Raw genomic sequence first — 46,047 nt, 5'->3', positions numbered from 1 at the left:
AGCAACGACGGCGACACGGTCGTCGTCGACATGCGCTCGGCCTCCCGCTACGGCCGCTACGACCTCGGCGACAATGCCGCGCGCATCGTCGGGTTCCTCGCCGAACTTGATCAGGAGGTTGCGGGCCAGGTGGGTGCCGCGCCGGCTGAGTGAGAGTTGCGCGCGGGGGATGAACGCTGGCACCATTTGCGCTAGCGTGCGGTCTCGAAGGCCGCTGCTAGCCGCTCTCAGAGAGCCCGAGTCTCGAAAAACTAAAAATGTAAGTGCCCACAGGCGAAATATTTTACCAATACCCGGAATATGACTGCTGCCTTCTGCAATAAAAAATTAATACCATAAATAAATCTGAAGCGCACTATGCGCGACATTATGTAATATAGACTAGGATACTAAGCTTGGAGCTTTCCGAGTCGGTGTCGTTGTGGTTTTACCAGCTATCGGCTTGGGGTGAAATATCCATGAAGAAATCCGCCACTTTGCTGGCGTCTACGCTTGGCTTGGCCGTACTGCTAGGTCTTGGCTATTGGGTGACAGACAGGTTTGCCCGGCTGTCCAGGTCGATCTTGCCCGGGATGCCAACCTCAGCATCCCGAAGTATGGAACCCTATGAATTGGCTTTCAAATTCGATGTATCCGAAGCGCAAGGTGGCAACGCCTCGCTGGTGGAGTGGCACCTCAAGCTGCCAAGGGCTTTTGTCTGGAACGAGCTTGGCGGCAATAGCAGCGTGGGGGGAGGTCCCAATCATCGCTATCACTCCGTTGACATAGCCGCGGTAATGGACCCCAGCAATGGCGATTTCTCGCCTTCTATCTTTTCAAGCACCAAAGACAGTTCTGCCCGTGGCTTCTTCATTTCCTTAAACAATGGACCGGTGCGCAAAAAATGTTCTTCGACGAATCAGTGTTTGCGCAATGATGATGTGGATGCGTTTTTAGGCAGAGAAAAGTCGAGTATCCGTGTATGTAACAAAGATGACAGTGTTGAGAGAAGATGTGACGTATACATGCACTTTGATGGTTGGGGTGTTCAGGTAAAGATGCCTAAGTCAATTTATTTTTCTGATTACCAGAAGGCATGTGACGCGGTCACGACCTTTCTGAAGAAATACACTTCGAGCGTCGACGACGTGCGCGAAGTAGTCGACTGAACTTTTTGGAACAAGCTACGCCACCGGCACAAAGACGCCGTCGATGGCCGGATCACCCTCGGTGGCGACCAGGCCACGCGCCACCAGGTCCTCGAGATGGGCAAGCACCGACAGTCCGGCGGCTCCATGCAGGCGCGGGTCGGTGTCCGGTAGATCGCCTTGCCGTGGCCCGGAGCTTCGTGGTCGGCCTGCCCGCCGACGTCGCAATCCGGGTCAGCAACGACGGCGACACGGTCGTCGTCGACATGCGCTCGGCCTCCCGCTACGGCCGCTACGACCTCGGCGACAACGCCGCTCGTATTGTGGAGTTTCTGGCAGAACTGGATCAGGAAGTCGCCGGCCAGGTGGGGCCGGCTCCGGCCGAGTGATACCCAGAGCATCTTGCAGCCAATCGGAATCAAGGCCGCAAGAATGCGGCTCAAGTCTGCGGACAGACTATTCCCCAGAGTCGAATTTGCCCTTTAACAAGAATGTCTCCACCGGCCCGAGCGGATTGACTATCCTGCGCTCCAGAACTTCGATAAGTTTGCGTCCGACACCGGCCATGTCCACAAAATGAACTTCAATCTTTGCCGGCAGGAAGCGTGCAAGCCGCGTGCTGTCACGCGTGACGATGTGGACGTCACGGCCAGGCTCGAGACCCCGCTTGCCGAGAGCGTGTAACGCTCCCAGAAGGCCCAGTTCGTTGGCGCATGCCAGGCCCGTCGGCGGATCTGACGACGCCAGCAGGCGATCGAACCATGCCGCGCTCGATTCCATGGTAAACATGCCATGACCGATCAGCGATTGGTCGATTGCAATACCGGCCTCGGCCATTGCCCTTCCATATCCGGAAAGACGCATGGCGCTCGCCTGATCCTCCGGAACGAGAAGTTGCAGGGCAATGCGTCGACAGCCCTTGTCCATGAGCCGTCGGGTCGCCTCGTAGGCAATCTGTTCATTGTCGACATCGACATAAGGATACGCGGTATCCAGGTCGGTTCTTCCAAACGCCACGAACGGCATGCGTTCATCCAGCAGCAACTTGACGCGCGGATCACCCGACACCATGCGGGTGATGATCAGTCCGTCTGAGCTGCGCGCCTGAAGCTGCCGCTGCACACTCTCGACGGGATCGTCGTCGGGCGTGGTGGAATAGATGGACAGACTATAACCCGCTTGCCGCGCCGCCAGCGTCATGCCTTCGATCAAGGGAAGCTTCAACAGATCGGACAGGTAGTCGCGTGTCTCCATCGGCAGCACTGCCGTCAGCGTCAGGGTTCGTCCGGTTTTCAGCGCGCGACCATGATGATTGGGAACATAGCCGAGCCGCTTCGCCGCCTCCTTGACCCTGGCTATGGTCGAGGGCAGCACTTCCGGCCCATCCTTCAGAGCGCGGGACACCGTGGTCACCGAAAGGGAAAGTTCCGCCGCGATCTGTTTTAGATTGGCCATATCGCCCGACTTCATTTGCGAAAGCGCCGGCTGATCTTGCTGGGCGTCGCAACGTTACCGGATTCGACCTGAGGGTCAAATTCAGGCTCGGCGAACCTGAGCGGGCCTGCCTGGCACCAGCTTGACTCTGATGTCGTTTTCAGCAATCGTAACGTTACGATTAACAAAAAAGCCGTTCTTATCGGCATTCTATGAATCCGGAGGAGGAGAAACCATGTCCCGTTTACTACGCATTTCCCTGGCAGCGATCGCGGTCTCGGCTGCCTTGCCCGTCTATGCCCAGACAGTCACCATCACCACCGCGGGCGGCGACTATGGCAACGCCATAAAGGAGGCCATGTGGGCCCCTGCTGCAAAAGAGCTCGGCTTTGATGTCCGCGAGGAGACGCAAAGCGACGGCCTGGCCGCGCTGAAGATGCAGGTCACTTCGGGTGCGATCACCACCGACATCGTCCATCTCGGCTCGCCGGAAGGGGCGCAGGCGGCCGCACAGTCGCTGCTGGAGCCGCTCGACTACAAGATCATCGATCCCAACTCCGTGCCCGCCGGCGCAAAGTCCGACTACTGCTATCCGTTCGACTCCTATGGCACCGTCATGTCGTGGAACACCAAGACCTATGGCGAGAATCCGCCGAAGACGTGGGCGGAGTTCTGGGATGTCGCCAAATTTCCGGGCCGTCGCGCGCTGCGCGCCAATGCGCAGGACCTGATCGAGATCGCGCTGCTCTCCGATGGCGTGGCGCCGGCCGACGTCTATCCCGTGCTCAGCACGCCGGAGGGTCTGGAGCGCGCAATCAAGCGGCTTGAAGCGATCAAATCGAATGTCTCGGTCTGGTGGACCTCGGGAGCGCAGTCCGCGCAGTTGCTGAAAGACGGCGAGGCGGATCTGGTCGTTACCTGGAACGGCCGGGCGCAGACCGTGAAAGCCGATGGCGGCACGGTTGACTACACGTTCAAGGGTTCGGTCATCGGCACCGACTGTCTTGCGGTGCCGAAGGGGGCGCCGAACAAGGAAGCAGCCATGAAGCTCATCGCGGCGATGACGCAGCCTGCGCGCGTGGCGAAGCTGACCGACTTCATCGCCTATGGTCCGGTCAATCCTGCCGGCTATGAAGGTGGCCTTATTCCTCAGGATCGTCTGAAGACCCTGGCGACCGCGCCTGAAAATGCCGGCACTTCGGTGTTCTCGAATGCCGACTGGTGGGTCAAGAATGGCGAGGCCGCTCAAAAGGCCTTCGATGAAATGATGAACCGCTGAGTCTCGAATTCATCAGCTCCAAGGCTGCAGCACATGATGAAGTCGCTCCCGATCACCATCGACAGCGTGCGCAAGACCTATGGGTCGTACGTCGCGCTGGACGATGTCTCGCTCGACATTCAGGCTGGCGAATTCCTCACGCTGCTCGGGCCATCCGGATCCGGCAAGACCACGCTGCTCATGGCTCTGGCCGGGTTTGTCCGGCCCGATTCCGGCAGGCTCCTGTTGGACGATCGCGACATTACGCGCCTAGCCCCTAACAAGCGCGACATCGGCATAGTGTTCCAGAACTACGCCTTGTTTCCCCACATGAACGTTCTGGCAAATGTCGAGTATCCGTTGGTGCTGCGCAAGACGCCGAAAGGCGAGGCCCGCCAGCGGGCGCTCGACACCTTGGCCCGCGTGAAGCTCGAAGGTTTGGCGGAGCGCAACATTGCCGCCTTGTCCGGCGGTCAGCGCCAGCGGGTGGCGCTGGCACGCGCAATCGTCTTCGAGCCACGCGTGATGCTGATGGACGAGCCGCTGTCGGCGCTCGACAAGAATCTGCGCGAAACCATGCAGTACGAGATCCGGCGTCTGCACGATGATCTGGGGATCACCACGATCTATGTGACGCATGACCAGCGCGAAGCGCTGATTATGTCAGACCGGGTTGCGGTGATGAATTCCGGCCGCATCCAGCAGATCGATACGCCACAGCAGATTTATGATCGTCCATCGACCCGCTTCGTCGCGGAGTTCATGGGTGAGGCCAATATTGTGGCCCCGGGCGCGGTGCGCAGAATAGACGGCGCCGATGCATCACGCGAAGCTCTGATGATCCGCGCGGAAAGCTTCCATCTTGATGCGAAGCTCGTCGGGCGAGACGGGGTGGCGCTCGAGGGAACGCTGCGCGCCAAGGCGTTTCGCGGCGAGAACTGGCTTTTGACGCTGGTGCTTGATGGCGGGCAAGAGATTCTTGTCTGCATTCCGGCGGCGCTGGCCGGTGGCTGCGCCGAGCTTGCCACCGGTCAGCGGATGACCGCCTATGCACCGGCAGCGAAAGTTCACGCGTTACCGAGGGCGAGAGCGTGACCATCATCGCCGATCCTGCGCTCGCGGCAGACGCTCGACGCGAGCGGCGGTTCTTCCTCTCGCTTTCGCTGCCTGCGCTTTTCATCGTCGGACTGGCGGCGATCCTGCCCATCGTCTGGATTATCCGGCAATCCTTCCTGACCACCGGGGGCGAATACACCGTTGGAAATTACGAGAAGGTGCTGTCGAGCGGACTGACATGGTCGGCGCTCGTCACGACGGTTGAACTGTCCCTGGGCACGTTGGCGATCTGCATTCTTCTCGGCACGCCCCTGGCGCTCGCCCTGGCCAGCGCCAGGCCGAGGGTGGCCAATTTGCTGATGGCCTTCGTCATGCTGCCATTGTGGACCTCCATTCTGGTGCGCACCTATGGCTGGCTCGTGCTCTTGCGGCGCGATGGCCTGATCAACGCGGCTTTGACCGGTTCGGGCCTGACAGCCGAGCCATTGCCGCTGGTCTACAACTTCACTGGAACGCTCATCGGCATGGTTCACTACATGCTGCCGCTCTTCCTGCTGCCTGTTTATGCCGCGATGCGCGATATCGACGCAAACCTCGTCCGCGCGTCGGCGAGCATGGGCGCCACGCTCGGGCAAACGATCCGCACCGTCATTCTGCCGCTTTCGGCCGGCGGCATCTTCTCGGGCTCGATCATCGTCTTCATCTACACGATAGGGTTTTTCATCACGCCGGCGGTGCTTGGCGGCGGCAAGGTAAATCCTCTCTCCATCCGGATCGAGCGCACGCTGTCGACCTTTCAGGATTGGGGATCGGCGAGTGTCCTGGGTATTCTGCTCCTCGTCCTTATGGCGTTGGTGGGTGTGATGTTCCTGGCTGCACGGCGGCTGATTGCCGGGCACAAAGTCGGTACAGCCCATGCTTGAAGCCTATCCAGACAACAGGCTGGCCCGCATCCTCTTGTGGAGCTTTTGCGCGCTCGTAATGGCGTTCCTGATTCTGCCCACGCTCGTCGTCGTCCCACTCTCCTTTTCGTCATCCAATCTTCTCGAATTCCCACCGCGCGCATACTCGTTGCGCTGGTACGAGGCTTTCTTCGGCTCGGCGACATGGATGGCCGCACTCAGGACGAGCCTGATCCTCGGCACATTGACGGCGATGATCGCAGTGCCCCTGGGGCTGCTGGCCTGCATCTCGATGAACAGGCTCGGCGGAAAGGCCGCCGTAGCCATTCAGGGCGTTCTGCTCACCCCGTCCATTGTGCCGGGCATCCTGCTGGCGATCGGCCTGTTCTTTGTTCTAGCGGCGCAACGTCTGGTCGGAACGCTGTTCGGCGTCCTGGTCGGACATGCGGTGCTGGCCATTCCGGTCGCGTGCATTGTGTTGTTGCCCGCACTGGCCCGTTTTGACTGGAACCAGGTTCAGGCGGCGCGCAGCCTCGGCGCAAACTGGGCGAGAGCCATTGGCGGCATAATTGTCCCGCAACTTAAGATCAGCCTGCTGTCGGCCACGCTGATGGCCTTCCTGACGTCGCTCGACGAGTCCGTGATTTCGATCTTCGTCGCCAGCGGGCAAAACAGCACGCTGCCGAAGCTCATGTTCCTGTCGCTGCGCGATCAGATCGATCCGACCATTGCGGCGATCTCGACCTTATGGACCGTCATCGTAGTGGCCGTCGTCCTGATTGTGACCCTTCGCCAAAAATCCTGACCGAGACTGGAAACATGCCCACAAATCATCACGCAGCCGGTGCTCCGGCGGATCAATCATCCGACATTCCTCAGGTCGGGCTGGCGATCATCACCGGCTCGGCAAACTGGGGGCTTGCCTTCCCGGAAGATGTCGAATTCGAGGGCGTGCGCACCTTGCGGCGCGACATCAGTTTTGAAACGCCTTTCGGTCGCTCCGATAACTGGAAGCTGCTTGAGTTCGATGCGTCGATTACCGTCGAAGGCAAACCGAAACGTGCCTTGTGCATGTATTCGCACGGCAATCCCCGCGACCATGTCGACCATTCCTGCCATCGCCGCGCGTTCTGGGTCTTGATGCAGGCGGGTGTAAGGCAAGTCCTGGCCTGCTCCACCATCGGCGCCGTCAACAAGGCGATCCAGCCCGGAGACATGGTGGTGAACGCCGATATCATCGAACTGTCGCAGACCCCGTTTTCACTGCTGCCTGGCCGCCAGAGCTTCGACTGCTCGGGCAAGCAGATCGTATGTCCAAGATGTGCGGCATTGCTGGCCGAGACCGCCCGGCGCCATTGGCCTGCCGAATGCCGGGTCCATGGCATCGAGCAGCAGTTGGTCGCTGCCCACTGCTACGGGCCGCGACTGACAACTCCCGCCGAAGCTCTGGCCTTTCGCAGCATGGGGGCGGATGTGCTCAACCATTCGATCGCCCCGGAGGCGACCTTGTCGCGCGAGATCGGCGCATGCTTCGTGCCCTTGGCGTTCGTCACCGCCGGCTTCAACGACTACATGGACCGCAATCGCCAGAAATTGCTGCAGGAGGACGTGTTGCCGAGCCTCTCCATGACAGCCTCGCGGGTCGCGCTGGAGACCGCGGCACGACTTCCGGTCAATCCGGAATGCTCCTGCCACGGTTTGAAGTCGCCTCAACCGGAAGAACGTTCCAGCCGGTTCTGAGTTTGTCAGCAGTGTCGTGCGAACAGGTGCTGCGGTCTTAACCCACCGGCACAAAAATGCCGTCGATGGCCGGGTCGCCGTCGGTGCTGACCAGGCCGCGCGCCACCAGGTCCTCGAGATGGGCAAGCACCGACAGGCCGGCGGCGCCGTGCAGGCGCGGGTCGGTGTCCCTGTAGATCGCCTTGACCATGTCCGGGATCGTCCGGTCGCCGCCCCGGATCCGCTCCAGGATCGCCCGTTCGCGCATCTTACGGTGGGTCTTCAGCCCGCGCATGAAGCTGCGCGGCGCGCTCACAGGGCCGCCATGGCCGGGCAGCAGCAGGCGGTCGCCCCGCGCGATCAATCTGTCGAGCGAGGCCATGTAGTCGGCCATCGCCCCATCCGGCGGCGCCACGATCGAGGTCGCCCACGCCATCACATGGTCGGCTGGAAACAGGACGCCGGTGCCTTCGAGCGCAAATGCCGCGTGATTGGCGGTGTGGCCCGGCGTCAGCACGGTCCGGATCGCCCAGCCGTCCCCCTCGACCAGCGCATTGTCGGGCAGCGCGATGTCCGGGACGAAGGCCGTGTCGGCGCTGGCGTCGAGCGGATTGATCTCGCCGATCCGCAACGGCCGCGCCGGGCGATGCGGGCCTTCGGCCAGCACGGCGGCACCGGTGTGCGCTTTCAGCCGGGCGGCCAGCGGAGAATGGTCGCGATGCGTGTGGCTGACGAAAATGTGGCTGACCGGCCGGTTTGCGATCACCCTTAGCAATGTCTGGAAATGCGCATCGTCGTCGGGACCAGGGTCGATCACCGCCAGGGTGTCGCGCCCGACAATGTAGCTGTTGGTGCCGTGAAAGGTGAACGGGCTGGCGTTTTTGGCGGTGACGCGCTGCACGTCCGGCGCAACGGTGACGCCCTGGCCATAGGCCGGATCGAAGCTGGTGTCGAATTTGAGCGCCATGGCGTGTCGTTGAGCTCCGGTCGAGGGACGGCAAAAGCGATTGCCGCATAGCACGGAAGCCAATATAGGAAAAAGCGAGGCCGCCATCTGCGGCAATCCGGATTGGGGAAGACCATGGCACTTGCAACGACGATGCGTCCGCTTGTTTCTCTCGCTTTGCCTCAGGAGGGTGCGCTGCGCCTGGCAACCCAGCTTCTGCTGGCGATCGCCGGAACGCTGCTTTTGACCCTGTCGGCCAAGACGAAAGTCGTGCTCGGGCCGGTCGATATCTCGATGCAGACGCTGGCCGTCCTGCTGATCGCCACCGCATTTGGCCTGCGGCTTGGCGTCGCTACCTTGCTTCTCTACATGGCCGAAGGCGCCATGGGCTTCCCGGTCTTCCAGAGCACGCCTGAAAAGGGCATCGGCATCGCCTACATGCTCGGCGGCACCGGTGGGTATCTCGCCGGCTTCGTCGTCATGGCGGCCATTGTCGGCTGGGCCGCCGATCGCGGCTGGGATCGCCACCCGATCAAGCTGTTCAACGCCATGCTGGTCGCCGAAATCGTCATGATGGCCATGGGCTTTGCCTGGCTGGCCACCCTCATCGGTGTGGAAAAGTCGTGGCAGTTCGGCGTCGTGCCGTTCATCGTCGGCGACTTGATCAAGGTGGCGCTCGCCGCCAGCCTGGTGCCGGCGGTCTGGTCGCTGCTGCCCAAGCAACCCTGAAATCGCTTGAACTAAAAAAAGCCGGCGGGTGCGAGCCCGCCGGCTTTTTGTTGTCATGCGTCCACCAGGATGGCGGGAAGCCGGCTTGCCAATTCGCCGTGCCGATTGCATCGCCAGCCTGTGGCCGGTCGGGCAGCAGCTTGTGGCCGGTCCGTCAAAATTGCCGCGAGATGGCAGATGCAGAGCAAATCTGGTGCAGATCCAGCGTCGGGATTGAATTGACAAGACATTGCGCGATACCTAAGCACGAGCAACTTGATTTCAGGGCGGGGGCCTCGGCAATTCAAGGAGAGCTTGTTGAAAGGAATCATCCTTGCAGGAGGCAGCGGGACGCGTCTTTATCCCTTAACATTAGCGATCTCTAAGCAAATTCTGCCGATATACGACAAGCCGATGATTTTTTACCCGCTGAGCGTCTTGATGCTCGCGGGGATCCGAGAGATTCTGATCATTTCGACACCGCGCGACTTGCCGATCTTTCGCGAGTTGCTGGGTGACGGTTCGGAATTCGGGCTCGAATTGTCCTATGCCGAACAGCCGCAGCCCAACGGACTTGCCGAAGCCTTCATCATCGGCCGCGACTTCATCGGCAAGGACAATGTGTCGATGATCCTCGGCGACAACATCTATTTCGGCGAGGGCCTGTCGCAGCTCTGCCGCGCCGCCGCGCAGCGCGAAAGCGGCGCGTCGGTGTTCGCCTACCATGTCGAGGATCCGGAGCGCTATGGCGTGGTGTCGTTCGACAAGCTCAGCGGCACCGCTTTGACGATTGAGGAAAAGCCAGAGAAGCCGAAATCCAACTGGGCGGTTACCGGCCTCTATTTCTACGACAACGAGGTCGTCGACATCGCTTCGACGATCAAGCCCTCGGCGCGCGGCGAGCTCGAGATCACGGCGGTCAACAACGTCTACCTCGAGCGCGGGCAACTGCACGTCCATCAGCTCGGCCGCGGCTATGCCTGGCTCGACACCGGCACGCATGACAGCCTGCATGAAGCCTCGTCCTTCGTGCGCACCATTGAGCACCGCCAGGGTATCAAGGTCGCCTGTCCCGAAGAAATCGCCTTCGAGCAAGGTTGGCTGACCGCCGACAAGGTGCTTGAGCGCGCCACGCGCCTGGGCAAGAACGAATACGCCGCCTATCTGCGCCGGCGTGTCACCGAGCTGACGGAGAATTAGATTGGACGTCAGGCAGCTCGGTCTCGACGGCGTGCTGGAGATCGTGCCGAAGCGGCACGGCGATGCGCGCGGCTATTTCATCGAGACCTGGAATGCCGAGCGCTTTGCCGAGGCCGGCATAGACTTGCGGTTCGTCCAGGACAATCACTCCTATTCGGCGGCTGCGGGTGTCGTGCGGGGGCTTCACTATCAGCTGCCTCCACGCGCGCAGGACAAGTTGCTGCGTGTGATCAGAGGCAAGATCCTCGACGTCGCGGTCGACATTCGCCGCAGCTCGAAAACCTTCGGAAAATGGGTCGCGCTCGAAATATCGGCCGAGAAGGGCAACCAGATCCTGGTGCCGAAGGGTTTCGCGCACGGCTTCGTCACGCTCGTGCCGGACACCGAGGTTCTGTATAAGGTCACCGACACCTATTCGCCGGCGCACGACCGATCGATCCGTTTCGACGATCCTGACATCGGCATCGATTGGCCCTCGCCTGCCGGCGCCCTCGAGCTCTCGGCCAAGGACCTCAAGGCGCCGACGCTTGCCACGGCCGAGGTGTTCGCATGACGCGCGACGATATGAGGAGAGCGCCATGAATTTTCTGGTGACAGGCGGTGCCGGCTTCATTGGCTCGGCGGTGTGCCGGCATTTGTGCGCCAATCCGGCCTACCATGTGACCAATCTCGACAAGCTCACCTATGCCGGCAATCTGGCCTCGCTGCGCACGATTGAGAATGCGCACAACTACAAATTTGCGCAGGCCGACATCTGCGACGAGCGGGCGGTCCTCGACATCCTCCACCGCGACGAGATCGACGTCGTCATGAATCTCGCCGCCGAAAGCCATGTCGACCGCTCGATCGATGGACCCGGCGCTTTCATCGAGACCAACATCGTCGGCACCTACCGGGTGCTGAATTCGGCGCTCGAATATTGGCGCGGCCTTGGCGAGGACGGGAAAGCCCGCTTCCGCTTCCACCATGTCTCGACCGATGAAGTGTTCGGCGATCTGCCCTTCGACGGCGGCATGTTCGTCGAGGAGACGCCTTACGCGCCATCCTCGCCCTATTCCGCCTCGAAGGCGGCGTCCGACCATCTGGTGCGGGCCTGGCACGAGACGTATGGCCTGCCGGTCGTGCTCTCCAACTGCTCGAACAATTACGGACCCTATCACTTTCCCGAAAAGCTGATCCCGCTGGTGATCCTCAACGCGCTCGACGAAAAGCCGCTGCCGGTCTACGGCGCCGGCGCCAATGTGCGCGACTGGCTGTTCGTCGAGGATCATGCACGTGCCTTAGAACTGGTCGCCACCAAGGGGCAGCCGGGCGAGAGCTACAATGTCGGCGGCAATTCCGAACGTACCAACTTGAGCGTCGTCGAGACGATCTGCGACCTTCTCGACGCGAGAAGGCCACGCGCCGGCGGCAAACGCTATCGCGATTTGATCAGCTTCGTCACCGATCGCCCAGGCCATGACCGCCGCTATGCCATCGATGCCTCCAAGATCGGCAGGGATCTTGGCTGGGCGCCGGCTGAGAGTTTCGACAGCGGTCTGGCAAGGACGGTCGACTGGTTCCTCGACAACAAGTGGTGGTGGGGGCCGATCCGCGAGCAGCGCTACGCCGGCGAGCGGCTTGGCCAAGTCCAGTCCCGGGGCCAGGTTGAAGGCAGGAAGGGCGTGGCGTGAGGCTGGTTGTCACCGGACGCGACGGTCAGGTCGCCACCAGCCTGCTGGAGGCCGGGAAGGCGCGCGACGGCATCGAGGTTGTCGCCGTCGGTCGGCCGGCCCTCGACCTCACGCAACCCGACACGGTGTTCGACGCCATCGCAGCAGCGCGGCCGGATGTCGTGGTATCGGCCGCCGCCTACACTGCGGTGGACCAGGCCGAGGATCAGCCCGAACTGGCCTTCGCGATGAACGCCGTTGGGGCCGGCAAGGTCGCCGAGGCAGCGGCTCGGCTCGGCGTCCCCGTCATCCATTTGTCGACCGACTACGTCTTCGACGGTTCGAAGGACGGCGCCTATGTCGAGACCGACACCACCGCGCCGCTCGGCGTCTATGGCGCTTCCAAGCTTGCCGGCGAACAGGCGGTGGCAGCGCTCAATCCGCGCCACCTGATCCTGCGCACGGCCTGGGTCTACAGCCCGTTCGGCAAGAATTTCGTGAAAACCATGCTGCGGCTGGCGCGCGACCGCGACGAGATCGCTGTCGTCGCCGACCAATGGGGAAATCCGACTTCTGCGCTTGATATTGCCGATGCGATCCTGCATGCGGCGGCGATGTTGCGCGACGACGACAGCTTCGACGGCTATGGGATCTACCATCTCGCCGGCACCGGCGAGACCAACTGGAGCGGCTTTGCCCGTCATCTGTTGGAGACGAGCCGGACGCGAGGTGGCGCGTACGCGCGGATACGCGACATCGCGACCAACGACTACCCGACAAAGGCAAAGCGCCCGGCTAATTCGCGGCTGTCGAGCGTGAAATTCGCGGCTGCATTCGGATGGGAGGCGCCGGAGTGGCAAGTTTCCGCCCAGATTGTGATCCTCCGCCTGGTGGAAGGGAATTTGGGACTTCGATTGCGAGATGGCGCCACGGATTTGTGTCCAGAGCCCACCCCGGGTGATTTGACGCCGGTCAAGGACAGTCTGCAACAATGAAAAAGCCAACACGCTCGCCCAAGAGCAGCGGTCCGCAAAAGAATGTCGAATCGACGGATGCCGGTGAACGGTTGCTTCGCCAGCTCTACGGTACCCATGAGGGCAAAGTCTCGGACAAATGGTCGATCTATCTCGACGAGTATGATCGGTTTTTTTCGAGATATCGAAATCAACCGGTCCGGATGCTCGAAATCGGAATCCAGAACGGCGGCTCGCTCGAGATATGGAGCAAATATTTTCCGCATGCCGAGTCCATCATTGGCTGCGATATCAACCCGGCCTGCGGTCTGCTGAATTTCGATGACAAGAGGATCGGTGTCGTCGTCGGTGATGCCAACGCCGATGAAACGCAACGCCATATCCTTGAGAAATCCGAGGCATTCGACATCGTCATCGACGATGGCTCACACAAATCTTCGGATGTCGTGCAAACCTTCTCGCGATATTTCCCTCATCTTGCCGAGGGTGGAGTATTTGTCGTTGAAGATCTGCATACGAGCTACTGGCAAGACTTCGAGGGCGGCCTCTATGATCCGCTTTCCTCGATGTCGTTCTTCAAGCGGCTGCTTGACCTGATTAACCACCAACATTGGGGGCTGGCGCACCGTCGAACCGATGCCCTCGTGGCCTTCGCCAACCGCTACGGCATTGCATTCGATGAGACGTCGCTAACGTCGATCCATTCCATCGAGTTCCTGAACTCGCTCTGTGTCATAACCAAACGACCGGCCCTGGAAAACGTATTGGGGCCCCGGTTTGTGGCCGGTCGGAGCGCTGTCGTTGCGCCAGAGATCATGACCGTGGATGGCGCAGCCGCCATTGTCGCCGACGAGGCCAGAAATCCGTGGTCCCCTCAATCGATGACAATTGAGCAGGAAATTGCGGAAAACCGCAAAGCAACTAGCCGGTATGCGGCACATCTGCGGGCGCTTGCCGACGAGCTCGTCGAAGCCCGAGAAAAGATCAGGAACAGTGAGGCCGAGACGGCCCGCGCACAGGTCGAGGCTGCCGGGATGGCCGAGCAGCTTCAAGTCCTCGCGGGCGAGACAGCCCGTACGAAAGCCGAGGCTGCCAGGATGGCCGAGCAGCTTCAAGTCGTCGCCGGCGAGGCAGCCCGCGCAAAGGCCGAGGCTGTCGGGATCGTCGAGCAGCTTCAGGCCCTCGCGGGCGAGACAGCCCGCGCGAAAGCCGACACCGCCAGCACCGCTGAGGAACTTCAAGCCCTTAAGACGCAACTCTCGGCCGCACACGTGGCTTCCAGCATTTTGCTCTCTGATCGCGATCATGCCCGTTCGGAGGAGAAGCGCCTGCACGATGTGATTGATGCCGTCTACGCCAGCACGTCCTGGCGTGTGACCCGTCTCTTGCGCGGGGTCAGGCGAGGTGTCGCTTCAATTGGTGACACGCCGGGAAGGGTTCGCAGGACGGTCACGCGCGGAGCTCACAAAGGCTGGCACTGGCTTCCGCTCCCGACAGGGGTCAAGCAGAGAGTGAAGAGCGCCGTCTTTTCAACGTTCCCGTCGTTGTTCCAGGCGACAAATGCCTACCGCGCCTGGAGGACTCTCCAGGCGCCCGGCGACCTGGGCATCGGTCCTCCATCGTGGCAGCCGCCTGTGTCCGGCGTAGACTATCAGGTGGCGCCGCCGGCAACCTATGTTCCGCGTCTCGAGGCTTCGCCGCTGCTACGAAAACCCGTTCGGATTGTCGCTTTCTACCTGCCGCAATTTCATCCAATCCCGGAGAATGATCAATGGTGGGGAGAGGGGTTTACGGAGTGGACAAATGTCGGCCCAGCTCAGCCGCAATTCGTGGGTCATCACCAGCCGCATGTGCCCGATGAGCTGGGCTACTACGATTTGCGCGACGTGGCCGTGCAGCGCCGACAGATTGAACTCGCCAAGCTCTATGGCATCGAAGGCTTTTGCTTCTACTTCTACTGGTTCGGAGGCAAGAGGCTGCTCGAAAAGCCGCTTGAGAACTGGCTGGCCGACCGGAGTCTGGACCTGCCGTTCTGCCTGTGCTGGGCAAACGAGAACTGGTCGCGCCGATGGGATGGGTTGGATCAGGAAATCCTCATCGCGCAGAACCATTCCGCGGAAGACGACCTCGCTTTCATTGCCGAAGTCGCCCCCTATCTTCGTGATCCGCGTTACATTCGTATCGATGGCAAGCCATTGCTGCTTGTCTATCGACCGAGCTTGCTCCCGGCGTCGGATCAAACAGCGCGGCGGTGGCGGACTTGGTGCCGTGAAAACGGCATAGGCGAGATATTTCTCGCCTACACCCAATCGTTTGAAGCTGGAGACCCTAGTCAGTACGGGTTCGATGCAGCTGTTGAGTTTCCGCCCAACAGATCATCACCGCCGAACGTCACGCATGCTGTGGTTCCGTTGCGGAAGGATTTTTCTGCGAACGTTTATGACTGGTCGGTCTTTCCTCAGCGGAGCGAAAACTATCAGCCCCGCCACTACAAGCTCTTTCGCTCGGTCTGCCCCGGCTGGGACAACACGGCCCGCCGCAAGCATGGCGCGGGCGTATTTATCAACAACACCCCGGACCTCTACCGAACGTGGCTGGAAAACGCCATTGAGGATACGCTGAGCCATGTCAGCGCGCCGAGTGAGCAGCTTGTCTTCGTCAATGCATGGAATGAGTGGGCGGAAGGTGCCCATCTGGAGCCGGATGCCGCAACCGGTTTTGCCTATTTGCAGGCGACCCGCGATGCCATGGAGGCTGTGAATAGGAAACGCAAACCTCGGATCGTCGTCGTTTCCCACGACGCCCATCCGCACGGTGCGCAATATCTGGCTTTGGCGATGGTTCGCGAGTTCGTCGCGCTCGGATTCGACGTCGACTTAATCGTCCTGGGCGACGGTCCCATGCTGCCCCGCTTCGCCGAAGTCGCAACCGTTCACCGAATAGCCCTCGACATCGAACCGTCGGACCGGGTGCTTGCCAAACTCCAGGCAATGCGCAGTGCAGGCGCCGAGGTCGCCATCGCAAACACCGCGGTATCTGGTCTCATTGTTCCAATGTTGAAGGAGGCAGGCTTCCGTACGGTGGCGCTGGTCCACGAACTGCCAGGGGTTTTGCAACAGTATCATCTCGAGAAACACGCCGCGGCCATTAACCGGTACGCCGACATCGTGGTCTTTGCGGCTCCGATGGTGCAGTCGGGGTTTGAGCAATTCCTGGGCGAACCACTCAGCAAGGCGGTCATTCGCCCGCAAGGTTTGGTCCGGAAAAATCCGTTCAAGCATCGGGCCGAAGAAGCCCGCCGCTTGGTCTGCAAACAGCACGGGCTCGCTCCAGGCACACGCTATGTTCTCGCTGTAGCCTTTGTTGACCACCGCAAGGGGCCGGACATTTTCATCGACATGGCGCAGGAAGTGCTCCGCACACATCCCGATACGGCCTTCATCTGGGTTGGTCACTTCGATGACGGCATGGAAGAAAAGATTGCGTCCACGCTGGACAAGCGGAAGTTGACGGAGCGGGTGAAGTTCGTCGGTTTCGTCCAGGAGCCGATGGCATATTACGCAGGCGCGTCTGCTTACGCACTGACCTCGCGCGAAGATCCGTTTCCGAACGTCGTTCTGGAATCTGCGGAAGTCGGCGTGCCGGTCGTTGCCTTTCAAGGGGCAACTGGCGCGGCGGATTTCGTACTCGAACATGGCGGGCTGCTTGCAGAGAACCTGAACAGCAAGGATTTTGCGGCGAAGCTGCGAGATGTCCTGAACCGTCCGGTGCAACCGAGCGGCGCTGGCGTAGGATCCATGCGACAATATCTGCTGGATCTACTTCACCATGCGACCGGGCTTCAGCGGGTGTCGGTGGTCGTCCCAAACTACAACTACGCGCATCACCTGATGCAGCGGCTGAACAGCATCTCGGACCAGACCTGGCCAATCTATGAGCTTGTCGTGCTTGACGATGCCTCCACCGACGGAAGCGCCGGCATTGTCGACGCCTTCCTGTCCGAGCGACCCGAACTGGATGGCGAGGTGATCGTCAACGAGCAAAACTCAGGTTCCGTGTTTCGGCAATGGGTAAAGGGGATTGCGCGATGCCGCGGCGATCTTGTCTGGCTTGCTGAGGCTGATGATTTTGCGGCGCCTGATTTTCTGAAGGAACTCGTACCGGCCTTCGCCGATCCTTCCGTTGTGATTGCCTACAGTCAGTCTCGCCAGGTGGACGGCGCGGGATTTACCCTGGCAGAGGACTACACCGCCTACACCGCCGATATTTCGAACAGATGGTCCGCTGATTATGTGCGCAACGGTTCCGACGAAATCAGCGAAGCGATGGCTGTCAAGAACACGATCCCGAATGTCAGCGCCGCCCTCTTTCGCCGCACGGCTCTAAACAGCGTGATCGCCGACCTGGGTGAGGAGTTGTTCAGCTATCGTGTGGCGGGAGACTGGCTCGTTTACCTCAGGGTCCTGTTGCAAGGCAAAATCCGGTTCAGCGCAAAGCGGCTTAATTCTCACCGGCGTCACGCAAGCAGCGTGACGAGGGCAGAAATGGCGCAGAGGCATCTCGACGAGGTGCGGCAGATGCAGGAACTCGCGCGCTCTTTCGTGGGCATCTCTGCCGAAACACGACGTAAGGCCGATGCGTGGCTGGAGCACGTGCGCAGCCATCTCGGCATTCAAGGTGCGGACGCGGCATGACACATGAGCACAAGCCGCAGCTCAATCTGCGGAAAAAAGCAGTTATCCTTGGCGCTTCGGGCTTTATCGGGGTCAATCTCGCACGCAAGCTCGCCGAAGAGGGTTTCGAGCTGACGTGCTTCGCGCACAAGGCGTCCGAGAGCTGGCCGGCTTCGGCACGGGTCATCCTTGGCGATCTTGTTTCTCCACCCGGCCAGCTTCTGGAGGCGATGGAAGGAGCCATTGTCTTTCACCTCGTCAGCTCGACAAGGCCGACAGCAAAAACCGAAATGGCGGTAGCGGAGATCGCTACCAATCTGATGGCGACAGTAGCCTTGCTGGAGACCACGCAAGGTGCAGGCTGCCGATGGGTCTTTTCGTCGTCAGGCGGGACCGTCTACGGCCAGACGGATGCCGCGCTGATTTCCGAGGAACATACTAATCTTCCGATCTCGTCCTACGGAACGGTCAAGCTTGCAATCGAGCGGTACTTCAGTCTCTACCGGACCTTGCACGGCACCGACTTCGTGATAGCGCGGATATCGAATCCGTTTGGCCCCTTCCAATCGGCGGCGAAAGGGCAGGGGCTGATCGCCGCACTGTTCGAGAGAATTGGCAACGGGGCGCCTGTCGAAATCTGGGGCGACGGCAAAAATGTTCGCGACTTCGTTTACATCGACGACGTTACCGACGCGTTGATGTTGCTTGGGGAGCGCGGGAGGCCGGGAGAGGTCTACAATGTCGGCTCGGGCGTTGGAACCAGCGTGATCGAGCTGGCAACCAAGATTTCCGCCATTCTTCGCGTTCCGGCGGAACTTGTCTACGCGCCGGCCCGTGGAGTCGATGTCCGCCGAAACGTTCTCGACATACAGAAGATCGAACGTGAGCTCGGTTGGCGCCCTGTTCATACGCTTGATGAGGGCGTCGCTCTCACGTATCGCTGGCGGCAGAGCCAAAGCCCAATTCCTGGGGAGTTCGCAACAGCGGGCAACGGCTGAGTCGCACACCGCCCGCCCCAAGGGACCGCCTTAAGAAGCCTGTGCCGAGCGCTGGAACACACGGACGGCCATCTTTGCAACCGATTTGACCGCTGCTGATATGCTTGGCTTGATCGGGGGCGATGCGGCGGTGATCTTTGCTCCTTTGGAGTGGAGCGCGTCAGGCTTTCTCAAGATATAGACCTCTGTCATGGGCCCAAGGACGGCAATGCCCTTCGACTGCATTCTCCTGACTTCGACGTCGAAGCCGGTGCGTCTCTGGATCAACAGGGGCAAGTCATAGCCATACCGCCATGTAACCAGCGATCCGGTAGGATCTTGAGGGTTGCCGTGATACTCAGGCTCGCCGACGATCCTGATGCCGTCAGACTCTCGAAAAGCAACCTGTTCCGAAGCCACTCTCTCGGCGTATGTCGGCGCGGTGAAGATGCAAATCCCGCCATGGTCGAGAGTGCGGAATATCTCACTCAATGCCGCGAAGGGGTCGAACAGGTGCTCCATCACATCGAGATGGATAACCAAGTCAAAGCTTCGATCGGGAAATGTCTGGTCTTCTAAGTCTTCATTCCTGATGTGCCCAACCATCGTTCCGAACGACTTGTCCGGATAGTAGCCCGAAAACACCTTTTGCCTGGCGTTGTGCCAAAGCCAGAGCGAAAGCCCCCGGCCGCCTGGCGCCGATTCATGGACGCGGAGCGTTTTAAAGGCTTCTCTTGGGAAGATCGAGAATACGACGTCAGCGGCGGCTCGCTCGCGCGTCACGCAATTGTTCAGCGGACAATCAATGCCCCGCAAGGAATCTCGGCAACTGTTGTAGTCGTCTGGTGCAGTGAACGTCTTGCGCTCGGCGCAAATCGGGCAAACGCCCTGAAATTCGATCAGTGGGGACGGATTTTCCATTGATCCTCTCTGGGTCAATCCTTGACGGTTGGTCAAGGCCAGTGTCTCGATTTTGGCGGTGCTGGCCACGGTTCAAAGAGGAACGTCAATTCAAAGGCGGGCTGAAAATGTTGACGATAGGTGCAACGTGGGGCGCATCTTCTTTACACCTGTGTCCTGCGATTCGCCTCCTCTAGTTTTCGCAGGCTGGAGCGCTCAACCGATGGCTACGGCAGATTCGGTATCGACGGTTGCCATCATCTGCCCAAACGTTGTCGAAAATTCACAAGATCCAACCTGAATTCCTTCGGCAACCGCTTTGAGCGCTTGATGAGGGCGTCCCCTTCAATTATCACTTGCGATAACGCGAAGGTGAACTGGGTGGCTGGCGTACGGCGTTTAGCAGCGAACCTAATCAAAGACTGTACTCGCGCTGCCACTGAGGCTTCTTATGTGGGGTTAAACTGTAGGCGTCGTACTGAACCTGAACCTGTGTTGAAATCAACGGCGATCTGCGCCTCCTCTGATAGACACGTGAACATGAAACTGGTGATCCATGCCGGCTTTGGAAAAACTGGAAGCAGCGCCATTCAAGAGGCGTTGCACGTTTATTCGGCGGAGCTTGAACGGGATGGAATTCGCAAGATTGGCGGTGATCTGACGTTCGATCAGCCTGGGATCCCGCAATGGTTGGTCGAAGAGGCATGCGATAGAGGCGAGGTATTGGCTGAGCGGCTCGATAGGGAAATCAAAAGAGTTGCGCCGCCTGTCACAGTACTTTCTGCAGAAAATCTTGAATCTGCGAATAAGCCGCGACTCTTCTCCGGAATTGATCGCGAGATCGATACGATCGTCGTCCTGTACATGCGCCCGCAATTCCAATGGATACCAAGCGCGTGGAAGCAGTGGTACATGAAAGATGCCACCAGCCTTCGGGCCTTCGTCGAGCGTTGCTTGACAACCGGAATGCCAAATTGTCTGGCATCGCTGAACGCGTGGCGCGCGGCACTGCCACGAGCTCGGGTCATTGTCAGACCGCTTGGACCGACTCTTGTCGGAGGTGGTATCGTTTCGGACTTCTTCGATTTGATTGGGAGCAGCGTCTCCCCACTAGACCTGAGGGCAAACGAGGGGATCGACTATTCTCTCATCCACCTGATGGCCAAAGGCGCGCGGGATCTCTTCTCGGGGTATCACGACGTCGAGCTCGAAACACGGTTGCTGACAGTGCTACCCGACGAGTACAAACGCGCCAACGCTCCCATGCTCGACCCCCTGACGGCCCAAAATATCGCAAAACGTTTCCGGAAAGAGAATTTGCAGATTCTCAACGAATTCTCCGATATCTCGGAGCCGGCGCTATTCTTGGATCGACATTGGCGCCCCGAGGTAAACCAGACGTCATATCTTGAGATGACAGATGCCGAGATGACTTCTCGCGGATTGGCTATCCTTAGGCAGATAGGTCCCAATGGTTTGGAGGGGTTCGCTATTCAGCCCGATGACTGCAATCTGGACGGCGCCCGCGAAACGATGGTGTCCACAAATTCGTGACGCCTGCGATGGCCCTGAAGCGATCTAAGTTTGAGGGCGCCCAGAGCTCATGATCCTCATAGGGAAGCCGGTTGCATCAGCACCGACACTTGGAATGGATCGAGTATCGATCGGTCATATCCCACTATTTTCCAACCGTCCCCGTCCAAAAAGTCTATCTCGCAAGAGATGTCGCCGTATGTTTCGCCTTCGACGCCATCATGAGGAAGATAGGCAAATCCATTATTTTGATGATTCGACTGCATTTTGGGGGCTATGGCAGTCTTTCGAATTCCATCGATGAACGGCCAGAATTCGATAGGCCGAATAGTGGCCACGAACAACCCGCCAGGCTTAATGTATTTTCGAATTGCCATGAGGCAAGCCTTGGCAGTCGAGGGCGCAAGATGCGTGAACACTGAGAAAGCGAAGATCAAATCGAACTTTTGATCGCCGACTGGTAAATCAGAAGGTATTCGCTCAGATTGGGAGAAATTGCCGGCTAGTCTTGTTTCTCGACACAGATTGATAGACTTGTCCCAGGCGTCGACGCCCCATATGCGGGATGGGTCGCTGTAGTAGTACATCATGCGCAGGATGCGGCCGTAACCACACCCGAAGTCGAGGATGTCAGAGCCTGCCAGAGGCTTCTTCGCATATCGAGTGAAGTTATTTTCGAGCTGGCGGGCAAACGAACTTGTTTGTCGATAGAGATCGAGGCCAGATGCTCCGGTCCAGGTCTTCTGCACCTCGTCGTTGGCCATCGCAGGGAGGAGGCGCGATAAGCCAGGATAGTCCTTGTTGTTCGGCAGTGAGATCAAAAAGAGGCCGAAGTCGTCTAGACTCATCAGGCGCAGCAACGCGAGCGCCTCTTCAACGGTGCATCCGCCAATCGCCGCACGTTCCGCGGCTTTGATGTGGGGGACAGCAGTGGAAAACATGCGAATATTCTCGCTCATTCTGGCATTCTCGTGAGGCGCGCGACCATGTAACACGCGCCTAACCCCAGTCAACCAATCAATCGTCAAACGGATCACCTCAAACTACTAGCCAAGCGGATGGTCATTCCGCAGTCTCAGGGCTTGGTCAACATTCTTAATCCGGCGTCCTTGCCAAAGACTTTGCCGCAGCGCTATAGGAGCAGAGTGCTTAGCAGCCTGAACCCGTCACGCTAATCTAAAGCGGCTAATCGGGCCTGACGTTTTGGAACGAATTCCTCAAGGCAGATTAATTGCGGTGCCCTCATCGAGTAGTCACCCTTGCAAGGGCTTGCTGGTTTGGGTAGGTGGGGGCCTCGCCAAGCCTTATCAGCGCAATGTCGTCCTTGATTTCTACACTGCCTGGGGCTGGCCACGCCGGCATCATCGAAAGACGGACAATTGTTTGGTCGACTTGATCCTGGGTCGCACCGTTCAAATTGGAATAACCCAGCAGTTTCATATAGTAAGCAATCCGCCAAGGATTGCCGCCGTCCCACTCGAAGAACGAATATCCCACCGTTGAACCGGGCGTTTTTGGGTATGTGGTCGCAAATGGCTGTGAGCCGAACACACTGATGGCGTAAGTGCGTTTTGCATCAAACCCCGGCGCCGTCGACAATCGGTCATAGAGGGCAGCGGCCAAAAGCGTATCGTGCTTCTCGACCAGATAGCTGGACGCCTGGCGGTAGTTCTGGATGACTTGAATCTGGAAGAGCGCAAGCGCCAGCAATATCGCGGCCGGTATGCATATCCGCGTGTTTGCGTTGGTTACGGCGGCGTAGGCAAAAAGCCATACCGCGAAAGGTGCCCCGACCAAGGACCTGACGGGCATGGTGCCCGCGGCGAGAAAATGGAAAGCGAAGGGAACCACCAAACAAGCCAAGGCCGCTACCGTAGCAAGCAGTTTTGTACGAGGCGCATCCTTGAAAATGGCCCAGATGCCCAGAATGATCAGGAGCGGAATAGCCCACAGCGTGGAGCCATAGGTGCCGTTGTCCAAGCCGTAGGTGTCTCCCACCGCCTTCAGCACACGTCCGATGACCACGCCCGGATGCTGGAAGAGAAATTCCGGTTGAGACAGCGAATCGAAATAAGCATCCCGCCAACTGGCGAAATATCTGAAAACGGCATTGCCGATGGCATAGACAAGCACCGCGCCGATCACCAATGCGGCGACGCGCAACAGATCTTGCAGCAATGATCTGCTGATGCCGGCGCGCGCCCGCAGAACAGAGATGGCAAAGCCCAAGGTCAACAGTGCGGTTGCAAAACTCTGATAGGTCGAGACTGCGAAGCCGCCAGCAACGATCGCGCATAAGAAGCGCAAGCCGATCAGGGGTGTTTCCTTCTTACCGCTCAACCAGAGGGCCGCCGCCGCGGCAAACAGGCCGATCCCGACAGTGGCGATGTTAGAATAGAACTCTACGATGAAGAACCAGGTCGGGAAGCTGCAGAACACCGCAAAGCATGCGTAATCGGCCAGAGAGAACTCATGCTTGTCGAGCAGGTCCATAACAAGCAGATAGGCCGCAACGCAGGCCGCGCCGAATACTGCGGCCGGCAGGAAAGGCATCACGGGGTGTGGGATGAGAAACCGCTCTATGAGATAGGCGCCCCAGCGCCCCTGCACGATCCAGATAGAAGAGTCAGTTCTGAACGCGCTCACCTCTTCGTCGATCGACAGCGGAAAGGAGGCCAGCTCCGAAAAGTACATCATGACGAAGATCGCGAACAGATTGGCGGCCGGTCGGATTGTGATAGGGCGTGTCAGCATGGCCGGCGCAGTATCCATCGGGAAATCAGGAAGTTGATGACGGTCGTTGCAGCCAGCGTGATGAAAAACGAGGCTGCTTTATTTTGTAGGACGCTTTCCAATACGTGGAGGATCGACAACCCGATCAGGAACACAACCGCGATCGAGCCACCGATCGCCAGCCGGTCGGTGAGGCCGGTGCGCCCGCCTGGAAAGACGCGATCAGGATAGAACACCATCACGAACACGAGGCCTATCAGCCAGGCGAAGGTGTAGGCGATAGCCGATGGCAGCACCATGAGGCCAACGAAGTAGGCGAGGCTGGTCAGCGCGGTGTTGAAGCCGCCGGCGACAAGAAAGCGGGCGGCGTCCGAGCCTATGCGGTTAGGGGCCATCCCGTCCGACCGCGGTGAGGAAATCTGAATAGTCCCTGATATAGTCGGCGGCGTCGTACGGATGTGAAGCCAGGACCTGCAGCACCGTGTCTGGCTGGAATTTGTACTGAATGCCCCAGACGCCCGGCGGCAAATAAAGGCCGATCGACGGCTCCGCCAACGACACTTCCTTCCTGTCCCGGCCGTCATCGACCACCACCGACAGCCGGCCGTGGGCGGCGATCAGGAACTGATGGCACAGGCGGTGCGCGTGTTCCCCTCTGACCTTGTCGGAGGGGACTCCATAGACCAGGAACGACCTTAGCGGCTTGAAGGGCAGGTTCTGTCCGAATTCGAGCGGAGCGAGTTCGCCGCGCAGGTCGCTGAAGTGCGGCAGGCGCCAGAGCTCGCATCCGCCGACGCCGAGTTGCATTCTCTCGCCGGCAGCGCTGGGAATAGCCTGTGTCAGCACCGGTTCGACCTGCGGCCCGGTCTGGTAGCCGATGATGATGGCGGGATTGCCGACCACGACCGCGTTGGCTGGCACGCTCTTGGTCACCACCGCGCCCGCGCCAATCATTGAGCGACGGCCAATGGTTATGCCCGGCAGGATCGTCGCGTTGGCGCCGATTGAGGCGTCATCCTCGACGATCGTCCTGAGAAACGTCTCCGGGTAATGTTTCGAGCGAGGAAAGCGGTCGTTGGTGAAAGTGGCATTCGGGCCGACGAACACGCGATTGCCAAGACGCACGCCATCCCACAGCTGAACGCCGCTCTTTATGGTCACGTCGTCACCGACCACCACATCGTTTTCTATGAAGACATGGTCGCAGATGTTGCAGTTCGAGCCGATCACGGCATCGGGCAGAACATGGGCGAACGCCCATATGCGCGTGCCCTGGCCGATATGTGCGCTTTCACAAATACCGCGATCGTGGACAAAGAACGTCTTGTCAGTCATGCAGAAGTCCCGTCGACGACGCGGCTTATTATACGCAAGGGACGTGACTTGGTGTTTTCAACCGCCCGCCACAGATAGCAGCCAAGAATGCCCTGAACCAGGAGACTGGCCGAACCGAAGCCCGTAATCAGCAGCACCAGCGTCGTGTAGCCGGCGGGATCGATATTGCCGAGCAGGCGGGCAATCACGGTAACGGTGGCAAATATCAGGCTCAAGACGCAGCCTGCGAAGCCCACCCAGAGTGTGAGCATGATCGGAAAATCGGAGAACGAAAAGACGCTGTCCATCATGTATCGGAACCGCCGTGCTATGCCCCAGGCGCTTGTTCCGTGCTCCCGTTCGCGCCGGCGATAGGGCACGAATTCCCGCCTGAAGCCGACCCAGAACAGTTGCACGACAAGCGAGCTGTTCGGCTCCTCGATGGACAGGATCGCTTCTAGCACCGGGCGATTGCAGGCGAAGATATCCACCCCGCCGCTCGGCATGCTGGGCAGGACCAACCTACGGTAGGCGGCCCAGAAAGCCCTCGATAGAAATTTGGTGAGAAGCGGATCGCTACGCCCGGCTCGCTGGCCAAACACCACGTCCGCCTCATCCTTTTCCAGTTTCGAAAAGAATTCGGCGATCAGTTCCGGCGGCTCCTGCAGGTCGGCCGCCATGGCCGCAACGTGATTGCCCGATGCATGTTCGAGGCCGGTGCGGATGGCGGTGAAAGAACCAAAATTCCGGCTGTGGAAGATGATCTTGTAGTCGTAGCCCGTGCTCTTCAATTCCTTGATCAGTAGAGGGCCGGATTCGTCAGGTGATCCGTCGACAACGAAGACGAACTCGATGTCGCCCTGATATCTGGAATGGAAATCAGCGACCGCCTGCAGCAGGGAGGGGATGTTTGCCTGATTTCGATAGATCGGGAAAACGATCGAGCGTGTTGTCACATTGCCTCCCATTCGCGGATGGCCAGGCACACCTGCTCTATTTCGTCACTCGTCATGTCGGGATAGCACGGGACGGAGCAGAGGCGGCTGACGCTGCCTCTTGAAATAGCGAGATTTTCCATTCCTTTCATGGGCAACTCCGCCCAGCCGACCTGATCGCAATCCAGCACAGGATAGTGAATGTCGGTATCAACGCCGCGCTCGCTCATGAACGCTCTGAATGCATCTCGATCGTCGCAGAGCGCGACGGCGAGATGGGCGACAGCGCCATCGCCACCCTCCAGGAACTGCAGTCGATGCCCGGCGACCGACCTATATCGGTCGAGAATGGCACGTCGCTGCCCATTGCGGATATCCACATCGCCCAGCAGAACGTCCAGTATTGCCGCTTGAACCTCATCCATGCGAGAGTTGCGCCCGTTGGGCACGCCGACATGATATTTTGAACTCCAGCCATATTGTTGCAGCTGTCGCACGTGTGCGGCGGCTGCCGCGTCGGAGGTGAGAACGGCGCCACCGTCACCCATTGCTCCGAGATTCTTGGTTGGATAGAAGCTGAAAGTGGAGATATCGCCCAGAGAGCCAGCAACGTCGCTTCCGATCCTTGCCCCGTGCGCCTGCGCGCAATCCTCCACAATTGGAATGTGCGAGAGCCCAGCCTCGGCAAGTCTCGCCCTGATGGCCCGGACATCAACAACGCCGCCATAAAGGTGCGTGACGACGATTGCAGCAGTGTCTGCGTTAACTGCTTTCAGCACCGACCGAACGTCTACAAGCTGGCTGGCCGATTCGATGTCGACGTAGTGCGGAATGAGATCGTTGTGCCAGCAGGCGCAGCTGGCATAGCCCCCGGCATTGGCCGCGAGGACAACTTCGCGCCCGCGCGCGCCGCTGCGCTTGACGACCGCGGCCAGTGCAAATTCGATTGCATCAGTCCCGTTGGCCACAAGGACGCATTCCGAAACACCGATAAATCTGGAAAAATTTGCTGCAAATCGTTTGCCGACCGCGCCATTGAGCCACCACCCCGAGCGCAACGTGCTCGCTACTTCACGCTCGATTTCGACTTGATAGCGCTGATATAGGCGCTTCAGGTCATTCATCGGAAGGGAGTCTTGTTTCGTCATCGTTAACTCAACTGCTCAAGCAGACTTCATTCGACAATATTAGCAGGGCGGAACGTTCGGTAAGCTCAAGTGCCGTGGGCATGGCCAATCCGGAAGTCTGCATTGCGAGTGCGAAGAGACCGGGAAGAAGGGGCACAACTATTGGGATTCTATCATCACTGCAACAGGCTTCAGATCGATTGCGAACGATGCACGTTGAAGGCGGCAGAATATCCGGTAAGAGATCGAAAAGCCTCTAATGCTTAGCCACCTTTTCAGCGCGCTTGACCGGCTCCACCGTGAGCGATTCCACCCGGCCGCTCTTGAGCGTCAATTTCTTCGTGCATACGCTTTGGATAAGCGCCTCACTGTGGCTGGCCAGCACGATGATACCTGCCTTTTCCGCCAGTTCGTCCATGCGTCGTTTGGCTTTCTCCTGAAAAGAGGCGTCGCCGGCGCCGATCCACTCATCCATTAGCAAAATCTGCGGCTCAAGCGCTGTTGCCGCTGAAAAGGCCAGGCGCGCGGCCATGCCCTGGCTGTAGGCCTTGAATGGCAGATCGATGAAGTCGCCCAGTTCGCTGAAGGCGATAATGTCTTCCATTTTCTCTTCGATCTCAGCTTCCGTCCATCCGCTGATCAATCCGCGCAACACGATGTTTCGGCGGCCAGTGGCCTCGCGGCGGAAGCCTATGTTGATGTTGAAGAGAGCGTCGACTTTGCCCTCTATCGCGACACTTCCCGCGGACGGCTCGTAGATTCCATAGAGTACCTTGAGAAGGGTGGTCTTGCCGGCTCCATTTGGGCCGACCAAGCCCAATCGGTCGCCCGCCTTGAGCTCGAAACTGACGCCGTCGAGCGCCTGGACAAACTGCTTTCTGCCCGAGCCCTCAATCCTGCCGCCAGGCCCAGCCACGCGCTTGTCCGGCGCTGAAAGCGTCAGCTTCTCGTGAAGCTTGTAAACAAGGCTAACGTTGTCCAGCTTGATAGAAACCATCGGTAACTCAGATAATGAAGACGACTTGTTTGCGATATCGGCCAAGCAGCAGCAAAGCAATCATCCATGTGACCAAACACACGATGATCGTTACAGCGAAGGCGTGAGCGGGAAATTCTCCATTCATGATCGGCAAACGGACGATCTCCAGAAAATAGGTGAACGGGTTCCATTCGTAGGCATATTTTTGGATGGGGTCTTTCCCATCATACACCCAGAAAACAGGCGTGAAGAACATCCCGACCCGCAGCAAATTGCCCACAATGAACTGGCTGTCAGGAAAGAAAGCCCCGAGAAACGCGAATACGGTGATAAGGGCCGGTGTGGCGAACAAGATCAGCAACAATCCCGCCAAAGACCACAGCCATGGAACGGCGACCGGTGAACCACTCACGATCAGTATGGCAACGCAACCAGCGATAGCATAGCCGGCCCTGATGACGGACTGTAAACCCAGTCGCATCACATACACAAACAAGGGCAGCGTCGTGCCTTCGATGAAGCTCTCTTCGCGTTGAAAGAGCGCCACGCTCAGGGACATCACTTCCATCAGGTAGAACCAAACCAGGAGACCTATCGCGACATAGGCGGCATACCCCGCAGCATCCTTGCCGGCGGGCTGGAACACGAAAACGAACGTGCCGACGAACGCAACATAGTTGACCAGCAGCCAAAGCGGGCCAAGCGTCGTGCGTCTGTGCTGGTCGCCGATATCTTCGTGAGCAAGCGCAATCCAGACCCGGTGCAGCCTTATTGCCTTGCTGATGTCGTCGACAGCGCCGTTTAGTGCCGCAATCATCGCTGCTGGTGTCGCATCTTGTTATTGGGCTTCATGACTTTCCGATGGCTGTGATGAGCCCCTAGATCTCTTCATAGTCGCTGCGGCGCGCATATGGCAACGACGCGGTGTCGTAGTGAAGTTGCCGGCGATTCGCAAAGCCATCGAGGCAACCTGGAAGTGCAGGCCCATAGCAATTGGGCTGAGGTTTAACCACAGGCGAATCCAAAAAATCTCTGGCGACGACGGCAACTCCACGTTAATCAGTACAGCGGCGGGGGCGAAATATCAAAGATGTGATCGGTGACGGATGATCGCTCGCGCGCCCCGGCAATATCTATGGCGATGCGCCTGGAGTGCAGACGAGACCCGATGACGTCATATTTGGAAGGTGTGTCCGAACGTCGGCCGAATATGGGGCGCGTCATTGTCATGGCCACCGTGTTGCTCAGCGAGGGCGAGCATTGACGGCATGAACAACGGTCCATCATTCGAAAATTTGCACGGTGCGACCTCCCAGGCTGCCGGCGATGCGGAGTCGGAAGCGACGAAGCGTATCTGTATCATGGTGCTAGGTATGCACCGCTCTGGCACCAGCGCTCTGGCCAGGGCGATTAGCCTGCTCGGTGCCGAGTTGCCGAAGAACACGCTTGGCGCCAATCCGACCAACGAAAAAGGCCACTGGGAGCCGCAGCGGCTTATGGAAGTCAATGACCGGATGCTGGTCGAGGCCGGCAGCCGGTGGGATGATTGGAGATCCTTCGATCCCCACGGTCTCGGTGCGGAGCGGCTGCAGTTCTACCGAGCCGAGATCGCCCGACTGATTGACGAGGAGTATGGCAGTACCACGCTCTTCGTCCTCAAGGAGCCACGAATTGCGCGTTTCGTGCCGCTTTACATGGAAATCATGGAACGAATGGGCATCGACGTTCGGTATGTGCTGATTGAGCGCAACCCGCTAGCGGTGTTCGCTTCGCTTGCCAAGCGGGACGGGTTCACGACTGGTTTCAGTTCCCTCCTTTGGCTGCGCCATGAAATAGAGGCCGAGAATGCGACACGCGGCCAGCAGCGGGTCTTCCTGTCCTATGAAACCATGCTTGATCGGTGTTGCGAGGGCATCGATGGGATTACAAGCGCCCTCAAAATCGACTGGCCTCTGCCCAAAGCGGAATGGCCAGCAATTCTTTCCAATCATTTTTCGGAGGAGTATCAGCATCATGCTGCGAGTTCGGGGCAGCTCGAAGCAGACTCGAGCATCGACAATCTGGTCAAGCAGACCTACGGCGCCTTGAGGGCGCTTGAGAATGACCCGGATGACAGCACCGCCATGCAGCAACTCGATTCGGTGCGCAGAACCTTCGACAACCTCAGTCCGGTTTTCGGAGACGCATTCTTTTCTGAAATGTCTGCGCGCGAAAGGGCAGCGGCCAAGCGATTCGAGCTCCAGCACCAGGCCGTTTATCAACAGGCGCTTGAGTTGGAAGCGGCACGCGCTGAAGCAGCCACGCAAAACGCGCTGCAGCGCCAGGCTGCCTATCAACAGGCGCTTGAGTTGGAAGCGGCACGCACCGAAGCAGCCACGCAAAACGCTCAGCTGACGCAACAACTGAGCAATCTTCGTGTTTTGACTGCGGAGACCCAGCGCTTGGCTGCCGAGACTCAGCGCTTGAATGTGGAACTTGGCGAAATCAAAAACAGCTTTTCGTGGAAGGTGATGTACCCGGTCAGGTATCTCAAGTCGCTATCGAGGTCTGACGCCGGAAGGGCGGACGGCGCTGCGCAAGAGACGACCGGGACAAGAAAGTAACCTGGCATGGGTGCGCATGCATTGGACCAGCCTGGGTTGGGCTTCATCGTTGGTGGGGTGCAGAAATCCGGCACTACCAGCCTGTTCGGCTATCTCAGGCACCACCGACAACTGGCAACGCCGTCCGTCAAGGAGATGCATTTCTTTGACGACGAGACGCAGAACTGGACGGAGCCGGACTATCGCAAGTTGGGAAGCTTTTTTCCAAAGATGCTAGCTAAGGGCATTTCCAAAAAAATATCTGGCGATGGCCTCGACTCCACGCTATGCGATACAAAAGCGGCGGGGCTGGGGATTGGCACTCTAAACTAGTGATCGGTGACGGGTTTCCGTCGCTCTCGCATCACGTTAGTGTCCAGATCCTTGCGCCTGGAGTTCAGTACTACCCAATGACATCCTATGTAGAAGTCGTGTCCGGACTTCGGCCGAAGATGCGGCGTGCCATCATAATGATCCAGGACATTGTCATGGTCCTGGTGGCGGTGGCGCTGAGTCTCGGGCTTTCGCAGTCGAGACTTTCATTCGACGCGCTCTCCTGGCCGGGCCTGGCGTGCTGGGGGAGCATCGTTTTTCTCAGCCATCTCCTGTTTCGCTATTGCGGCCTCTACAACACGGTGTGGCGTTTCGCCTCCACGCCGGACTTCTTCAACATTCTGAAGAGCTGTGCGATCCTGACGGTCACGCTCTACGTCGTCTCGCTGGCGGTTCGATGGTTTCAGCCGGTGACGGGGCTCAACGAGCGCCAGTTCATTGTCTTTTTCCTCGTCTCCTTCACCATCATTTCCGCGCCGCGGCTCTACTACCGGTTCCTGCGCGACGGTGCGAGCTGGCGAATCCTGAGCCGCAACGCGGGCAATGTGGCGATCAAGCAGGCGTTATTCGTCGGCAGGCTCGGCGAAGCTGACGTCATCATCCGGTTCACGCGCACGGCAGAGCCGGCCGAATATTCCATCGCCGGCATCATTGCCATCGAGAATGGCGCGCCGTTGGGCACGCAGATCCAGGGCGTCCCGGTTGTGGCCGTGCGGCCCCGCCTCGTGGAGGTCCTCGAAGAATATGTAAGGGGCACCAAAAGCCTCGACATGCTGATTTTCGGCAATGGCACCGAACGCGAGATCGAGGAATATTCGGAGCTGGTCCGTGTCGCCCGTCACAGCGGCATCGCCGTCGTCCAGTTCTCCGGCGTCTCGGAGCTCGGGCAGGGCGGAAAGCTGGTTCTCGACGCCGTCGAGATGGAAACCATCCTGCGCCGCTCCACGGTTCCGTCGGACGTTGAGCGCATTGGCCGCTTCGTCAGCGGCAAGCGCGTCCTGGTGACCGGCGGCGCCGGCTCCATCGGTCGCATCCTGGTCAAGCGGTCGCTGGAACTCGGCGCCGAGGCGGTTCTGGTTGCCGATATTTCGGAGTTCGGGATTTTCCAGCTCGACCAGCAGGTCGACGAAAAGGATCATACCCGGCTCAAAAGCCGCATCGTCGACGTCACCGACCGGCGCCAGATCACCCGCGTCGTCAGCGATTTCAAGCCCGACATCATTTTCCACGCTGCCGCGCTCAAACATGTGCCGCTGCTTGAGGAAAACTGGGAATCGGCGATCCAGACCAACATTTTGGGCACTCTCGTCTGCGCCGAGGTTGCCGCCAAATGCGGGGTGCCGCAGTTTCTGCTGATTTCCAGCGACAAGGCGGTCGATCCGACCTCGGTGCTCGGCATGACAAAACGCGCCGCCGAGCAGATCGTCTCTTCGCTGCACGAAACGCACGCCACCGAACCCAATGGCCGTCGCTCCGGCACCAAGTTCATTGCCGTGCGGTTCGGCAATGTCTTCGGCTCCAACGGTTCGGTCGCCACCATCTTCCAGGCGCAGATCGAGGCCGGCGGTCCGGTCACCATCACCGATCGCCGCATGACCCGCTACTTCATGACGGTGGCCGAAGCCGTCGACCTCGTCATCATGTCGGCGGCCGATGCCGAGCGGCGCCAGGGCAAGGACGATTACGCCATCTACATGCTCGACATGGGCAAGCCGGTGCCGATCCTCGAAGTCGCCGAAACCATGATCCGCATGGCCGGCAAGAGCCCCTACACCGACATTCCGATCCGTTTCACCGGGATCAGGCCAGGCGAGAAGCTTCACGAGGTGCTGCATGGCGGCAATGAAGAGATTGTCGCGCTCGATATCCCCAAGATCTTTGGTCTGCGAACCGATGTCGTGGGATGGCCCAAGGTCCAGGCCGCGCTGACATCGCTGCAGGCGGCCATGCGCGATCAGGACAAGGCCGCAGCACTCGCCGTCATGGCCGGGCTTCATCAGGCGGAAAAGCCGCCAGGTGACGCACGCCGGGAAACCGTTGCGAAAACAGTCGGACAAGCGGGTTAGAGCAATTCCAGAAAAAGTGTGAAGCGGTTTTCCCGTCCGGGATTGCGTCAATACAAAGAGCCTGTCCTGATCGATCGGAATTGGCTATTGAAACCAATCCGATGGCCGTTCCCAGGCGCTTGCAGATGATTCTGAACCAGTGACCAGACAAGATCAGCGCGTGGCCGTGCTGTTGGGCACAAAAGATGGCGCGGCTTTCCTTGACGAGCAGCTCGCCTCGCTGCTTGCGCAATCACATCCTCTTGTCGACGTCTGGGTCTCCGACGACGGTTCGACCGATGGCACTTCTGCCATCATCGGCGCCTGGCAGAGCCGTTGGTCCAAGGGGCTGCTGGCCCTGTCGAACGGTCCTCGCCAGGGCTTTGCCGCCAACTTCCGCTCGATGATCGTCGATCCGCGCATCGATGCCGACTACTACGCCTTCTGCGACCAGGACGATATCTGGGAGCCGGACAGGCTGGAGAGCGCTATTGCCTGGATGCAGGGGCACGATGCTGAAACACCGTTGCTGTTTTGCTCGAGGACCGCGACCATGTCCGAAACCGGAGCAGCGCAAGGGCATTCGCCGCTGTTCCTGAAGCCGCCGTCGTTTCGCAATGCGCTTGTGCAGAGCATTGCCGGCGGCAACACCATGATGATCAACCGCACGGCGCGAAAGTTGCTGGCAAAGGCATCGGCAAGGACCGAGTTCGTCAGCCATGACTGGTGGACCTATCTGATCGTCACCGCCGCCGGCGGCATAGTTCGCTATGACCCTCGGCCGCTGGTGCGCTACCGCCAGCATGAGGCAAATCTGGTCGGCGCCAACGTTTCGTGGAAGGCGCGGCTGTCGCGGCTGGGACGCCTGTTCAAGGGTGAGTTCGCCGTCTGGACCGATCACAATCTCAGCGGTCTGGCGGTCAATCGCGACATTCTCACCAAGGATGCCGCCGCCTGCCTCGGCCTGTTCATCAGGGCGCGCAAGGGCGGTGTCCTGCGACGACTGCGTCTTCTCAGAAAAAGCGGCGTCTACCGGCAGACGCTGGCTGGGACGCTTGGGCTCTATCTGGCCTTCATCTGGCGGCGGATCTAGATCGTGCAGAGATGGCCATGAGGGGACCCAAGCGAGCTTTCGACCTCGTCGTGGCGGCGGTTCTGTTGCCGCTGGCATCGCCTTTCGTCCTGCTTGCCATGCTGGCAATCAGGCTGTCTTCGCCTGGACCCGCATTGTTTTCGCAAACCCGGGTCGGACAGAATGGCGTGCTGTTTGCCTGCCACAAGCTGCGGACGATGGTGGTGGGAACGCCGTCTCTGCCCTCGCATCAGGCGCCGGAAAACTCCGTCACTACCGCCGGCGCGGTGCTGCGAAAATTCAAGATCGACGAACTGCCGCAGCTGTGGAATGTGCTGAAGGGCGAGATGAGCCTGGTCGGGCCGCGTCCATGCCTGCCCACACAAACCGAGCTGATCGAACGCCGCAGGCAATTGGGTGTGCTTGCGGCCCTGCCGGGCATTACCGGGCTTGCGCAGATGAAAGGCATCGATATGTCCGACCCGAAACTCTGCGCCGAAACCGATGCCGAATATCTCAAAGCGGCCTCGATCGGCCTCGATATCCGTATTCTTGTGGGTACGATCTTCTAACCAGAGCATGATCCCGAAAAGTGGCCCCGGTTTTCGGACGAGATCATGCTCAAATGGGCAGCTGAGCAGCGCCGGATTTGTAGCGGCGCGCGAGCTCGGTCAGTTGTTCGAGCGTGTCGGTCCGCGGCGCCCAGCCTTCGGCTACCAGCAGCGACGGATCGCATATCTGCGTCGCTGTCATCGCTTCCCATGCCTTGGCCTTGCCCAGCAAGGTCAACACTGCCCGCATCAGGCCGGCGGGCACTTTGGACAGTTTCAACGAGTAGCCATAACCCTGCCGGAAAGCCCTGATGATGGATGAAACCGGCAGCGGTGGCAGGTCGCAGGCGACGTAGACGGGGCGAAGCGGCTGCGGACGGCTGAGCAGATACACTGCCGTGTGTGCTGCCGCCTCGCATGACATCAGCGATCGTACGCCGCTGAAGACCGCCGCCGGCAGCGCCAAGCTTACAGGCATGCCGCCCCAGCGCATCAGATTCGCCAGGTTTCCCTTCATGCCTTCGCCATAGATCGGCGGCAGGCGCAGCGCCGTGGCATCGGCGGGTCTGGACGCATAGGCTTCCAGCAACCTGATCTCGCCTTCGCGTTTCGAGCGGCCATAGGCGCATTGCGGGGCAGGCGGCGTCGCCTCGCTGATCGTTCCACTGAAACCGGGACCGACGACTGCCCGGATCGATGACAGATAGATGAAGCGCCCGCTTGCCCGCCAGGCGGCGGCGTGCGCCAGCTGGGCGGTCAGTGTCGCATTGGCGGCGAGAAAATCGGCCTCGCTCGCCTTGCGGTCATTGTTGAGAGCCGCGCAGTGGACGACATGGGTGATGTCTCGCATCAGCGCCTGGAATGCCTGCGCCGGCGCGTCGAAATCAGGCAATAGCACGGCATCGCTCGCGGCATCGAGCTGTTCTGGGTGACGCGATGCCATGCGCACCTCGAACCCGGCTTCGCCAAGCTGGTTGACGACCTGCCTGCCGATGAAACCCGTCGCACCTGTGACCAGCACTTTCACGGCTGGCTTGCCTGCGGCGTCGAGGCTGGTTCCGGCAACGCCTGTTGCCGGCCCGAAGCAAGGTAGGTCCCGGACACCAGGAACACCATCAGTGTCGAATCGAGAATGTCGTGGCCGATCAGGATGCCGGTCAGGCCGGCGATCAGATAGGTGATCACGGTAGCGACGATCATCGTGGCGCCGAACCGCTCGATGGTGTCGGTACTGGTGCGCAGAACGATTGCTGCGTTTCTGGCGGCAACGACGAAAACAGCTGCAAGCGTGATGGCGCCGATGAGCCCGGCCTCAACCAATGCGGTCAGAAAGCCGTTGTGGAAATGGCTGAAGCCCGTGTATGGCATGTTGAACTGATTGTGGAATCCATCCTTGATCAACTCGCGGCTTGCAGCAATGCCGTGACCGAAAATCGGCATGTCGTGGAAAGCGCCGAGGCCGATCTGCCAAAGCGCGGCGCGGAAGCCGAGCGCCGTGGCATGGTCACCTTTCGTGGCCAGCGCATCCCAGTCGCTGAACAGGAAAGCTGCGCGCTCGTAAATGATCGGGAATCCGATGGCGGCGATAACCACGCCGATCGCGCCAGCAATCAGCAGCAGACGAAAGGCGTTTCGGCTGGTGAGCCTGCGCCGGTTGATCAGCAGGACGGCGATGCCGGCCACCGGCAGTGCCAGCCATATGATCCGCGACCCCGAGTAGAGGATGGCGACCGCGCCGGCCAGCGCTGCGCAGGCAAGCAGGACCTTGTTCTTTTCGACGTTTGAAAGGGCGCCCGCCAGGCACATCAGAACACTGAGGCAGGCGACCGTCGCGAATACGATTGGATTGCCGGCACCGCCTTCGGCTCGTACGCCCAGCCAGTAATGTTGCACGATCGCCAGCAGCAGGGCGCCAAAACATGCGGCAGCGCTCGCCAGCACGACGATGCGCGCCAGCGTGGTTTTCTCGGTGATGCTCCAGGTTGCGTATGAGACGGGGAAAAACAGGAAGGTGATCAGCCCTGCCAGATGAGGCGCATCCTTGGCGATCGAATTGTTGACGATAGAGGCGAGCACGAAGGCTGCACAATAGGCATAGATGGCCACCGTCATCGCGACCATTGGCCGGTCGATGTTGAGACGCCGTCTTTTCAGGGCAAGCAGAAGCACCGACCACAGGCCGCCGCCATTGAACACAAAGCTGACCGCCGACCCCAGCACAGGCGGGCAAAAGAAGCAGAGAATGGAGAAGGTGATGTTGATCCGTGACGGCGAGAGGTGCTGCTTAATGGTGGAAATCGGGGTCAATGCTCTGGTTCACAATGCGCTGGGGTCGCTTGGCGACGGACGGTGTTTGGTGGCGGCTTTTTTGCAGCATCCCGCCCGGCGCGGGTTCAGGAGCCGGTATAGCGGCTGGGTCCGGTTTTCGATAGTGCGGCGAGGATCTTGCAGCCATCGAAATCGGTGGCGTGGCCGCATCGCATAGCGGAAGCATCCGCCGGCCCGACCGTTTTCCCAGGGTTCCGGCAAGATTTTTCCCGGCCTTTGAGGGCTATCAGACTGCCGGGCAGGAATTTCCGGATTCCGGGCTTTTCATGGAAAATTCGTTCCCGATCGGCTTGGCGGCCGGGCTTTCCAGCGTTGTTATATCAGGTGGCGATCTGCTAGAACGCCGGCACGAACCGATAGTGTCCAGCGGTGAAGCTTGAACCGGGCGGCTGAAAAAGACGCCCGATCCATCTGATGCAAGGTCTGGATGGCACGAGAGAACGCTCACAGTCCATGAACATCGCGCTTACGCATTTGCAGCGGCTCGAGGCCGAATCCATCCACATCTTCCGTGAGGTTGCTGCCTCCTTCTCCAAGCCGGTGATGCTCTATTCCGTCGGCAAGGATTCCTCCGTGCTGATGCATCTGGCGATGAAGGCTTTTTATCCGGCCAAGCCGCCTTTCCCATTCCTGCATGTCGACACCACCTGGAAGTTCCGCGAGATGATCGCCTTTCGCGATCAGATGGCGCAGAAGCTCGGCTTCGACCTTTTGGTCCATGTCAATGAAGACGGCGTGCGCGACGGCATCAACCCGTTCGACCACGGCTCCAACACCCACACCCATGTGATGAAGACGGTGGCGCTGCGCCAGGCGCTCGACAAATACGGTTTCGACGCCGCTTTCGGCGGAGCGCGGCGCGACGAGGAGAAGTCGCGCGCCAAGGAGCGCATCTTTTCCTTCCGCAACGCCCAGCATGTCTGGGACCCGAAGAACCAGCGGCCTGAAATGTGGAAGATCTTCAACACCCGCATTGCGCCGGGTGAATCGATCCGCGTGTTTCCGCTGTCGAACTGGACCGAGCTCGACATCTGGCAATACATCCTGCAGGAGAACATTCCGATCGTGCCGCTCTATTTCGCCAAAGAGCGGCCGGTGGTCGAACGCGACGGTATGCTGATCCTCAAGGACGATGACCGCATGGTGTTGCGTCCCGGCGAGACGGTGGAGAACCGCCTGGTGCGGTTCCGCACGCTCGGCTGCTATCCGCTGACCGGCGCCATTGAATCCGACGCCGACACGCTGGAAGCCATTGTCGGCGAGATGCTGACGGCGCGCACCTCCGAGCGCCAGGGCCGCCTCATCGATCGCGATGAAGCAGGCTCGATGGAAAAGAAGAAGCGCGAGGGGTATTTCTGAGCATGCGCCACATCCTGGCCAAGAGCCTCGCCCCCACCGACGGCATCCGCGAATACATGGCGGCGCAGGAGAAGAAGTCGCTGCTGCGCTTCCTCACCTGCGGCTCGGTCGACGACGGCAAGTCGACGCTGATCGGCCGCCTTCTGTCCGACACCAAGCAGATCTTCGAGGATCAGCTCGCGGCACTCGAGCGCGATTCCCGCAAGCACGGCACCACCGGCGACGACATCGACTTCGCGCTTCTGGTCGACGGCCTCGAGGCCGAGCGCGAGCAGGGCATCACCATCGACGTCGCCTATCGCTTCTTCGCCACGCCCAAGCGCAAGTTCATCGTCGCCGACACGCCCGGCCATGAGCAGTACACCCGCAACATGGCGACCGGCGCTTCGACCGCCGATCTCGCCATCGTGCTCATCGATGCGCGCCAGGGCGTGCTGCGCCAGACCCGGCGCCACTCCATCATCGCCTCGCTGCTCGGCATCCGCCACATCGTGCTTGCCGTCAACAAAATCGATCTGGTCGATTTCGACCAGGCGGTGTTCGACCGCATCGTCGAGGATTACCGCCAGTTCTCGCACGAGCTCGGCTTCCAGACGATCGTGCCGATCCCGATGTCGGCCCGCTATGGCGACAATGTCACCAGCCGCTCCGACAAGACGGCGTGGTATTCCGGCCCGTCGCTTATCGAGCATCTCGAAACCGTATCGGTCGACGAGGCCGCGGTGGAACTGCCGTTCCGGTTTCCGGTGCAGTATGTCAACCGGCCCAATCTCGACTTCCGCGGCTTTGCCGGCACCATCGCGTCCGGCCAGGTTGCGCAGGGCGATGAGGTTGTCGTCGCCAAATCCGGCAAGGCCTCGCGGGTCAAGCGCATCGTCGCGCACGGCGGCGATCTCGCCCAGGCCGTCGCCGGCCAGGCCATCACCCTGGTGCTTGACGACGAGGTCGAAGTCTCCAGAGGCAACATGCTGGTGTCGCCCGCGGCGCGGCCGCAGGTTGCCGACCAGTTCGCCGCCAACATCGTCTGGTTCGATGAGGCAGCGCTGCTGCCGGGCCGTTCCTACATCCTGCGCACCGAAACCGACCAGACCAGCGCAACCGTCACCGACCTGAAATACCGCGTCAACGTCAACGATTTCGCCCGCGAGGCGGCAAAGTCGCTCGACATGAATGAAGTCGGCATCTGCAACATCTCGACCCGCGCGCCGATCGCCTTCGACACCTTCGCCGACAACCGCACCACCGGCGCCTTCATCCTGATCGACCGCATCACCAACGCCACGGTCGGCGCCGGCATGATCCTGCATACGTTGCGCCGCGCCGAAAACATCCACTGGCAGTCGCTCGATGTCGGCAAGCGCGGCCGCTCCGACCTGAAAGGCCAGCGCCCGGCCGTGTTCTGGTTCACCGGGCTTTCCGGCTCGGGCAAGTCGACCATCGCCAATCTGCTCGAGAAGAAGCTGTTCGCCTCGGGACGCCACACCTACATTCTCGACGGCGACAATGTCCGCCACGGCCTCAACCGCGATCTCGGCTTCACCGATGCCGACCGCGTCGAAAACATCCGCCGCGTCGCCGAAGTGGCCAAGCTGATGGCCGATGCCGGGCTGATCGTCATCGTCTCCTTCATCTCGCCGTTCAGCGCCGAGCGCCGCATGGCGCGCGAGCTGATGGCCGACGGCGAGTTCGTCGAGGTGTTCGTCGACACGCCGTTCGAGGAATGCGCCAGGCGCGACCCGAAGGGCCTTTACGCGCGGGCGCTGAATGGCGAGATCAAGAACTTCACCGGCGTCGATTCACCGTATGAAGCCCCGGAAAAACCGGAAATCCATCTTAAGACACTCGGCAAGACGGCCGAGGAGATGGTAGAGGCTCTGGAACACTGGCTGAACGAGCGCGACATTGCTGAAGACCAATACGAAGCCGGCGGCGGCATCTGACGACGAGGTGATGCTGGCCGTATTCGAGCGTCTGGCGCTCGACGCCGGGCGCGAGGTGATGCGGGTCTTCAAGGCCGGCTGTGCAGTCGACAAGAAGTCCGACTCCTCGCCGGTGACGGAAGCCGACCGCGAGAGCGAGACGATCATCCTTGCCGGCCTGCGTACCGCCTTTCCCGATATTCCCTGCGTGGCGGAGGAAGAGGTCGCCGCCGGCATCGTGCCGCCTGATCTCGATGGCGCCTTCTTCCTGATCGATCCGCTCGACGGCACCAAGGAATTCGTCAACCGCAGGACCGATTTCACCGTCAACATCGCGCTCATCCGCCACGGCGTGCCGGAGATCGGCGTCGTCTTCGCGCCTTGCAGCGGCCGCTTCTTTTCGGGACGGCCGGGCAGCGCGGAATCCATCGAAGTCGATGGCGACTTCCGGATCGTCGGCCGGCGGCGGATTTCGGTCAGGACGGCGGTGACGCCGCTCGCCGTCGTTGCCAGCCGCTCGCACAACACGCCGGAAACCGAAGCCTTTATCAGGGACCTCGGCGCCGCCGAGATCGTCTCGGTCGGCTCATCGCTGAAATTCTGCCTGCTCGCCGCAGCCGAAGCCGACATCTATCCGCGCTTCGGCCGCACCATGGAATGGGACACGGCGGCCGGCGACGCCGTGCTGCGCGCTGCCGGCGGCATGACGCGCACGCTGGACGGCGAGCCGCTGGCCTACGGCAAGCGCAAGCAGAGCGATGACGAGGATTTCGCCAATCCGCATTTCATTGCGAGCGGGAAGGCGGCACTGCCCGCCTGAATCTTCCTAAGTAGCGATCCTTCACGGCCCCCCTCTGTCCTGCCGGACATCTCCCCCTCAAGGGGGGAGATTGGATGTCGCCTGAGCTTTCGCCAATCGTCAAACGTTGCAGGAAGAGTGCCGTCGACAAAGCTGCCGATCTCCCCCCTTGAGGGGGAGATGCCTGGCAGGGCAGAGGGGGGTGCTTCGCGCCGACCCTGCAGTGTTACGCCGCCGCTACATGCGCCGAGTTCGAGCCGATATAATTGCGGATCGTTTCGATGATGCGGTCCTGGTCGGCTTCGCTGAGATAGGGATGCATCGGCAGGCACAGGATCCGCGTCGGCAGTTCTTCCGAAACGGTCAGCCCGGTCGGCGTGCGCGGATAGTTCTTGTAAGCGACCTGCTCGTGCAGCGGCTTCACATAATAGATCACCGACGGGATCTTCTTTTCGGTCAGATGCGCCCGCAAGCCGTCGCGCTTCGGCGTCTCGATGGCATACTGCGCCCAGGCCGAGCGGCCACTACCCAGATTGCGTGACGCCTTGACGATGTCGCCAAGACCTTCGGCGTAGCGGTTGGCCACCACCTGGCGGGCGACCATCTCGTCTTCGAGGATGGCAAGCTTTTCGATCAGGATCGCCGCCTGGATCGTGTCGAGGCGTGAATTGATGCCGACGCGGACATTGTCGTACTGCGTTTCGCCCTTGCCATGGAAGGCAAACGAACGAAGCTGGTCGGCGAGCGCGTCGTCATTGGTGAACATGGCGCCGCCATCGCCGTAGCAGCCCAGCGGCTTCGCCGGATAGAAGCTGGTCGAGCCGACATGGCCGAAGGCGCCGCACATCTTGTCGTCAGCCGAGCCGCCGATCGACTGCGCCGCATCCTCGATCACCAGCAGCCCTTCGCGCTTGGCAATTGCCATGATCGCCTCGTAGTCGGCGGCAAGGCCGAACAAATCGACCGGAATGATCGCCTTGGGCTTCAGCCGGCCTTCCTTCTTGATCATCGCGATCGCCGCTTCGAGGCTGGCGACATCGATGTTGTAGGTCTCGGCGTCGACATCGACGAACACCGGTTCGGCCTTGGCCAACGCCACCACTTCCGCCGTTGCGGCGAAGGTGAAGCTCGGCACGAACACCGCGTCGCCCGGGCCGATGCCGGCGGCAAACAGCGGCAACAGCAGCGCGTCGGTGCCGTTGGCGCAGGCCACGACATGCTTGGTGCCGATATAGGCGGCGAGCTTGTTTTCGAATTCGGTGACCTGCGGCCCCAGGATATAGCGGCCTTCCTCGACGACATTGTCGATGGCGGCCTTCAGCCGGTCGCGGATACGTTCGCGCTGCGCGCCAAGATCGATGAACTGCATGTCGGCCTCAAAACGGTAATGCGCGCGGTCCGGGAGACAACGATACGCGCAGAAACAACAACTTAACCGGCCCGCTGGTACCAGAGTTGCGCCGGTCGAGAAAGCCGGACCGCCACGGGGCGGGTTGCCGAGGTGTCGCAGCCTGTTACCACGGGTTTTTGCCGCACTGCAGCAAGATGCTGGAAATCCGGGCTTTCCAGGCCGTGACGCGGCTAATTTATCGCGTCTTTCCGGCTCGTGGAAACATAAAGTGATCGACTCTCGTAGCGGCCAGTGGCCGGACAAAGCGTGGATCAGGCGATTTCATGCCGCCAGGGCGGATTGGCGCCGGCCCGCGACACCGTCACTGCCGCCGCCTTGGCGCCGAGCGCCAGCGCCTGGCGGATGGCGTCCTCGGAAAGGCCGCCGATGTCAGCCTTGGAGAGCAGGCCCTGCTCGTGCAGCGAAGCCAGAATGCCGGCATTGAACGTGTCGCCGGCCCCGACCGTGTCGACCACCTCAACCTTCTGCGGCATCACCGTGACCTTGTGCTCGCGGCTGTAGCCGACGGCGCCTTCGCTGCCATGGGTGACGACGATCAGCTTGGGACCGCGATCCAGCCAGTTGCGGATGACGTCCTCATGCGAGCCGGCCTCACCGAACCAGTGCAAATCCTCATCCGACAGTTTTACGATGTCTGCCATTGCCATCATCGAGCGGATGCGGCGCAGATGCTTGGCCTTGTCGGGGATGAAGTTCGGCCGGATGTTGGGATCGAGCATCATGACGCGGCGCTGGTGCTCGCGCTTCATGAATTCCTCATAGGCAGCACCCGCCGGGTCCGAGATCAGGCTGATGGCGCCAAACAGCATGGCCTCGATCTCGGCGCCGAGTTCGGGCAGGTCTTCGATCGTCAGCATGCGCCCGGCGGTGTTCTCGTCATAGAAAGTGTAGGTCGCCTGGCCGTTGGTGAGCCGCACGAACGCCAGCGTGGTGGGGCGAGGCGAGGTGTGCGCATAGGTGGAACTGACCTTGCTTGCGCCGAGCGCCTCACGGAACTGGCCGCCGAACAGATCCGACGACAGGCCGGAAAAGAAGCCGGCCGGCGCGCCGAGCCGGCCGAGCGCGATCGCCGTGTTGAACACTGCGCCGCCGACATAGGGCGAAAAGGCCGGCTCGCCCAGCGTGGTGGTGCGCGGCAGCATGTCGATCAGGGCTTCGCCGCAGCAGAGAATCATGTCTCAGGACTTTCCGGCGGATAGATCACGCCTTTACGGATGATGATGTTGGCATAGAGCCTGGGTTCGCCGGTCGCGACGATCGCATACGCCGACCGGACGCGTGCATAAAAGTCGGCGCCGGCCAGCGCAACCACTTTGCGACCCGGCGCACGCTTGGTGCAGATCGCCTCGATCTCGCGGTGGACCGGATCGGCAACCGAGGGATCGCCCCTGACCGAGGCGCGAAACAGCGCTTCCGGCACGAAGTCGTCCACCGGCAGCACGCTCAATATGGCGTCGAGCACCGGAATGAGATGATGGCCGTCGGCCCGCACCAGCCGGTTTGCCTGTTCTTCCGCCGGATAATTGCCGTCGACAAGCGCGATCTCGTCGCCATGGCCCATGGCGCGCAATGTGGCCAGAAGCTCCGGACCGAGCAGCGCCGGGATACCGATCAGCATTCAGGTGCTCCTGGAGATGGTGGTCGAACCGATGAGGAAGCGTTCGGACAGCGGCAGGCTGGCGCCGCCGAGTGCGCGGGCATGGATGCCGACAGTGCCTTCGCGCACCACCGGCAGCTTGAGGCCTTCGCCGTCGATCGAACCGATGGCCTCTTTGATCGCATCCACGAGCCGGCGCCGCACCGACAGCGGCATCCAGCCGTCGATGACCGCAGCCTCGAAATCGATCACCGAGGACGCCGCGACAACAGCGTAGGCGAGCGCCCGAGCGGCATTGGCGATCCAGTCGTCGAGCTCGTGGCCGATCTCGCCCCAATCCTCAGGCGACGTCCACAGATGCGAAGCCTCGACGCCGCGTGCGTTAAGCGCCTTTTCCAGCATGGCGATCGAGGCGACGTCGATCAGCTGCGTCGGCTTGCCGTCCGGTCCCGGCACCGGCATCGAGCCCAGCGCCCCGGCATTGCCCGTCGGTCCACCAAAAAGCCGGCCGTTGAGCACGATGCCGCCACCGGCAAAGGCGCCGATGTAGAAATAGACGAAGTCGCGCGCACCGCCCGTCTGGCCGAACACCAGTTCGGCGCCGCAGGCTGACGTCGCGTCGTTCTGCAGATAGACCGGGAATTCGCATTGCGACTGGATGTCGGCGCGGATGTCGCGATTGCGCCATTCGTCCATGATGTCGCGCGGCGCACCGGCGGTGTCGGCCCAGTTCCACAGTTCGAACGGCATGGCGATGCCGAGCCCGGCAATGCGCTTGTCCTGCGCCGGCGTCAGTTCGGCGCGCATCGTCTTCATGCCCGATGTGACGAACTCCACCGTCTCGCGCGGTGCCGGATAGCGGTAGGAGTGCTGCAGCATGGAGCGCACATGCCCAAGGAAATCGATCAGCACCAGTTCGGCGCTGCGGCGGCCGATTTTGAGGCCGATGAAGAACGCGCCTTCGGGGTTCAGCGCCATCGGGATGGAAGGCTGGCCGATCTTGCCGCGCAACGGCGCCTGGCGCACCAGCAGGCTGTCTTCCTCCAGTTCGCGCATGATCACCGAGACGGTCTGCGCCGAAAGCCCGGTCATGCGCGCAATGTCCGATTTGGCCAGGCTGCCATGCTGGCGCACCAGAGACAGCACCAGCCGCTCATTGTGGTCGCGCATGCCGCTCTGATTGGTGCCACGGTGGAGACGGCTGGCGGCCGCCTCGGGCGAACCGTGCCTCGCAATGCCGGTCTCCACCCTTGTTCCTTCCCTTGGTTTATTCTTACTGCTTTTGCGGCAGAATGGGTGAACCGTGCAACGCTGTCAATAATAAATAAGAGTGATTTAATTATTGACAGGCGCCCCCCACTGGTGTCATTTGAGGGCGCGTCCACACTGGGAGATTTCGGTGGATGCGCTCGAGATGCCGGTTGGCGGCATCCGCATGGTTCCATGGGAGGAAGATCGTGACCAAAGCATTATTGAAGTCCACCGTGTTCGCCGCGGCGGGCCTCGGCCTGATGGCTTTTGCCTCTACGGCATCTGCCGCCGGCGTCGGCGCTTGCCTGATTACCAAGACCGACACCAACCCCTTCTTCGTCAAGATGAAGGAGGGCGCGACCGCTAAAGCCAAGGAAATCGGCGTCGATCTCAAGTCCTACGCCGGCAAGGCGGAAGGCGACAATGAAGGCCAGGTTGCGGCGATCGAATCCTGTATCGCCGACGGCGCCAAGGGCATTCTGATCACCGCCACCGACACGGCGGCAATCGTGCCGGCGGTGAAGAAGGCCCGTGATGCCGGGGTGCTGGTGATCGCGCTGGATACGCAGCTCGAGCCGGCCGACGCGGCGGACGCGACATTCGCAACCGACAATTTCAAGGCCGGCGAGCTTATCGGCTCCTGGGCCAAGGCA

Annotated in this window: 41 protein-coding genes and 2 pseudogenes (1 of these 43 only partly in view); 25 read left to right on the top strand and 18 right to left on the bottom strand. The window is 60.3% G+C overall.

The genetic code is table 11. The features are described 5' to 3' along the window. Both AC1DZ8_RS27830 and AC1DZ8_RS27825 read left to right on the top strand, forming a co-directional pair. On the top strand, positions 1–153 hold a 153-nt coding region (locus AC1DZ8_RS27830; RefSeq protein WP_477401945.1), incomplete at its 5' end, for a DUF1499 domain-containing protein. A gap of 242 nt (positions 154–395) precedes the next feature. Beyond that, on the top strand, positions 396–1,148 hold the full coding sequence (locus AC1DZ8_RS27825) for a hypothetical protein (RefSeq protein WP_477302649.1): 753 nt from the start codon (positions 396–398) through the stop codon (positions 1,146–1,148). Positions 1,149–1,163: 15 nt separating this feature from the next. Here AC1DZ8_RS27825 and AC1DZ8_RS27820 read toward each other — a convergent pair. After that, positions 1,164–1,358 (bottom strand): annotated as a pseudogene (locus AC1DZ8_RS27820) (MBL fold metallo-hydrolase); the annotation flags it as partial. Here AC1DZ8_RS27820 and AC1DZ8_RS27815 point away from each other — a divergent pair. Further along, positions 1,304–1,516, top strand: a pseudogene (locus AC1DZ8_RS27815) (DUF1499 domain-containing protein); the annotation flags it as partial. The pseudogenes AC1DZ8_RS27820 and AC1DZ8_RS27815 sit on opposite strands and share 55 nt — an antisense overlap. Before the next feature lie 67 nt (positions 1,517–1,583). On the opposite strand, the gene AC1DZ8_RS27810 reads toward AC1DZ8_RS27815, so the two are convergent. Then, positions 1,584–2,597, bottom strand: coding sequence for a LacI family DNA-binding transcriptional regulator (locus tag AC1DZ8_RS27810; RefSeq protein ID WP_477302647.1), 1,014 nt, complete (start codon positions 2,595–2,597; stop codon positions 1,584–1,586). A gap of 199 nt (positions 2,598–2,796) precedes the next feature. On the opposite strand from AC1DZ8_RS27810, the gene AC1DZ8_RS27805 reads away from it, so the two are divergent. The 5 genes from AC1DZ8_RS27805 (at position 2,797) to AC1DZ8_RS27785 (ending at position 7,517) form a co-directional block, all read left to right on the top strand. Then, positions 2,797–3,840, top strand: coding sequence for an ABC transporter substrate-binding protein (locus AC1DZ8_RS27805; RefSeq protein ID WP_477302645.1), 1,044 nt, complete (start codon positions 2,797–2,799; stop codon positions 3,838–3,840). A gap of 36 nt (positions 3,841–3,876) precedes the next feature. Next, positions 3,877–4,914 (top strand): ABC transporter ATP-binding protein, encoded by a 1,038-nt coding sequence (locus AC1DZ8_RS27800; RefSeq protein ID WP_477302946.1) that lies wholly within the window; start codon positions 3,877–3,879, stop codon positions 4,912–4,914. Further along, positions 4,911–5,798 (top strand): ABC transporter permease, encoded by an 888-nt coding sequence (locus AC1DZ8_RS27795; protein WP_477302643.1) that lies wholly within the window; start codon positions 4,911–4,913, stop codon positions 5,796–5,798. Before AC1DZ8_RS27800 ends, AC1DZ8_RS27795 begins: the two co-directional genes overlap by 4 nt. Next, positions 5,791–6,582 carry an ABC transporter permease gene (locus tag AC1DZ8_RS27790; protein ID WP_477302641.1) on the top strand — a complete coding sequence of 264 codons (792 nt, stop codon included), beginning with the start codon at positions 5,791–5,793 and terminating at the stop codon, positions 6,580–6,582. The genes AC1DZ8_RS27795 and AC1DZ8_RS27790 overlap by 8 nt, the downstream gene beginning before the upstream one ends. A gap of 146 nt (positions 6,583–6,728) precedes the next feature. Continuing rightward, positions 6,729–7,517: a phosphorylase family protein gene (locus tag AC1DZ8_RS27785; RefSeq protein WP_477302944.1), complete on the top strand. Its 789-nt coding sequence runs from the start codon at positions 6,729–6,731 to the stop codon at positions 7,515–7,517. A 37-nt stretch (positions 7,518–7,554) separates the two neighbouring features. Here the strand turns inward: AC1DZ8_RS27785 and AC1DZ8_RS27780 are convergent, their stop codons facing one another. Beyond that, positions 7,555–8,463 (bottom strand): MBL fold metallo-hydrolase, encoded by a 909-nt coding sequence (locus AC1DZ8_RS27780; protein ID WP_477302639.1) that lies wholly within the window; start codon positions 8,461–8,463, stop codon positions 7,555–7,557. Positions 8,464–8,577: 114 nt separating this feature from the next. Between AC1DZ8_RS27780 and AC1DZ8_RS27775 the strand changes: the two genes are divergently transcribed. The 7 genes from AC1DZ8_RS27775 (at position 8,578) to AC1DZ8_RS27745 (ending at position 18,647) form a co-directional block, all read left to right on the top strand. Beyond that, positions 8,578–9,171, top strand: coding sequence for a biotin transporter BioY (locus tag AC1DZ8_RS27775; RefSeq protein ID WP_477302637.1), 594 nt, complete (start codon positions 8,578–8,580; stop codon positions 9,169–9,171). 297 nt (positions 9,172–9,468) lie between these two features. Next, positions 9,469–10,350 carry a glucose-1-phosphate thymidylyltransferase RfbA gene (rfbA, locus tag AC1DZ8_RS27770; RefSeq protein WP_477302636.1) on the top strand — a complete coding sequence of 294 codons (882 nt, stop codon included), beginning with the start codon at positions 9,469–9,471 and terminating at the stop codon, positions 10,348–10,350. Position 10,351: 1 nt separating this feature from the next. Further along, on the top strand, positions 10,352–10,903 hold the full coding sequence (gene rfbC / locus AC1DZ8_RS27765; protein WP_477302634.1) for a dTDP-4-dehydrorhamnose 3,5-epimerase: 552 nt from the start codon (positions 10,352–10,354) through the stop codon (positions 10,901–10,903). A 25-nt stretch (positions 10,904–10,928) separates the two neighbouring features. Then, the gene (gene rfbB / locus AC1DZ8_RS27760; RefSeq protein WP_477302632.1) at positions 10,929–12,023 is read left to right on the top strand and encodes a dTDP-glucose 4,6-dehydratase; all 1,095 of its coding nucleotides are present in this window, start codon (positions 10,929–10,931) and stop codon (positions 12,021–12,023) included. Then, complete coding sequence (gene rfbD / locus AC1DZ8_RS27755) at positions 12,020–12,997, top strand: dTDP-4-dehydrorhamnose reductase (RefSeq protein ID WP_477302630.1); 978 nt, start codon at positions 12,020–12,022, stop codon at positions 12,995–12,997. The genes rfbB and rfbD overlap by 4 nt, the downstream gene beginning before the upstream one ends. After that, a complete protein-coding gene (locus AC1DZ8_RS27750) occupies positions 12,994–17,670 on the top strand; it encodes a glycoside hydrolase family 99-like domain-containing protein (protein ID WP_477302628.1) in 4,677 nt (1,558 codons plus the stop codon). Before rfbD ends, AC1DZ8_RS27750 begins: the two co-directional genes overlap by 4 nt. After that, on the top strand, positions 17,667–18,647 hold the full coding sequence (locus AC1DZ8_RS27745; protein ID WP_477302626.1) for an NAD-dependent epimerase/dehydratase family protein: 981 nt from the start codon (positions 17,667–17,669) through the stop codon (positions 18,645–18,647). Before AC1DZ8_RS27750 ends, AC1DZ8_RS27745 begins: the two co-directional genes overlap by 4 nt. A 30-nt stretch (positions 18,648–18,677) precedes the next feature. Here the strand turns inward: AC1DZ8_RS27745 and AC1DZ8_RS27740 are convergent, their stop codons facing one another. Continuing rightward, positions 18,678–19,547 (bottom strand): class I SAM-dependent methyltransferase, encoded by an 870-nt coding sequence (locus AC1DZ8_RS27740; protein WP_477302624.1) that lies wholly within the window; start codon positions 19,545–19,547, stop codon positions 18,678–18,680. A 519-nt stretch (positions 19,548–20,066) separates the two neighbouring features. Here AC1DZ8_RS27740 and AC1DZ8_RS27735 point away from each other — a divergent pair. After that, positions 20,067–21,080, top strand: a complete 1,014-nt coding sequence (locus AC1DZ8_RS27735; protein WP_477302622.1) for a hypothetical protein — start codon at positions 20,067–20,069, stop codon at positions 21,078–21,080. Between the two features lie 56 nt (positions 21,081–21,136). Here AC1DZ8_RS27735 and AC1DZ8_RS27730 read toward each other — a convergent pair whose 3' ends face one another. From AC1DZ8_RS27730 to AC1DZ8_RS27695, 8 genes are all read right to left on the bottom strand, one after another. Next, positions 21,137–22,018, bottom strand: a complete 882-nt coding sequence (locus tag AC1DZ8_RS27730; protein ID WP_477302620.1) for a class I SAM-dependent methyltransferase — start codon at positions 22,016–22,018, stop codon at positions 21,137–21,139. A 283-nt stretch (positions 22,019–22,301) separates the two neighbouring features. Beyond that, on the bottom strand, positions 22,302–23,831 hold the full coding sequence (locus AC1DZ8_RS27725; protein WP_477302618.1) for a glucosyltransferase domain-containing protein: 1,530 nt from the start codon (positions 23,829–23,831) through the stop codon (positions 22,302–22,304). Next, complete coding sequence (locus tag AC1DZ8_RS27720) at positions 23,807–24,187, bottom strand: hypothetical protein (protein WP_477302616.1); 381 nt, start codon at positions 24,185–24,187, stop codon at positions 23,807–23,809. The genes AC1DZ8_RS27725 and AC1DZ8_RS27720 overlap by 25 nt, the downstream gene beginning before the upstream one ends. Beyond that, positions 24,177–25,127: a WxcM-like domain-containing protein gene (locus AC1DZ8_RS27715; RefSeq protein WP_477302614.1), complete on the bottom strand. Its 951-nt coding sequence runs from the start codon at positions 25,125–25,127 to the stop codon at positions 24,177–24,179. The genes AC1DZ8_RS27720 and AC1DZ8_RS27715 overlap by 11 nt, the downstream gene beginning before the upstream one ends. Beyond that, positions 25,124–26,062, bottom strand: a complete 939-nt coding sequence (locus tag AC1DZ8_RS27710; protein WP_477302612.1) for a glycosyltransferase family 2 protein — start codon at positions 26,060–26,062, stop codon at positions 25,124–25,126. Before AC1DZ8_RS27710 ends, AC1DZ8_RS27715 begins: the two co-directional genes overlap by 4 nt. Next, the gene (locus AC1DZ8_RS27705; protein WP_477401936.1) at positions 26,059–27,165 is read right to left on the bottom strand and encodes a DegT/DnrJ/EryC1/StrS family aminotransferase; all 1,107 of its coding nucleotides are present in this window, start codon (positions 27,163–27,165) and stop codon (positions 26,059–26,061) included. Before AC1DZ8_RS27705 ends, AC1DZ8_RS27710 begins: the two co-directional genes overlap by 4 nt. 259 nt (positions 27,166–27,424) lie before the next feature. Beyond that, on the bottom strand, positions 27,425–28,165 hold the full coding sequence (locus AC1DZ8_RS27700; RefSeq protein WP_477302608.1) for an ABC transporter ATP-binding protein: 741 nt from the start codon (positions 28,163–28,165) through the stop codon (positions 27,425–27,427). 7 nt (positions 28,166–28,172) lie between these two features. Continuing rightward, on the bottom strand, positions 28,173–28,964 hold the full coding sequence (locus AC1DZ8_RS27695; RefSeq protein WP_477302606.1) for an ABC transporter permease: 792 nt from the start codon (positions 28,962–28,964) through the stop codon (positions 28,173–28,175). Between the two features lie 451 nt (positions 28,965–29,415). On the opposite strand from AC1DZ8_RS27695, the gene AC1DZ8_RS27690 reads away from it, so the two are divergent. The 5 genes from AC1DZ8_RS27690 (at position 29,416) to AC1DZ8_RS27670 (ending at position 34,751) form a co-directional block, all read left to right on the top strand. Further along, a complete protein-coding gene (locus AC1DZ8_RS27690; protein ID WP_477302604.1) occupies positions 29,416–30,750 on the top strand; it encodes a sulfotransferase family protein in 1,335 nt (444 codons plus the stop codon). 6 nt (positions 30,751–30,756) lie between these two features. Further along, positions 30,757–31,062: a hypothetical protein gene (locus AC1DZ8_RS27685; RefSeq protein ID WP_477302602.1), complete on the top strand. Its 306-nt coding sequence runs from the start codon at positions 30,757–30,759 to the stop codon at positions 31,060–31,062. A gap of 77 nt (positions 31,063–31,139) precedes the next feature. Beyond that, a complete protein-coding gene (locus AC1DZ8_RS27680; RefSeq protein ID WP_477302600.1) occupies positions 31,140–33,128 on the top strand; it encodes an SDR family NAD(P)-dependent oxidoreductase in 1,989 nt (662 codons plus the stop codon). A gap of 139 nt (positions 33,129–33,267) precedes the next feature. Next, complete coding sequence (locus tag AC1DZ8_RS27675) at positions 33,268–34,200, top strand: glycosyltransferase family 2 protein (protein ID WP_477302598.1); 933 nt, start codon at positions 33,268–33,270, stop codon at positions 34,198–34,200. Between the two features lie 17 nt (positions 34,201–34,217). Continuing rightward, entirely contained in the window at positions 34,218–34,751 is a 534-nt protein-coding gene (locus tag AC1DZ8_RS27670; protein ID WP_477302596.1) for a sugar transferase, read from the top strand. A gap of 49 nt (positions 34,752–34,800) precedes the next feature. Here the strand turns inward: AC1DZ8_RS27670 and AC1DZ8_RS27665 are convergent, their stop codons facing one another. Both AC1DZ8_RS27665 and AC1DZ8_RS27660 read right to left on the bottom strand, forming a co-directional pair. Further along, on the bottom strand, positions 34,801–35,757 hold the full coding sequence (locus AC1DZ8_RS27665; protein ID WP_477302594.1) for an NAD-dependent epimerase/dehydratase family protein: 957 nt from the start codon (positions 35,755–35,757) through the stop codon (positions 34,801–34,803). Further along, positions 35,754–37,037, bottom strand: coding sequence for an O-antigen ligase family protein (locus AC1DZ8_RS27660; RefSeq protein WP_477302592.1), 1,284 nt, complete (start codon positions 37,035–37,037; stop codon positions 35,754–35,756). The genes AC1DZ8_RS27665 and AC1DZ8_RS27660 overlap by 4 nt, the downstream gene beginning before the upstream one ends. A gap of 474 nt (positions 37,038–37,511) precedes the next feature. On the opposite strand from AC1DZ8_RS27660, the gene cysD reads away from it, so the two are divergent. The 3 genes from cysD to cysQ are packed head-to-tail and all read left to right on the top strand — an operon-like array spanning position 37,512 to position 41,156. Beyond that, complete coding sequence (gene cysD / locus AC1DZ8_RS27655; RefSeq protein ID WP_477302590.1) at positions 37,512–38,417, top strand: sulfate adenylyltransferase subunit CysD; 906 nt, start codon at positions 37,512–37,514, stop codon at positions 38,415–38,417. Between the two features lie 2 nt (positions 38,418–38,419). Further along, positions 38,420–40,357, top strand: coding sequence for a sulfate adenylyltransferase subunit CysN (gene cysN / locus AC1DZ8_RS27650; RefSeq protein ID WP_454586596.1), 1,938 nt, complete (start codon positions 38,420–38,422; stop codon positions 40,355–40,357). A 10-nt stretch (positions 40,358–40,367) separates the two neighbouring features. Continuing rightward, on the top strand, positions 40,368–41,156 hold the full coding sequence (cysQ, locus tag AC1DZ8_RS27645) for a 3'(2'),5'-bisphosphate nucleotidase CysQ (protein ID WP_477302942.1): 789 nt from the start codon (positions 40,368–40,370) through the stop codon (positions 41,154–41,156). Between the two features lie 205 nt (positions 41,157–41,361). Here cysQ and AC1DZ8_RS27640 read toward each other — a convergent pair whose 3' ends face one another. The 4 genes from AC1DZ8_RS27640 to AC1DZ8_RS27625 form a co-directional block, all read right to left on the bottom strand. Beyond that, positions 41,362–42,504 carry a DegT/DnrJ/EryC1/StrS family aminotransferase gene (locus AC1DZ8_RS27640; protein WP_477302587.1) on the bottom strand — a complete coding sequence of 381 codons (1,143 nt, stop codon included), beginning with the start codon at positions 42,502–42,504 and terminating at the stop codon, positions 41,362–41,364. Between the two features lie 293 nt (positions 42,505–42,797). Continuing rightward, complete coding sequence (locus tag AC1DZ8_RS27635) at positions 42,798–43,721, bottom strand: carbohydrate kinase family protein (RefSeq protein WP_477302585.1); 924 nt, start codon at positions 43,719–43,721, stop codon at positions 42,798–42,800. After that, positions 43,718–44,164, bottom strand: a complete 447-nt coding sequence (locus tag AC1DZ8_RS27630) for an RbsD/FucU family protein (RefSeq protein WP_477302583.1) — start codon at positions 44,162–44,164, stop codon at positions 43,718–43,720. Before AC1DZ8_RS27630 ends, AC1DZ8_RS27635 begins: the two co-directional genes overlap by 4 nt. Continuing rightward, positions 44,165–45,391 carry an ROK family transcriptional regulator gene (locus tag AC1DZ8_RS27625; RefSeq protein ID WP_477302581.1) on the bottom strand — a complete coding sequence of 409 codons (1,227 nt, stop codon included), beginning with the start codon at positions 45,389–45,391 and terminating at the stop codon, positions 44,165–44,167. A gap of 263 nt (positions 45,392–45,654) precedes the next feature. Here AC1DZ8_RS27625 and AC1DZ8_RS27620 point away from each other — a divergent pair, with 263 nt between their 5' ends. Then, positions 45,655–46,047 carry the start of a sugar ABC transporter substrate-binding protein gene (locus AC1DZ8_RS27620; protein WP_246501755.1) on the top strand. It continues 585 nt past the right edge of the window, so only the first 393 of its 978 coding nucleotides appear in the window; it begins with the start codon at positions 45,655–45,657; its stop codon lies beyond the right edge, outside the window.

Source organism: Mesorhizobium sp. P2_F7, from assembly GCF_056403695.1.
This window is presented reverse-complemented; position numbering and strand designations above follow the sequence as displayed.

What these genes read in the sequence shown, in the direction of transcription:
- AC1DZ8_RS27810 (WP_477302647.1), bottom strand. Translation starts at nt 2,597, where the DNA reads ATGAAGTCGGGCGATATGGCCAATCTAAAACAGATCGCGGCGGAACTT.
- AC1DZ8_RS27805 (WP_477302645.1), top strand. Translation starts at nt 2,797, where the DNA reads ATGTCCCGTTTACTACGCATTTCCCTGGCAGCGATCGCGGTCTCGGCT.
- AC1DZ8_RS27800 (WP_477302946.1), top strand. Translation starts at nt 3,877, where the DNA reads ATGAAGTCGCTCCCGATCACCATCGACAGCGTGCGCAAGACCTATGGG.
- AC1DZ8_RS27790 (WP_477302641.1), top strand. Translation starts at nt 5,791, where the DNA reads ATGCTTGAAGCCTATCCAGACAACAGGCTGGCCCGCATCCTCTTGTGG.
- AC1DZ8_RS27780 (WP_477302639.1), bottom strand. Translation starts at nt 8,463, where the DNA reads ATGGCGCTCAAATTCGACACCAGCTTCGATCCGGCCTATGGCCAGGGC.
- AC1DZ8_RS27775 (WP_477302637.1), top strand. Translation starts at nt 8,578, where the DNA reads ATGGCACTTGCAACGACGATGCGTCCGCTTGTTTCTCTCGCTTTGCCT.
- rfbB (WP_477302632.1), top strand. Translation starts at nt 10,929, where the DNA reads ATGAATTTTCTGGTGACAGGCGGTGCCGGCTTCATTGGCTCGGCGGTG.
- AC1DZ8_RS27750 (WP_477302628.1), top strand. Translation starts at nt 12,994, where the DNA reads ATGAAAAAGCCAACACGCTCGCCCAAGAGCAGCGGTCCGCAAAAGAAT.
- AC1DZ8_RS27745 (WP_477302626.1), top strand. Translation starts at nt 17,667, where the DNA reads ATGACACATGAGCACAAGCCGCAGCTCAATCTGCGGAAAAAAGCAGTT.
- AC1DZ8_RS27740 (WP_477302624.1), bottom strand. Translation starts at nt 19,547, where the DNA reads ATGGAAAATCCGTCCCCACTGATCGAATTTCAGGGCGTTTGCCCGATT.
- AC1DZ8_RS27735 (WP_477302622.1), top strand. Translation starts at nt 20,067, where the DNA reads ATGAAACTGGTGATCCATGCCGGCTTTGGAAAAACTGGAAGCAGCGCC.
- AC1DZ8_RS27730 (WP_477302620.1), bottom strand. Translation starts at nt 22,018, where the DNA reads ATGAGCGAGAATATTCGCATGTTTTCCACTGCTGTCCCCCACATCAAA.
- AC1DZ8_RS27725 (WP_477302618.1), bottom strand. Translation starts at nt 23,831, where the DNA reads ATGGATACTGCGCCGGCCATGCTGACACGCCCTATCACAATCCGACCG.
- AC1DZ8_RS27720 (WP_477302616.1), bottom strand. Translation starts at nt 24,187, where the DNA reads ATGGCCCCTAACCGCATAGGCTCGGACGCCGCCCGCTTTCTTGTCGCC.
- AC1DZ8_RS27715 (WP_477302614.1), bottom strand. Translation starts at nt 25,127, where the DNA reads ATGACTGACAAGACGTTCTTTGTCCACGATCGCGGTATTTGTGAAAGC.
- AC1DZ8_RS27705 (WP_477401936.1), bottom strand. Translation starts at nt 27,165, where the DNA reads ATGAATGACCTGAAGCGCCTATATCAGCGCTATCAAGTCGAAATCGAG.
- AC1DZ8_RS27700 (WP_477302608.1), bottom strand. Translation starts at nt 28,165, where the DNA reads ATGGTTTCTATCAAGCTGGACAACGTTAGCCTTGTTTACAAGCTTCAC.
- AC1DZ8_RS27695 (WP_477302606.1), bottom strand. Translation starts at nt 28,964, where the DNA reads ATGATTGCGGCACTAAACGGCGCTGTCGACGACATCAGCAAGGCAATA.
- AC1DZ8_RS27690 (WP_477302604.1), top strand. Translation starts at nt 29,416, where the DNA reads ATGAACAACGGTCCATCATTCGAAAATTTGCACGGTGCGACCTCCCAG.
- AC1DZ8_RS27685 (WP_477302602.1), top strand. Translation starts at nt 30,757, where the DNA reads ATGGGTGCGCATGCATTGGACCAGCCTGGGTTGGGCTTCATCGTTGGT.
- AC1DZ8_RS27680 (WP_477302600.1), top strand. Translation starts at nt 31,140, where the DNA reads ATGACATCCTATGTAGAAGTCGTGTCCGGACTTCGGCCGAAGATGCGG.
- AC1DZ8_RS27670 (WP_477302596.1), top strand. Translation starts at nt 34,218, where the DNA reads ATGAGGGGACCCAAGCGAGCTTTCGACCTCGTCGTGGCGGCGGTTCTG.
- cysD (WP_477302590.1), top strand. Translation starts at nt 37,512, where the DNA reads ATGAACATCGCGCTTACGCATTTGCAGCGGCTCGAGGCCGAATCCATC.
- cysN (WP_454586596.1), top strand. Translation starts at nt 38,420, where the DNA reads ATGCGCCACATCCTGGCCAAGAGCCTCGCCCCCACCGACGGCATCCGC.
- cysQ (WP_477302942.1), top strand. Translation starts at nt 40,368, where the DNA reads ATGCTGGCCGTATTCGAGCGTCTGGCGCTCGACGCCGGGCGCGAGGTG.
- AC1DZ8_RS27640 (WP_477302587.1), bottom strand. Translation starts at nt 42,504, where the DNA reads ATGCAGTTCATCGATCTTGGCGCGCAGCGCGAACGTATCCGCGACCGG.
- AC1DZ8_RS27635 (WP_477302585.1), bottom strand. Translation starts at nt 43,721, where the DNA reads ATGATTCTCTGCTGCGGCGAAGCCCTGATCGACATGCTGCCGCGCACC.
- AC1DZ8_RS27630 (WP_477302583.1), bottom strand. Translation starts at nt 44,164, where the DNA reads ATGCTGATCGGTATCCCGGCGCTGCTCGGTCCGGAGCTTCTGGCCACA.